The organism is Streptomyces sp. NPDC048196 (assembly GCF_040652715.1).
GTDB classification, from domain to species: Bacteria; Actinomycetota; Actinomycetes; order Streptomycetales; family Streptomycetaceae; genus Streptomyces; species Streptomyces siderophoricus.
In genome coordinates this window covers 230,687-288,357 of record NZ_JBEZMM010000004.1, presented here as the reverse complement: position 1 = coordinate 288,357, position 57,671 = coordinate 230,687, and the positions used below count along the sequence as shown (strand labels likewise).

The window sequence follows — 57,671 nt, the reverse complement described above, 5'->3', positions numbered from 1 at the left end:
AGCACCTCGGCGTCCAGCAGCTCGCGCAGCTCGGCCTGGCCCAGCAGCTCGGCGAGCAGCCGCGAGTCCAGCGACAGCGCGGCGGCCCGCCGCTCGGCGAGCGGGGAGTCGCCCTCGTACAGGAACTGGGCGACGTAGCCGAACAGCAGCGAGCGGGCGAACGGGGACGGCTCGGGGGTCGTGACCTCCACCAGGCGGACCCGGCGGGCTTCGAGGTCGCCCATCAGCTCCGTCAGACCGGGCACGTCGAAGACGTCCTGGAGGCATTCGCGGACGGCCTCCAGCACGATCGGGAACGACCCGAACTCGCTGGCCACCTGGAGCAGTTGGGCCGCGCGCTGCCGCTGCTGCCACAGCGGGGTGCGCTTGCCGGGGTTGCGGCGCGGCAGCAGCAGGGCGCGGGCGGCGCACTCGCGGAACCGGGAGGCGAACAGCGCCGAGCCGCCCACCTGGTCCGTGACCAGCTGATCGACGTCGCCCGGATCGAAGGCGACATCGGCGGCCCCCACCGGGGACTGCTCCGGGTCGTACTCCGCGCCGCGCGCACCCAGCCCCGGGTCGCCGGCCGCGCCGAACCCGCCGTCCCCGTCGAGGAGGTCGAGGCCCATCAGGTCGGCGTCCGGCAGACGCAGCACGATGCCGTCGTCGGCGTGCATCACCTGGGCGTCCAGGCCGTAGCGCTCGGCCAGCCGGGAGCCGAGGGCCAGCGCCCACGGGGCGTGCACCTGCGCGCCGAACGGGGAGTGGATGACCACCCGCCAGTCGCCGAGCTCGTCGCGGAACCGCTCGACGACGATCGTGCGGTCATCGGGGACATGACCGCAGGCCTGCCGCTGCTCGGCGAGATAGCCCAGCACATTGGAGACCGCCCAGTCGTCCAACCCGGCCGCGGCCAGCCGGCTCCGCGCCTCCTCCGGGTCGGCGGCCCCGATCTCCCTGAGGAACGCGCCCAGCGCCCGCCCCAGCTCCAGGGGGCGGCCCAGCTGGTCGCCCTTCCAGAACGGCAGCCGGCCGGGCACTCCGGGGGCGGGCGTGACCAGCACCCGGTCCCGGGTGATGTCCTCGATCCGCCAGGACGTCGTACCGAGCGTGAAGACGTCGCCGACCCGGGATTCGTAGACCATCTCCTCGTCGAGCTCGCCCACCCGTCGCCCACCACCACCCCGAGTGGAGGCGCTGCGCGCCGCAGTGTCCGATGGGCGCCCGCCGCCCCCCTTGCCGGAGTCGCCGCCCGCCAGGAACACGCCGAACAGGCCGCGGTCCGGGATCGTGCCGCCCGACGTCACGGCCAGCCGCTGGGCCCCGGGCCGCCCGGTGACCGTCTGGGCGACCCGGTCCCACACCAGGCGCGGCCGCAGCTCGGCGAACGCGTCCGAGGGATAGCGGCCGGCGAGCATGTCCAGCACGGACCGGAACGCCGACTCCGGCAACGCGGCGAACGGCGCCGCCCGCCGGACGACGGCCAGCAGCTCCTCCACGTCCCAGGTGTCCATCGCCGCCATCGCCACGACCTGCTGGGCGAGCACGTCCAGCGGATTGGCGGGCACCCGCAGCGCCTCGATGGCGCCGGTCCGCATCCGCTCCGTCACCACGGCCGCCTGCACCAGATCGCCGCGGTACTTCGGGAACACGATGCCCGTCGACACCGCCCCGACCTGATGGCCGGCCCGGCCCACCCGCTGCAGACCGGACGCCACCGACGGCGGCGACTCCACCTGCACCACCAGATCGACCGCGCCCATGTCGATGCCCAGCTCCAGACTGGACGTGGCGACCACGGCCGGCAGCCGGCCCGCCTTCAGGTCCTCCTCCACCTGGGCGCGCTGCTCCTTGGACACCGAGCCGTGGTGCGCCCGCGCCAGCAGCGGCGGCGCGCCCTTCGCGGCACCGGCCTCGGCCATCAGCTCCGCGGGGGAGTGGTGCTCGGGCGGCGCCGTCCCGGTCGTCCGCTCGTAGGCGATCTCGTTGAGGCGGTTGCACAGCCGCTCCGCCAGGCGGCGCGAGTTGGCGAAGACGATCGTCGAGCGGTGCGCCTGCACCAGATCGGCGATCCGCTCCTCGACCTGCGGCCAGATGGACGGCTTCTCACCGGTCTCGCCCTCCCGGACCGGGGCGCTGCCCAGCTCGCCCATGTCCTCCACCGGGACGACCACCGACAACTCGAAGCGCTTCCCCGACGGCGGCTGGACGATCTCCACCCGGCGCCGCGGCGACAGATAGCGGGCCACCTCCTCCACCGGGCGCACCGTCGCCGACAGCCCGATCCGGCGCGCCGGACGGTCCAGCAGCTCGTCCAGCCGCTCCAGGGACAGCGCCAGATGCGCCCCGCGCTTCGTGCCGGCGACCGCGTGCACCTCGTCCACGATCACCGTCTCGACGCCCGCCAGCGCCTCCCGCGCCGAGGACGTCAGCATCAGGAACAGCGACTCGGGCGTCGTGATGAGGATGTCCGGCGGGCGGTTGGCGATCGCCCGGCGCTCCGCCGGGGGCGTGTCCCCGGAACGGATCCCGACCCGGATGTCCGGCTCCGGCAGGCCCAGCCGGACGGACTCCTGCCGGATGCCCGTCAGGGGGCTGCGCAGATTGCGCTCCACGTCGACGGCCAGCGCCTTCAGCGGCGACACGTACAGCACACGGCAGCGCTTCCTGGGCTCCGCGGGCGGCGGTGTGGACGCCAGCGCGTCCAGCGACGCCAGGAACGCGGCGAGCGTCTTGCCGGAGCCCGTCGGCGCGACCACCAGGACGTCCGAGCCCGCGCCGATCGCCTGCCAGGCGCCCTCCTGCGCGGCGGTGGGCGCGCGGAACGCCCCGGCGAACCATTCGCGGGTCGCCGGCGAGAACGAGTCGAGCGCTGCCTTGGCCATGTTCCCCATCGTGCACCGGACCACTGACAACGCGGCCCCACCGGTCGCCGGCGGACCGCCCCGCCCGCCGTCCACGCCTCGGACCCCCAGGTCACGGGCGTGCGATCCGGACGCAGAATGGAGACATGATCACGGTCAGCGGCGACGACGCGACCGCGGACGGCGCACCCGGCGCCGACGCCACACCGCGGGCGCGCGGGGAATGGGCCCGGCACTGGCGCTACCCCGGCCTGCCCGGCCTCGACCTGCTGCGCGCCCGCTACGTACGGCACGCCTTCCCCCGCCACGCCCACGACGGCTACGTCGTCTGCGCGGTCACCTCCGGCATCGAGGAGGTCGGCCTCCAGAAGGGCACCGTCCGGGCCGGCCACGGCGGCATCATCATGATCAACCCCGAGGTCGCCCACACCGCGCGGGCCGGCGCCCCCGAAGGCTGGACCTACGCCACCCTCTACCCGTCGTCCGACATCGTCGCCGAGATAGCCGACGAGACCACCGCCCTGCGCGGCACCGCCGGCTTCACCGAAACCGTCGCCGAGGACCCCCGGCTCGCCCGCATGATCACCGACGTCCACCGGGCCGCCGAGGCGGGCAACGCGCTCGCCGCCGACAGCCTGCTGCGCCTCACCGTCGCCCGGCTGCTGCGCAGCTACGGAGGCCCCCTCCCGGCACGCACCCCGCGCAGCGCGGGCGCGCGCACCGCGGTCCGCGCCCGTGCCGTACTGGAGGACCGGATGGCCGACCCGCCCACCCTGGAACAGCTGGCACACGATCTCGGCACCAGCCCGTTCGCCCTGCTGCGGGCCTTCAAGGCCGCCTACGGAATGCCCCCGCACACCTGGCTCACCGACGCCCGGGTCCGCCGGGCCCGCACCCTCCTGGAGGCCGGCCACCCGCCCGCCGACACCGCCGTCGCGGTCGGCTTCACCGACCAGCCGCACCTGAACCGCCACTTCACCCGGATCGTCGGGGTACCGCCCGGCGCGTACCGCAAAGAACGCGCCCTCTGAGCCGCCCGCGCCCGGCAGGAGGCGCAAGAACGTACAAGACCACCGGGAACGCCCCCGCCTAAGGTCCCGGACGTGGCAGAACAGACAGACATACGCCCCACCGGAGAGGCCGCGCCGCCGGAACCGGCACGGCCCGCCAAACCCGACTCCGCCGTCATCCGGGACGCCCTCGGCGTCGGCATCGCCGTCGGCCTCTCCGGGTTCGCCTTCGGCGTGACCTCGGCCGGCGCCGGCCTCACCCTGCTCCAGACCTGCGCACTGAGCCTGCTCGTGTTCACCGGCGCCTCACAGTTCGCCCTGGTCGGCGCACTCGCCGCGGGCGGCAACCCGCTCACCGCCGCCGCCGGGGCCTTCTTCCTCGGCGTGCGCAACGCCTTCTACGGACTGCGGCTCTCCGCCGTCCTCGGCCACCGGGCGGCGGTCCGGCCCTTCGCCGCCCACTGGGTCATCGACGAAACCACCGCCGTCACCCTGGCCCAGCCGGACCGCCGCAGCGCCCGGCTCGGCTTCACCGTCACCGGCCTGAGCCTCTACGCCCTGTGGAACCTCACCACCTTCATCGGCGCCCTCGGGGCCGAGGCGCTCGGCGACACCGACGCCTGGGGCCTGGACGCGGCCAGCCCCGCGGTCTTCCTGGCACTGCTCGCACCGATGCTGCGGAGCACCGTCGAGCGGGTGGCGGCCGGCCTCGCCGTCGTCCTGGTCATGACCACACTGCCGCTGCTGCCCACCGGGGTACCGGTCCTGCTCTCGGCGCTCGCCGCCCCCGCCGTCCTCGTCGTACAGGGCCGCCGCGCACGGACGAAGGGCGCCGACGACGACACGACACACCCGGGCGACGCGCAGGGCCGCCCCGCCACCGAGGAGAAGCGGGCATGAACGTCTGGATCGCCATCGCCGCCACCGCCGTCGGCTGCTACCTGGTCAAGTACCTCGGCCTGTCGGCGCCCGCCGGCGTCCTGGAACGCCCGCTCGTCAAGCGGCTGGCCGCGCTGCTCCCGGTGGCCCTGCTGGCCGCGCTCACCGCACAGCAGACCTTCAGCGACGGCCACCACCTGATGCTCGACGCCAAGGCCGCAGGCGTGGCCGCCGCGGCCGTCGCGCTCGCCCTGCGCGCGCCGTTCCTGCTGGTCGTCGGCGTCGCCGTGGCCGTCACGGCAGGCGTACGGGCACTGGGCGGCTGACGCCCCGGGCCGGCGGACGCGCCCTTCGCCCGGGCGGCGGGCGCACACAGCAGCGGGCGGCCCCCGGGGGAGGGGCCACCCGCATGCTCACCCAAGAGGTCCGGGCCCGGCAGGGACGACCGGCCCGCACCGGTCGCTCAGTCCAGCTGCCGGCCGTACGCCCGCAAGGTCCGCAGCGCCTTCAGCGTCACCATCGGGCGGCTCTCCAGCGCCGTCCCCGGCGCCCAGACCCGCCAGTTCACCGGCCAGCCGCCGTCCTCCTCCTGGAGCGCCAGGAGGTGGTCCAGGGCCCGGTCCATCTCCTCGTCGGAGAACCAGCCACGGGCCAGGGAACCGGGTGACGGCGCATAGTCGTACGCGAAGTGGTGCTCCCCGGGCGCGTACCCCGGCGCCACCGGGACATCGGCCGCCCGCCCCGGATCCAGCAGCACCAGGCCCTCCTCCCTGACCAGCCGCCCCAGCCGCTCGGCCGCCGCGGCGGCCCGCGGCCGGTCCGGCGCACCGTCCAGGAACGCCAGCGCCGCCTCCACCTCGTACGGATGGGTGCCCTTCAGCGACTCCACCGCCGCCCAGCAGTAGTCCGTGGCCCGGAAGAGCCAGGCGTGCCACACCTCGTTGCGGTGCAGCGTGCCCACCACCGGGCCGGTCGCCAGGAGCGCGCTCGGCGGATCGTCGACCACCGGGATCCACGGGGCGGCCGGGTAACCACGCTGGGAGGGGTGCAGCGCGGGCAGCGCTCCCTCGGGAGTCGAGATCTTCGTCAGATAGCGGCAGATCCGCTCCACCTGACGGCCGTCACAGCGCCCGATCAGATCCAGGATCTTCAAGGCGTGCGCGGTGTGCAGCGGCTGGCTCACGGGCCCGCGCAGATCGGGCTGCAGGGCGTGGCCGAAGCCGTCGTCGTCGTTGCGGTACGCGGCGAGCGCGGTCTCCACCGGGTCCGCACCGCCGCCGAGGAAGTCGTACTCGAAGAGCCGCTGTTCGAGCACCCGGGCGGTCAGCCAGATGAATCGCTCCGCACGCGCCAGGGGAGTCGAAGGAGGTCTTACGTTTTCGGCCATGGCCCGACCGTAGGGGCGAAACCCTCCGGCGGCACCGGCTCGGGCATCCCTGCCAGCCCAGGGCGGGATACTGGAGGCATGCGGTTGACGGTCTTCTGGCAGCGGATGGCGGATCATTTCGGCGCGACGTACGCCGACTCCTTCGCGCGCGACTACGTGATGTCCGATCTCGGCGGCCGGACCGTCCACGAGGCGCTCAACGCCGGGTGGAGCGCCAAAGAGGTGTGGCGGGTGGTCTGCGCCGTCATGGACGTGCCGCCCGAGAAGCGCTGAAGCGGCTGTACCCGAACACGGCCGGAGCAGTCGGCGCGGTGCGCGACACTTGGCTTCGTGCCTGTGTCTGATGAGATCACCAGCAACGACGTCCCCCGCTCCGAGGACCGGCCGGACGCCCGGTCCGACGCCCGGATGCCGCGCTGGCTGCCGCGCGCCATGGTGCTCGCGCTCGCGCTCGTGGCCTGCTTCCAGCTCGCCACCTGGGGATTCCACCAGCTCATCTCGCTGCTGCTGAACGTGCTGATCGCGTTCTTCCTGGCGCTCGCCGTCGAACCGGCCGTCTCCTGGATGGCGGCCCGCGGTATGCGGCGCGGCCTCGCCACCGGCCTGGTCTTCCTCAGCGCCCTCGTCGCCGCGGCCGGCTTCTTCGCGCTGCTGGGCTCGATGCTCGCCGGCCAGATAGCCACCATGGTCGAGGAATTCCCGCAGTACCTCGACTCCGTCATCAGCTGGATCAACAGCACCCTGCACACCCACCTCTCCCGGGTCGAGGTGCAGAACAACCTGCTCCGGTCCGACTGGCTGCAGAAGTACGTCCAGGACAGCGCCAACAACGTCCTCGCCGTCTCCGCGACCGTGCTGGGCAGCCTGTTCAACCTCCTGACCGTCGCCCTCTTCTCGTTCTACTTCGCCGCCGACGGCCCCCGGCTGCGCCGCGCGCTGTGCTCCGTCCTCCCGCCCCGCCGCCAGGAGGAGGTGCTGCGCGCCTGGGAGATCGCCGTCGCCAAGACCGGCGGGTACCTCTACTCGCGCGGCCTGATGGCCCTCATCTCCGGCCTTGCGCACTACGTCCTGCTGGAGCTGATGGGCGTGCCGTACGCCCCGGCGCTGGGCATGTGGGTGGGCCTGGTCTCCCAGTTCATCCCGACCATCGGCACGTACCTCGCGGGCGCGCTGCCGATCCTGATCGCCTTCACCGTCGACCCCTGGCACGCCCTGTGGGTCTTCGGCTTCGTCGTGATCTACCAGCAGTTCGAGAACTACCTCCTCCAGCCGCGGATCACCGCCAAGACGGTGGACATCCATCCCGCCGTCGCCTTCGGATCGGTCGTCGCCGGCACGGCCCTCATGGGCGCGGTGGGCGCACTGATCGCCATCCCGGCCACGGCCACCCTGCAGGCGTTCCTCGGCGCGTACGTCAAGCGCTACGCCGTGCCCGACGACCTTCGGGTCCACGGCAAGGCCCGCCGCCGACGCGCCGCCGACCTCCTCGCCCGCGTGCGGCACGCCGCCGAGCGCAACGAGGAACGGCCCGACGGGATGGAGCCGGCGGGCCAGGACAAGGACTCGGCCGACGGGGACGCCGCCGCACAACAGGGCACGCCCGACGCGGGCTGACATCGCGGACCGCGGGCACATGGCGGGGCGTGGCGCTTGACACAAAAATCGAACAGCTATTCTCATGGGAGATCCGGCCCGTGATTCCGGGGTTTTCGCGAAGTTATCCACAGGCCGGAGCCGGGTCCGGGCGCATTGTCAGTGGCAGGCGTTAGCGTCATGGACGTGAAGCGATCGACTCAAGCAAATCGGGTGGAACCCATGGCAGGCACTGACCGCGAGAAGGCGCTGGACGCCGCGCTCGCACAGATTGAACGGCAATTCGGCAAGGGCGCAGTGATGCGCATGGGGGAGCGGTCGAAGGAGCCCATCGAGGTCATCCCCACCGGATCCACCGCCCTCGACGTCGCCTTGGGCGTCGGCGGCCTCCCCCGAGGCCGCGTCATCGAGGTCTACGGCCCGGAATCCTCCGGTAAGACGACCCTGACCCTCCACGCGGTCGCGAACGCCCAGCGGGCCGGCGGCTCCGTCGCGTTCATCGACGCCGAGCACGCGCTCGACCCCGAGTACGCCAAGAAGCTCGGTGTGGACACCGACGCCCTGATCCTCTCCCAGCCGGACAACGGCGAGCAGGCCCTGGAGATCACGGACATGCTGGTCCGCTCCGGTGCGCTCGACCTCATCGTGATCGACTCCGTCGCCGCCCTGGTGCCGCGGGCCGAGATCGAGGGCGAGATGGGCGACTCCCACGTCGGCCTCCAGGCCCGGCTGATGAGCCAGGCCCTGCGCAAGATCACCAGCGCGCTCAACCAGTCCAAGACCACGGCGATCTTCATCAACCAGCTCCGCGAGAAGATCGGCGTGATGTTCGGCTCGCCGGAGACCACGACCGGTGGCCGGGCCCTGAAGTTCTACGCCTCGGTCCGCCTGGACATCCGCCGCATCGAAACCCTCAAGGACGGCACCGAAGCCGTGGGCAACCGCACCCGCGTCAAGGTCGTCAAGAACAAGGTCTCGCCACCCTTCAAGCAGGCCGAGTTCGACATCCTCTACGGCCAGGGCATCAGCCGCGAGGGCGGCCTGATCGACATGGGCGTGGAGCACGGCTTCATCCGCAAGTCCGGCGCCTGGTACACGTACGAGGGCGACCAGCTCGGACAGGGCAAGGAGAACGCCCGCAACTTCCTCAAGGACAACCCCGATCTCGCCAACGAGATCGAGAAGAAGATCAAGGAGAAGCTCGGCATCGGCGTCAAGCCGCAGGACCCGACGGCGGAGCCCGGCGCGGACGCCGCGGGCGCGGCGACCGACGCGGCCCCGGCGGCTCCGGCCGCGGCGACGAAGAGCGCCAAGGGTTCCAAGGCCGCCGCGGCCAAGAGCTAGCCCGCCATGACACGGCGAACGGAATGGCCGGGCAGCGCGGAGGGGATCCACAGCGCTGCCGGTGACGCCGAGACCCGTAGCGGCCGCAGGGGCGGCCGCGGCCGTGAGAACGGCGGTGGTTCCGCTCTCGCCTCCGGCGAGGGCGAACCCGCCTCGTCGAGGGCCGAGGCGGGACCACCGCGTACGCCCGAGGAGCAGGCGCGGGCCATCTGCCTGCGCCTGCTCACCGGGAGTCCGCGTACCCGTAAACAGCTCGGCGATGCCTTGCGCCGGCGTGGCATCCCCGATGAGGCCGCGCAGGACGTGCTGTCCCGCTTCGAGGACGTCGGACTGATCAACGACGCGGCCTTCGCCGACGCCTGGGTGGAGTCCCGCCATCACGGGCGCGGCCTGGCCCGGCGGGCCCTGGCCCGGGAGCTGCGTACGAAGGGCGTGGACTCCGCACTGATCGATGAGGCGGTCGGCCGCCTCGATTCCGAGCAGGAGGAGTCCACCGCCCGCGAACTGGTCGACCGCAAGCTGCGCACGACCAGGGGCCTGGACCGCGAGAAACGCCTGCGCCGCCTGGCGGGCATGCTGGCCCGCAAGGGCTACCCGGAGGGCCTGGCCCTCCGCGTGGTGAGACAGGCCCTGGAGGAAGAGGGCGAGGACCCTGACCTCCTGGAGGAGCATCTGCGGGAAGACTGATCGGGGCTGGACCGGGCCGGGCCGAGCCGGAGCCGACCGAGCCGGAGCCGACCGGGCTGGGCCGGGCCGGAGCGGACTGGGCTGGGCCGGAGTGGAGCGGGCCGGAGCCGACCGAGCCGGAGCGGACCGGGCTGGGCCGGAGTGGAGCGGGCCGGGCCGCCGGAGCGGGCCGAGCCGGGGCGGAGCGGGCCGGTGTGGGGCGACGTGGAGCGGACCTGAGCGAGGCCTACTCCTGGCCTGACCTTGAGTGTCATGACCTTGCGTATCACGACCTGGAGTGTCGTGGCCTGGAGTGTCGTGACCCTGAGGTGAGGTGGGGTTCGGGGACGGTTGGGCTTCGGATGTGATCAGCGCTGAGGGATGGCCGTGGGATCTGGCACCGCCACCGCCACCGCCAGCGACCTGCGTCGGTCACGCCTGCGTGCGGAAGTGGGGGAGGGGGAGCGGGGTGGGTGGGGGCGGGGCGGGGCCCCCGGGGAGAGGAAGGCCCGCATCCCCCACCCCCTCATGAAGCGCCCCCTACCGAAGCCCCGCTCTCACCTGCCCCGCATCACGGCTCGTGCGGCCCTCATCCTCCACCTCATCTCGGGTTTTCATCCTCCATCTCATCTCGCGTTCTCGCCCTCGACCGGCAGGCCGGCTGCGCGCCAGGCTTGGAAGCCGCCGGTGAGGTCGGTGGCTCGGTGGAGGCCGAGGTGGCGGAGGGAGAGGGCGGCGAGGCTGGAGGCGTAGCCCTCGTTGCAGATCACCACGACGGGCAGATCGTGGTGGGTCGCTTCCGGGGCCCGGTGTGCGCCGGTGGGGTCCAGGCGCCACTCCAGCTCGTTGCGTTCCACGATCAGGGCACCGGGGATGGTGCCGTCGCGGTCGCGTAGTTCGGCGTAACGGATGTCGACGAGCAAGCCGCCCGCCCGCTGGACGGCGGCCGCCTCCTCCGGGTCGATCCGTCGGCCCAATTGGCGGCGGGCATCGGCGAGAAGGGCGTCGATGGCGCTCATGTCCACTCCTCCGGGCGCTCGACCTCTTCCAGGCGCAGTACCTGGCCGGTGCGGCTATAGCGGCGCATCAGCGGCAGCGGTGGGTAGTAGGCGTGCACGGAGACCGCGTGGGTGTCCGGCGAGGTGTTGAGGACCTGGTGGACGTGGTGCGGGCCGAAGGCCCGGCCGCGGCCGTCGCCGAGTGTGCGTTTCCGGTCGACGCCGTCGGCGAGTTCCAGGGTTTTCCAGCCCTCGGTGGGCAGTTGGGCGGCGAGCGACTGCTCCGTCAGCTCGCCCGTCGCCGTGGCGAACGCACCGTGTGAGCCGCCGTGGTCGTGCCAGCCGGTGCCGGTGCCGGGCGGCCAGCCGATCAGCCAGGCCTCGCTGCCGCCCGGCCCGTCCAGCCGGATCCACGTCCGGCCTTCCGGGTCGAGCGGCAGCGAGGCGATGAGTGCCGGGTCCGCGGCGGTACGGCGGACGAAGTCGAGGAGGGCGGAGGCGCTGGGTCCGCTGTCCTTGTCGGCGATGTAGTTGGTGGGGGTGTCATCGCCGGGGGTGTGCGGGCGCGCGGAGGTACGTACGTCGGGCACGGAAACCGTCCTGAGTGATCGCGAAGAGGCGCGGCTGCCGGACAGGGGCAGGCGGCCGCGCGGGGGAGAAAATGCGGATCAACAGGACGGACGACACATGCAGCCCGCATAGCGGACCAGGTCCAGATGGACCCTCCGCCAGAATCGCGAGCTGTGGTCAGTCATTCTCGGAGTGAAGCACGCTGGTTCGGAATGGGTCAACCGCACGAGTCAACTGCAGGAGTCAACTGACGAGTCGACTGCGCAAGTCACATGGCTGAGTCGGCTGGGCAGACCAGCTGGATAGACCAGCTGGACAGGCCAATTGGACGGGTCGACTGATCGGGTCCACTGGTGGGGTCGACTGGCGGGGGGAACCGGGAGATCGGGGTGGCTCCCTGCGTCGGTGCTCAGTCCGTGGCTCCCTCGGGCGCCCGCTCAGGTGTCCACCCCGGTGCTCGCTCCCGGACCCCCGCCGGCGCTCGTTCCCGGGTCGGTTCCAGGAGCGGTTCCGGAGTCGGGTCCCGGGGCGGCCCCCGAGTCGGTTCCGGGGTCGGTTCCGGCACCGGAGCCCGGCTCGCCCCCGTTCCCGTCTGCGCCTGCCCCTCCGGCCGTTCCCCAGTACTCCTCCTCGACCCGAGCACCCTCGCCAACGCCGGCACCGTCCCAGGCGCCATCTCCAACGCCGGCATCCTCGCCAGCGCCGGCACCCTCCCAGGGGTCGTCCCCAATGCCGACACCGTCGCCAGCGCGGACCCCCTCCCAGGCGTCATCCCCAACCCCGGCACTCTCGCCAGCCTGGGCACCCTCCCAGGCGCCATCCCCAACTCCGACACCCTCCCCAGCCTGGGCACCCTCCCGGCCCCCACCCCCAGCGCCGGCACCATCCCCAGCGCCGCCACCATCCCCAGCGCCGCCACCACCCCCAACGCCGCCACCACCCCCAGCGCCGCCACCCTCCCGAGCCCCGGAACTCCCCCCAGATCCGACCCCAGATCCGCCCCCGGAACCGCCCCCCGCATCGGCACCCCCAAGCACCCCCTCAACATCCCCCACCCTCTGCACACCCACCGACCCCACCGACCCTGCAGACCCCACCGACCCTGCAGACCCCCCAGCCCCCACCGAACCCACCGACCCCGCAGGCCCCCCAGTCCCCACCCGCCCGTAAGCCCCCGCGACGCCCGAGTCGCCGTCAGGTGTGCCGCCCCGGACCGCTTCCGCGCAGGCGTGGAGTTCGGTCGGGCGGATGCCGGGGGCGAGGGCGGTGGCCAGGTGGCCGTCGGGGCGTACGAGGAGGACGGTGTGGGCGGCGGCGCCCGGGTAGGACTCGGTGACCAGGACCTCGGCGGGCATCGGGAGCGCCGCGGCGGCGCTGCTCAGCCGGGGCATGAGGCCCGCCGACTGCCAGTGCCGGCGGTCCCAGACGGTGGTGCCGGGCGCCACGAGTACCACCAGCAGCCCGCGCCCCAGGCGGGTGCGCAGCCGTACCACCGAACCGTCCGGTGCGGTCACCGGGACGTCCGTCACCGGTGCTCCCGGCGGTGTCTCGACGAGTGGTCCGGCGGTGTGCGGGGCGGGCGGTGCCAGCGGCGTGCGGGCGTACACCGGTGGGGCGCCCAGCGGGCCGCGGCCCAGGTGGCCGTCGGTCAGCAGGGTGCTGCGGCCGCGCGCGGCGCCGGGCAGGACGGTGCGCCAGCGGGCCGAGCGGCCGTCCCGCAGCAGCGGCAGCGCCTGGTCGGCGGCGCGCAGCCGGGCCGCGACCGCGCCCCGCCGCTCGGCCTGGTAGCTGTCGAGCAGCATTTCGGTGGCTCCGTGGTGCCAGGCCAGCCCCAGCTTCCAGGCGAGGTTCTCGGCGTCCCGCAGCCCCTCGTCCAGCCCTTGGGTGCCGAGCGCGCCCATCAGGTGCGCGGCGTCCCCGGCGAGGAAGGCGCGGCCCTGCCGCCAGCAGCGGGCCAGCCGGTGGTGCACGGTGTGGACGCCGGTGTCGAGGAGTTCGTACGGGGGGACCAGCCGGCCGTGGCCGGAACCACGGGCGCCACCCCCGTCCACGCCGGATCCCGGGACGACGTCGCCGGCCTCGACCGGGTATTCGGTGGTCCAGCCGGCCAGCGAGTCGCGGATCCGGGCGACCAGGGCGTCCGGGGTGACCAGTTCGCGGCCCGGCGGAAGCAGCCAGTCCAGCCGCCAGACGCCGTCGGCCAGCGGACGGGCGGAGACCTCGCTGCCCGGTGTGCCGCCCTGCCGGGGTGGTGAGCGGTGCAGCAGGGCCTCGCCCGGCCAGGGGAGTTCGCAGCGCAGGGCGGCCACCGCATGCCGCTCGACGGCCGTCCGGCCGGGGAAGCGGATGTCCAGCAGCTTGCGCACGGTCGACCGCGGGCCGTCGCAGCCGATGAGGTAACTCCCGCGCCACCACGTCCCGTTGGGGCCACGGGTGTGGGCGCTGATGCCGTGCTCGTCCTGTTCGAGGTCGGTCAGCCGGCTGCCGGTGACGACCTCGGCGAGCTTCTCGCGTTCCAGTGCGGCGCGCAGTGCGCGGGTGAGGGCGTGCTGGGGGAGGTGCACCGGGGAGGTGGCGGCGGGGCCGGCCGCGTCGTCGGTGGTGTGCGGGGCGAAGGCGACGCGTTCCACCAGGCGCCGGCGGCGCATGATCCGCCAGGCCGTCCAGCGGGTGCCGGCGGACTCCAGAGTGGCGGCGCAGCCGAGCCGGCCGACGAACGCCGCGGTGTCCTCGCGGAGGACGGCGGTGCGGGCGGGCCGGGTGTCCTCCTGGCCGGAGGTCTCGTCGAGGACGATCGAGGGAACGCCGAGCCGGGCGAGGGCGAGCGCGAGGGAGAGGCCGACCGGGCCGCCCCCGGCGACGATCACCGGGTCCACGGCGCTGCTCCCCGGGACCGCTGGTACGTACGGGACATGCGGGGACTGGCAGTTGGAGCCCGGTGCGTGATCACACAGCGTATGCAACCCACTGCGGCCGCTCGCGTCAAGTGACGGAGGCGGTGGCGCCGTTGCCACCGCCTCCGGACGGTTCCGTACCGGCCGCGCGGGCCGTCGTACCGTCAGTCCTTCGCGTCCGCCGGGACGTCGGCCGGAGCCGCGGTCTCCAGGGCGTCGGTGGCGGTCACCGGCTCGCCGGCCGCCGCCACGCCGATCCCGGTCTTCGCCCGCCGGCCGCGCCGCTCGATCCAGTTGGCGAGGGCGGACAGCGCCAGGCACATCGCGACGTAGAGGGAGCCGGTGACGATGATGAACGGGACGTAGGTGTCCTCGCCGTTGACGAGGATGTTGGTGCTCATCAGGCGGGCGGTGTAGAGCAGTTCCTCGAACGTGATGATGTAGCCGAGGGAGGTGTCCTTCAGCGTCACCACGAGCTGGCTGATGATCGTCGGCAGCATCGCGCGGACGGCCTGCGGGATCAGCACGGTCGTCATGACCTGGGTCTTGCTCATGCCCAGGGCGTAGGCGGCCTCACTCTGGCCCTTGGGTACGGAGTTGATGCCGGCCCGGAGCACCTCGGCCTGGACCGAGCCGTTGTAGACCGTCAGTCCGATGACCAGGGCCCAGAACTGCGGCTGGTCGCCGGAGAGGCCGAGCGCGTCGCGGTTGGTGAGCAGCAGGACCCAGATCACGTAGATGGTGATCAGCAGCGGGACGGCGCGGAAGAGTTCGATGAACCCGGTCGCCAGCCAGCGCACGGGCTTGTGGTCCGACAGCCGCCCGACCGCCAGCAGGATGCCGAGGAGCAGGGAGAGCACCGCGGCGACCGCGAAGACCTCAAGGGTCGTCAGCAGGCCGTTGCGGATGTTGGTGCGCACCCCCGCGTTGTTGAAGATGTCCCACCGCTCGGGCTCGAACTGGCCCGTCGCGTTGAGCCGCATCACGACGAACCCGATCAGGGCGAGTACCACGAGCCCACCGAGGACGGTGTAGACGCGGTTGCGCACCTTCGCCTTCGGCCCGGGGACGTCGTAGAGAACGCTGGCCCCACTCATGCCGTTACCTCACTTCGTTCCGCCCCGCCTGCGCGTGGCACCCACGTGCTGTCGTTCCTGCCCCGGTCTACGGCCGGGGGGACCCCCATGTCGCGTCCGTTCACCGGGCGACCCCCATCCGGCGCTCCAGCAGCCGGAAGGCACCGCTGATGGCGAAGGTGATGACGAGGTAGGCGAGTGCGACCCACAGGAAGATCCAGGCGATCGCGTACCCCTGGTCGCTGAGCAGCTTGGCGAAGCCGAACAGCTCGGTGACGCTGAACGCGCCCGCGATGGCGGAGTTCTTCGTGAGCGCGATGAAGATGCTGCTCAGCGGCGGCAGCACGGTGCGGGTGGCCTGCGGCAGGACGATCAGGCGCAGGGTCTGCGAGAACGTCATCCCGAGGCTGCGCGCGGCCTCCGCCTGCCCCAGCGGCACGGTGTTGATGCCGGAGCGCACCGCTTCGCACACGAACGAGGAGGTGTAGAAGCCCAGCGCCAGCATGGCCAGCACGAAGGGGCTCAGTCCCTTGAAGAGCACCTGGGGCACGACGAACATCGCGACCAGGAAGAGCAGCGTCAGCGGGGTGTTGCGCAGCAGCGTGACCCAGGCCGTTCCGAACGCGCGCAACGGCGGGATCGGAGAGACCCGGAATCCGGCTATGAGGACGCCGAGCACCAGGGCGATCACCGCGCTCGCCGCGGTGATCGCCAGGGTTCCGAGGAACCCGTCCCGGAACTCGGGCAGATGATCGAGGAGTACGTTCATGGGGTCTCCGCGGTAGCGGTCATCGGGTCGACGGCGGGGAAGGGAAGGACGGGGTGAAGACAGCGCGCCCCGCACACCCGGCCACGGCGGGCGTACGGGGCGGCGCGGTCAGGAGGAGCGGTCCGGCGCCTCAGTACCGCGGCAGCGGCGTCTGCGGGGCGACGTAGGCCGACCCGGACTTGCCGAGGGTGCCCTGGTAAGCCTTCTTGTAGTCGCCGTTGCTGATGTGGTTCTCCAGCGCCTTGGTGATCGCGTCGCGCAGGGCCTTGTCGTTCTTGTCCATGCCGACGCCGTAGGGCTCCTTGGTGAACGGCTTGTTCACCACGCGGAGCTTCGTCGGGCGCTGGGCCGCGTAGCCCTTGAGGATCGCGTCGTCGGTGGTGACCGCGTCGACGTCGCCGTCGATCAGCTTCTTCACGCAGTCCGAGTACTTGCCCAGTTCGATCGTCTTGGCGCCGTACTTGAGCTTCTTGATCTCCTGGAGCGGCGTGGAGCCGGTGATCGAGCAGACCGTCTTGCCGCGGAGCGTGTCGGGGCCGGTGATGCCCTTCTCGTCCTTGCGCACCAGGAGGTCCGCGCCCGCGGTGTAGTACGGGCCCGCGAAGCCGACCTGCTTCTTGCGCTCGTCGTTGATCGTGTAGGTGCCGACGTAGTAGTCGACGTCGTGCCCGGAGATCTTGGTCTCACGGACGTTGGAGTCGACCGTGCTGAACTTGATCTGCTTCTCCGAGAAGCCCAGGTCGGCCGCGACCATCTTGGCGATCTCGATGTCGAAGCCGGAGTACTTGCCCGACGAGGGGTCCTGGTAGCCCAGGAACGGCTGGTCGGCCTTGACGCCGATGACGATCTGGCCCTTCTGCTGGGCCTTCTTCAGCACCGCCGAGTTGACCTTGACGTCCTTGGCGACCTTGTACGTGCCGCTGTAGACCTCACCGCCGGCCGGCTTGTCGCCGGCCGTTCCCGACTCGCCGCCGCAGGCGGTCGCCGTGGCCGCCAGCGCGAGCACCACCGCACCGGCCGCGGCCGTCTTGAGCATCCTCATGGTGAACATCCTTTGGTTCAGCAAGTGTTGGCAATAATGGTGGCCCAACTACGGCCTCAGTGGTGGAGGATCTTCGACAGGAAGTCCTTGGCGCGGTCGCTGCGCGGGTTGTTGAAGAACTGGTTCGGCTCGGCCTCTTCGATGATGCGGCCGTCCGCCATGAAGACCACACGGTTCGCCGCGGAGCGCGCGAAGCCCATCTCATGGGTGACCACGACCATCGTCATGCCGTCCCGGGCGAGCTGCTGCATCACGTCCAGCACCTCGTTGATCATCTCCGGGTCCAGCGCGGAGGTCGGCTCGTCGAACAGCATCACCTTCGGGTCCATGGCCAGCGCGCGGGCGATCGCCACCCGCTGCTGCTGCCCGCCGGAGAGCTGTGCGGGGTACTTGTCCGCCTGGGTGCCGACACCGACCCGGTCCAGCAGGGCGCGGGCCTTCTGCTCGGCCGCCGCCTTGTCCGTTTTGCGGACCTTGGTCTGGCCCAGCATCACGTTCTCCAGCACCGTCTTGTGTGCGAAGAGGTTGAACGACTGGAAGACCATGCCCACGTCCGCGCGGAGCCGGGCCAGTTCGCGGCCCTCCTGCGGCAGAGGCTTGCCGTCGATGGTGATGCTGCCGGAGTCGATGGTCTCCAGGCGGTTGATGGTGCGGCAGAGCGTCGACTTGCCGGAGCCCGAGGGCCCGATCACGACGACGACCTCGCCCCGGTTGATCGTCAGGTCGATGTCCTGGAGCACGTGCAGCGCGCCGAAGTGCTTGTTCACGTTGTCCAGCACGACCAGCTGGTCACCCGCCGGCGGGGAACCCTCGGCGTTCTTGGTCACCGATACTTCACTCATCGGCGTACAGCTCCGTCCTCCTCGGTTGGGAGGACCCTAGTGACGCCCCGCGACCAGCGTCATTACATCTGAGGGGAACTTGAGCATAACGATCCGGTCGCAGCGGGACACTCAGGGTGAAGTGGTGGGGGAGAGGGCGAGGCGCCGGCGTCCGTCGTGGCGCGGTGCCGGCGGCGTACCGGCTGGGTAACGGATGGCGGCCGGGAGGTGGCCTCCTCTTGACGCGCGCACCCGCCATCGCCGTAGATGCCCTGTGGCCTGTCCGTACGCACCCGGGAAGGAGGCCCGATGAGACTGCTGCTGGTCGAGGACGACGATCACGTCGCCGCGGCGCTGGCCGCCGTGCTCGCCAAGCACGGCCTGTCCGTCGTCCACGCGCGCAGCGGTGAGGAGGCGCTCAAGGCCCTGCTGCCCGATGCCGCCGAGCCGTTCGCGGTGGTGCTGCTCGACCTCGGGCTGCCCGACCAGGACGGCTTCGAGGTGTGCGGCCGGATCCGCAAGATCAGCACCACCCCGGTCATCATGGTCACCGCGCGCTCCGACGTCCGCTCGCGCATACACGGCCTCAACCTGGGCGCGGACGACTACGTGGTCAAGCCGTACGACACCGGTGAGCTGCTGGCCCGGATCCACGCGGTCAGCCGGCGCAACGCGGTGCCGTCGGCCGGCGGTGCGGAGCAGCCTGCCGAGGAGGGCGCCCCCGAGGCGCCGCTGCGGCTCGGCGCGGTCACCGTCGAACTCTCCACCCGCCAGGTGTCCGTGGACGGCGCAACGGTGCCGCTGACCCGCAAGGAGTTCGATCTGCTGGCACTGCTCGCCCAGCGGCCCGGGGTGGTCTTCCGCCGGGAGCAGATCATCAGCGAGGTGTGGCGGACGAGTTGGGAGGGCACCGGCCGGACCCTGGAGGTGCACATCGCCTCACTCCGCGCCAAACTGCGCATGCCCGCCCTGATCGAGACCGTACGCGGCGTCGGCTACCGCCTGGTCGTGCCGGCCGCCCCGGCCGCCCAGGCTCCCTGAAGGCCGCCGCGGGCACGTGCGTACCCGACTCCTTCCGCTCCTCATCGTCCTGATGGCCGGTGTGCTGCTCGCGCTCGGCCTCCCGCTCGGCGTCATCACCGCCGGCGTGGAACAGCAGAAGGTGGTCGTCGACCGGATCGACGACGCCGCCCGGTTCGCCTCGCTCGCCCAGTTCGTCACCGCCCGCCCCGCTGCCGACCCCAAGGACAAGACGCCCGAGGAGGACGAGCGGCGCGCCACCCTCCGCTCGGAGCTGGCGCGCTACTACGGCCTGTACGGGATCCGGGCCGGCGTCTTCTACCGCGACCGCTCCCCGATGGCCGCCGCCCCCGGGGACATGCCGGTGCCCCGCGACGGGGAGGGCGCCCGGGCCTTCAGCGAGGCGCTGGCCGGCCGCCGCAGCCACGACCCGCACCAGATCTGGCCGTGGGACGACGACGGCCGCATCCCGGTCGCCTCGCCGGTGATCCGCGACGGCGACGTGGTCGCGGTGGTCATGACCGATTCGCCCACCGGGCAGATGCGCGCCCGGATCCTGCACGGCTGGCTGCTGATCGCGGCCGGCGAGTGCGCGGCGATGCTCGTCGCGGTCGGCGCGGCCTTCCGGCTCACCGGCTGGGTGCTGCGGCCCGTACGGGTCCTGGACGCGGCCAGCCACGACATCGCCACCGGCCGGATGAAGTCCCGGGTCGCCGGCACCGCCGGGCCACCCGAACTGCGCCGGCTGGCCCGCTCCTTCAACGAGATGGCCGACCACGTCGAGGAGGTGCTGGAACAGCAGCGCGCCTTCGTCGCCGACGCCTCCCACCAGCTGCGCAACCCGCTGGCCGCGCTGCTGCTGCGGATAGAGCTGCTGGCCCTCGAACTCCCCGAAGGCAACGAGGAGATCGCCTCGGTGCGCACCGAGGGCAAACGGCTGGCCCGGGTCCTGGACGATCTGCTGGGCCTCGCGCTGGCCGAGCACACCGCCGCCGACCTCCAGCTCACCGACGTGGCCGCGCTGGCCGCCGAACGCGTCGACTCCTGGCGCCCGATGGCCGACGACAAGGGCGTCCGGCTGACCTACGAGGGCCAGCCCGCGGTCACCGGCTGGGCCGATCCGGTCGCCCTCTCCAGCGCCCTGGACGCGGTCGTCGACAACGCCCTCAAGTTCACCCCGGCCGGCCAACCCGTGACCGTACGGGTGGCGCCGGACGGCGCGCAGGTGCGGATCACCGTGGCCGACCGCGGCCCCGGGCTGACCGAGGACGAACTGGCGCGGATCGGTGACCGCTTCTGGCGCAGCAGCCGCCACCAGAACGTCTCCGGCTCCGGGCTCGGCCTGTCGATCACCCGCGCCCTGCTCGCCGCGGGCGGCGCCACCATCGCCTACGCCCCGCACCCGCCGCACGGGCTGGAGGTCACCGTCACGCTGCCGCGCAGCGCGCCCTGAACCGGCCGGCCCGTCGGCGCCGTGTGCTACCGTCGAAGGACGTTGCAGTTGTGGTACCCATGAACGTTGTGTGCGCCCGGAGGCTGGTAGCCCCGGGCGTTCCTGTTTTCCGGAGTTTTCCGGGCCGTTTCCGGTGTGGGGCGATGATCGCGGCGAAGGGGACCGCACAGTGCGGTTCCCGGTTTGCCCCATGAATGGAGAAAAACATGGCTTCCGGCACCGTCAAGTGGTTCAACTCGGAAAAGGGCTTCGGCTTCATCGAGCAGGACGGCGGCGGCCCCGACGTCTTCGCCCACTACTCGAACATCCAGGCTCAGGGCTTCCGTGAGCTGCTGGAGGGCCAGAAGGTCTCGTTCGACGTGACCCAGGGCCCGAAGGGCCCGCAGGCGGAGAACATCATCCCCGCCTGACGCCCCGCGCGTCTGCCCTGGCCTGCGACGGCACCGTCCGTCGCAGGCCAGGGCGCTTTTTTGGGGCCGGGCCCCGCACGGCCGCGCGGTCCGATGCCCTCAGGGCTTCACGGACACGTAATAGCGCCGGGCGCCCTCGTGCAGCTGCAGCGGATCGGTGAACACCGCCGTCCGCAGGTCCACCTTCTGCGCGGCATGCACCTGACGCCCGATCCAGTCCCGGCTGTCGATCACCGTCCGGGTGATGCCCTGCGTCAGCGCCGCGTCCTCCCGGTCCGTCGTGACCAGCAGGTTCGCCACGGCGATCGTCTTCACCGCCTGCCCGTCCTGGGCCCGCGGATAGGCGTCGGCGGGCATCACCGCCGCCCGGTAGTAGCGGGTGCGCTCGCCCTGCCGGTGCAGCCCCTCGGTGAGGTCCCCGAGCTGCACCAGCCGTACGGGGAACCGCTCCGCGAGCCGCTGGACCGCCGTCGTCGGCAGCCCGCCCGACCAGAAGAAGGCGTCCAGCTTCCCCTGCTCCAGCAGTTTCGGCATCCGGTCGATGCCCACGCGCACGGGCCTGATGTCCCGGTCGAAGTCCAGTCCGGCCGCCTCCAGCAGCCGCCGGGTGATCAGCTGCACACCCGAGCCGTCGGCCCCGACGCCCACCCGGAGCCGCCGCAGATCCTTGGTCGAGCGCACCGCCGACCGTTTGGGCACCACCAGCTGCATGTAGTCGTCGTACAGCCGCGCACAGGCCCGCAGCCGGTCCGCGCCCGGCTCGCCACGGAACTGGTACGTGGCGACCGCATCAGCCGTCGCGATGCTGAACTCCGCACGCCCGGACACCAGTTGCCGCAGATTGTCGATCGACCCCTCGCTACGGGTCAGCCGCAGCCGCACATCCGGCATGTCGTGCGCCAGGTCCTGCTGCAGCAGCTCCCCGTAGCGCGCGTACACCCCCGTCGGCACGCCCGTCGCCATCGTGACCTGGCCGCCCGGTGCGGGCGCGCTCCCCATGGACAGCAGCCACCACAGCGCCAGCCCGAGCACGACCAGCGCCGCGACGCCTGCCTGAGACACCCGGCGGCCCGGGCGGGGGAGTGCGGTGACCATGCGCGGGATCCTGCCAGGTGCGGGGCTCCGGCGGGAGGGGGGAGGGGCCCTGTGGTCCACTACGCTCCGCTCGGCCCGTGATCCTTGACCGGCGGGCCTGCGGTGGGCGCGCGGGGCGGGGAGCGAGGGACGAAGCATGGGCGACGGGGCACTGGTAGCGGCCGTACGGAACGGGGACGTGACGGCGCTGGACGCGCTGCTCGCTGCCGGCGGCGACCCGGACACCGTCGACGGACACGGCACGCCCCTGCTGTGCCTGGCGGTGGATGCCTTCGACCTGCCGGTGGTGGAGTCGCTGAGCGGGGCGGCGCGGTTGGACCGGGTGGCCCCCGACGGCCGCACCGCCCTGTTGCGGGCGGTCGACCACGGGGCGTACGAGATCACGGAAACGCTCATCTGCCGCGGCGCGCAACTCTGGCACAAGGACGGCGCGGGGCGCGATGCCCTGGCGCTGGCCCGGTACTGGCACGGGAGCGGCGCCGTGGCCGAATTGCGGCGCAGGAGCGGGAAGGTCGGGAGGGCCGGGAGGAGCGGGCCGGTGGAGCCGGTCCGGCGCAGGACCGTCCGGGGCGCGTTCGGGACGACCTGCGAGGAGCTGTCGCTGGGCGGGCTGCGGGTCCGCACCGGGCACGCCGCGATCCTCACCGTGCTGGAGCCGCGGTTCGGGGTCCGGCCCGCCTTCGAGGAGTTGCTGTCCCGCGCCCTGGCCGAACCGGACGTCGACCACGAGGTGTGGTGGGCGACGACGTCCGCGGCCCAGCAGCGGCCGGAGCAGGCCGTCCGGGAGGCGGCCGCGGCCCTGCGGGGCCGCCCGGACCCGTTGGAGCGGCACTTCGGCGCGGAGGTGCTGCGTCTGATCGACCTCTTCGAGGAGGGTCACGAGGAGACTGACGAGGCGAGTTGAGGAGAGTTCCGGGGAGATCGAAGAGGCCCCGCCCGCCGGCCAGGGAGCGGGTGCGGACGGCCCTTCCGGCCCGCGGGGAGAAGGCTTCTCCGGCGGGCCCTTACCCTTGAGGAATGACCAGCAGCACCGACCGCAGCCACGTCGTGGGCGTGCCGAAGACCTATGAGATCCGCACCTACGGGTGCCAGATGAACGTCCACGACTCCGAGCGGCTGTCCGGCCTGCTGGAGGAGGCCGGGTACGTCCGTGCGCCCAAGGGGGGCGAGGAGGCCGACGTCGTCGTCTTCAACACCTGCGCGGTGCGGGAGAACGCCGACAACCGCCTCTACGGCAACCTCGGGCAGCTCGCCCCCAAGAAGGCCGCGCACCCCGGGATGCAGATCGCCGTGGGCGGCTGCCTCGCCCAGAAGGACCGCGACACCATCGTCAAGAAGGCCCCCTGGGTCGACGTGGTCTTCGGGACGCACAACATCGGCAAGCTGCCGGTGCTGCTGGAGCGGGCCCGCGTCCAGGAAGAGGCGCAGGTCGAGATCGCCGAGGCGCTGGAGGCGTTCCCCTCCACGCTGCCGACCCGCCGCGAGAGCGCGTACGCGGCCTGGGTGTCGATCTCCGTCGGCTGCAACAACACCTGCACCTTCTGTATCGTCCCGGCGCTGCGCGGCAAGGAGAAGGACCGCCGGCCCGGCGACATCCTCGCCGAGGTCGAGGCGCTGGTCGCCGAGGGCGTCAGCGAGATCACCCTGCTCGGGCAGAACGTCAACGCCTACGGCTCCGACATCGGCGACCGCGAGGCCTTCAGCAAGCTGCTGCGCGCCTGCGGGAACATCGAGGGCCTGGAGCGGGTGCGCTTCACCTCCCCGCACCCGCGCGACTTCACCGACGACGTGATCGCCGCCATGGCCGAGACGCCCAACGTGATGCCGCAGCTGCACATGCCGCTGCAGTCCGGCTCCGACCGGGTCCTCAAGGCCATGCGCCGCTCGTACCGCCAGGAGCGGTTCCTCGGCATCATCGAGAAGGTGCGCGCCGCCATGCCGGACGCCGCGATCTCGACGGACATCATCGTCGGCTTCCCGGGGGAGACCGACGAGGACTTCGAGCAGACCCTGCACACGGTCCGCGAGTCCCGCTTCGCCCAGGCCTTCACGTTCCAGTACTCCAAGCGCCCCGGCACCCCCGCGGCCGAGATGGACGGCCAGATCCCCAAGGCCGTCGTCCAGGAGCGCTACGAGCGGCTGGTCGCCCTCCAGGAGGAGATCTCCTGGGAGGAGAACAAGAAGCAGGTCGGCCGCACCCTCGACGTCATGGTCGCCGAGGGTGAGGGCCGCAAGGACGACGCGACCCACCGGCTGTCCGGCCGGGCGCCGGACAACCGCCTGGTGCACTTCACCCGGCCCGAGGAGCCGGTCCGCCCCGGCGACGTGGTGACCGTCGAGGTGACCTACGCCGCTCCGCACCACCTCCTCGCGGAGGGCCCGGCCAAGGCGGTCCGCCGTACCCGCGCCGGTGACGCCTGGGAGAAGCGCACCGCCGCCCCGGCCGACAAGCCCAAGGGCGTCCTGCTGGGCCTGCCCACCATCGGCGCCCCGGCCCCGAGCCCGGCGCCCACCGCGGGCTGCGGCTGCGACTGACCGCAAGGACGGCGGGCAGGGGACGTTACGCTGCGTGGCATGCTCGTAGCCGCCGCCATCTGCCCCTGCCCGCCGTTGCTCGTCCCGGAGGTCGCCGCCGGCGCGGCGCCCGAGCTGGAACCGCTGCGCGCCGCCTGCCTCGACGCGATCGGCCTGCTCGCCGCGGCCCGCCCGGACCGGCTGGTCGTCGTGGGCCCCGCCGACGAGGCCACCCGCGGCCCGCACCCCGAGGGTGCCGCCGGCTCGTTCCGCGGCTTCGGGGTGCCGCTCGATGTGACGCTGGGCGCCGCCGAGACCGCCACCGAGCGGCCGCTCCCGCCGTCCCTCTCCGTCGGCGCCTGGCTGCTGTCCCGCGCGGACTGGGCCGACGCCCCGGTGGAGGGCCTGGGCCTGGATCCGGCGCTGCCCGCCGAACGGGCCCTGGCGGCCGGCCGGGAGATCGCCACCCGTGCGCCCCGGGTGGCCCTGCTGGTGATGGGCGATGGCAGCGCCTGCCGGACGGTCAAGGCGCCCGGCTACCTCGACGACCGGGCCGAGCCCTTCGACGCCGCCGTGTCCCGCGCGCTGGGCGCCGCCGACGTCGTCGCGCTGAGTGCGTTGGACGCCCAGCTCGCCGCGGCCCTGCAGGCGTCCGGGCGGGCCGGCTGGCAGCTCCTGGCGGGCGCCGCCGAGGGCGCGGGCCTGGGCGGCCGGCTGCTGCGCGAGGAGGCCCCGTACGGGGTCGGGTACTTCGTCGCCACCTGGTCGTAGCCCCCGCTGCGCCGGGCCGGCCGGTCACCGGCGGCCCGGTGGCACGCCGGCCCTCCCGAGGGGGTCGGTCCGGCGGCGACCGCTCCGTGGTGGATACGACACGACGGCCGCGAGGTGGTGAGCCACCCCGCGGCCGTCGTGCGCCGCCCGTCTTCCGACGCGCGCGAATTACCCGTGCCTCACTTCCGTGCGGCCTCGCCGGACTCGCTGTCCGCCGTGGCCCGGACCGACTGCTGCCGGGGAATCCCGGCGCTCTCGGCGGTCTGCTCCGCGGCGCCGTGCGGCTCCCCTTCGGCGGCCTGCTCGGCGGCCGGTCCGGGAGACGTCTCCGCGGCCCGTTCGGCGGTCGCCTCGGCGGTCTCCGCACGCTGTCCGTCATGCGTCTCGTCACCGGACACCTCCGGGGCCGCCGCTTCCGCCGTGTCGTCCGCCACTCTTTCCGCCACCGCGTCCGCCGCGGTCCCGTCGCCGGCCGCGGCCTCCCCGGCGCCCGCGGACTCCCCGGACTCCGCAGACTCTTCGGCTTCTCCGGCCCCCCGGGCTTCCTCGGCGCCCTCGGCCTCCGCCGAAGCGGCCGACTTCGCCGGCTCCTCCGCCTCGGCCGTCACCGACGTTGCGGCGCTCTCCTCCGTCAACGCTTCGGACTTACGGCGGCGAAACCGCGAAAATACGCCCATAACTGCTCCTACGCTCTTCATGTGGGCGAAATCCCCTGCCGCCCGGAGCGGACCGATGCGCCGCCCACGGGCGCCGGTGCTGCACCGGCTCTCTCGGGACCTCGCAACAGGCAACGACCTCACCGGTGGCCCGTCACGTCGCTCGTTCGAGAGGGGCCACCGATGTTTGGGAGACTGACGGGGTGAACACCGCTGTCCCCGCTCCGCGGGTCATCGCCGTCGTCGGCCCCACCGCGGCCGGAAAGTCCGATCTGGGCGTTGCGCTCGCCCGACACCTGCGTGGCGAGGTCATCAACGCCGACTCCATGCAGCTCTACCGCGGCATGGACATCGGGACCGCCAAGCTCACGCCCGAGGAGCAGCAGGGCGTCCCGCACCGCCTCCTGGACGTCTGGGACGTCACCCGCGCCGCCAGCGTCGCCGAGTACCAGCGGCTGGCCCGCGCCGAGATCGACCGGCTGCTCGCCGAGGGCCGCACCCCGGTCCTCGTCGGCGGCTCCGGCCTGTACGTACGCGGTGCCATCGACGCCCTGGAGTTCCCCGGCACCGACCCGGAGGTGCGCGCCCGCCTGGAGGCCGAACTGGCCGACCTGGGCAGCGGGGCCCTGCACGCCCGGCTGGCCACCGCCGACCCGGAGGCCGCCCGCGCCATCCTGCCCGGGAACGGCCGCCGCATCGTGCGTGCCCTGGAGGTCATCGAGATCACCGGCCGCCCCTTCACCGCGAACCTCCCGGGTCACGAGGCGGTCTACGACACCGTGCAGATCGGGGTCGACGTCGCGCGCCCCGAACTCGACGAGCGGATCGCCCGGCGGGTCGACCGCATGTGGGAGGCGGGCCTCGTCGACGAGGTGCGCCGCCTGGAGGCCGAAGGGCTCCGGGAGGGCCTCACCGCCTCCCGGGCGCTCGGCTACCAGCAGGTGCTCGCGCAGCTGGCGGGGCAGTGCACGGAACAGCAGGCGCGTGACGAGACGGTGCGCGCCACCAAGCGCTTCGCGCGCCGTCAGGACTCGTGGTTCCGCCGGGACCCGCGCGTCCACTGGCTCAGCGGTGCGGCCGAGCACCGGGCGGAACTCCCTGAGCAGGCGCTGGCCTTGCTCGAACGACCGGTCACAGCCTGATCACGTCATGGCATCGGGACGCTCCGGCCGTCATCAGGGCCCCTGAGGGCGTGTCATCATCGACCTTCGATCGAGGCATGCATGCGGCAGTGGGGAGGGCGCGTGGCAATGGAGGCCGGCCCTCGCAACCGAGCCCAGCAGCCGGACAACGGCGCTGACACGGACACCGCCGCGGATACCGCTGCGGACACCGCCGCGGCACCGCTGACCGCCGACGGCCCGGACGTCCGGAACGAACCGCTCGGGGACGACCCGCTCGGGGACGCCCCGCTCGGGAACGACACGTCCCGGAACGACACGTCCGTGAACGATCCGTCCTGGAACGACCCGGACCGGAACGACCCGGACCGGGATGACGCAGCCCGGAATGACCCGGGCCTGGATGACGCGGCCCACGGCGGCCGTTCGCACCACGGTCTCTCCCAAGGCGGCCGGCCGCACGGCGACCTGTCCCACGACGGCCTCGCCGAGGACGGTCCGTCCGGCGGCGACAGTCTCGGCAGCGGCCCACTCGCTTCGTCCGATGCCCTCGACCCGTCCGATCCCCTGGGGACCTCCGACCCCATGGGCCACTCCGATGCCCTGGGCGCCACCGGGGCGCTGGACGACTCCGGTGCGCTGGACGACTCCGACGGACCGGACGCCGTCGGCGGGACCGGCGAGGGTGGCGAGTCCTTCCGCGAGCTGCGTCCGCCGCGCCGGCTGCGGCTGTGGCAGCTCGCACCGATCGTCGGGCTGGCGGCCCTCGGCTCGCTGATGTTCGCCTTCCCGCTGGCCTTCGAATTCGGCGGCGACGGTGGCGCGGTGATCGCGATGCTCGGCCTGCTGCTGTGCTGCTGCGCGGCCGGCTGGGGCATGATGGCCGCCCGCCGCGTCGGCCACACCTGGCCCGGCCTGCCCGCCCGCGGCTCCGGCCGCCGCGCCAGCTGGCGGGTGGTCCTCCTGTACGCCTTGGTGGTGGCCGTCCCCGCGGCCCTGGCCATCTGGCGCGTGGCCCGACTGCGCTGACGCGCTCCCGCCTCCCCCGGGCCGCGCTGACGCAGTCCCGCCCGGGCCGCGCCGACGCGTCCCACCCAGGCCGCGCTGACGCGGTCCCGCACGGGCCCCGCTGATGCGCTCCTGCCTGGGCCGCGCTGACGCGTCCCACCCAGGCCGCGCGGACGCGCTTCTCTGTCGGGCTCGGGCACGGAACGACGCGCTCCTCTTTTCCCCGCCGCCCACCCCCCTTCGGGGGGTGGGCGGGTCAGGAGCGCACCCGCCCCCGCCACCCCTGTCACCCCCGCCCCGTACGATGCAAGGGTGACCAGTACGCAGCGGGTGCCCTTCCTCAAGGGGCACGGCACCGAGAACGACTTCGTGATCGTCCCCGACCCGGACGGTCTGCTCGACCTTCCCGCGGCCGCGGTCGCCCGGATCTGCGACCGGCGGGCCGGCCTCGGCGGTGACGGCGTGCTGCGCGTCGTACGGTCCGCAGCGCACCCGGAGGCGCGTGATCAGGCCGACGAGGCCGAGTGGTTCATGGACTACCGCAACGGCGACGGCTCGATCGCCGAGATGTGCGGCAACGGCACCCGGGTCTTCGCGCGCTACCTGCTGCACGCCGGCCTGGTCGAGGCCGGCGACCTCGCCATCGCCACCCGCGCCGGCGTGCGCCGCGTCCATCTGGCCAAGACCGGCGACGTCACGGTCTCCATGGGCCGCGCCGAGCTGCCCGAGGACGGCGTGGTGGTCACGCTCGGCGGCCGCAGCTGGCCGGCCCGCAACGTCAACATGGGCAATCCGCACGCGGTCGCGTTCGTCGAGGACCTGGCCCACGCCGGGGACCTGCTGGCCGTACCGCCGTTCAGCCCCGCGGCGGTTTATCCCGATGGCGTCAACATCGAGTTCGTGGTCGACCGCGGACCTGGGCACGTGGCGATGCGCGTCCACGAGCGCGGCTCGGGCGAGACCCGGTCCTGCGGCACCGGCGCCTGCGCGGTGGCCGTCGCGGCCGCCCGGAGGGACGGTCTTGACCCGACGGCGACCGGAACCCCCGTCACCTACAGGGTCGATGTGCTCGGCGGCAGCCTGAAGATCACCGAGCTGCCCGACGGCACGGTCGAGATGACCGGACCGGCCGAGATCGTCGCCGAGGGCACCTTCGACCCCACCTGGCTCACCGCCGCGCTCGCCTGACCGGCCCACGACAGGGAGGCCGGGCGGGCACGCTCCCCGGCCGCCCTGCAAAAACGATTCAGGCCAAAAGATTCGCTCGAACGGGTGATCCGTATCACTCTGAGCGAGAGGTGGACAGCACTGCGTGATGGGCTCGATAGCATCAAGCACCGGCCCGGGACACCGGAACTGACGCGTCCCACCGCCGGTCGACGCTGCCGGAGGTGCCCATGAGCGCAGAGGCCACGAACCCTGGTAACCCTGGAGCAGCGGGTCGCGGGCGCGGCCGCCGCCGACTGGAGCTCAGAGGGCTGCGCCGCATCGGCCGCGCCGCACTGCTCGGCCCGGCCCCCCGCGACGGCCTCCCGCACGCCCTGGAGCACGTCGCCCAGGTGCACCGCCGCCACCACCCCGACGCCGCCCTGGACACCCTCGCCCGGGCCTATCTGCTCGCCGAGTCCTCGCACCGCGGCCAGCTGCGCAAAAGCGGTGAGCCGTACATCACCCACCCGTTGGCCGTGACCCTCATCCTCGCCGAACTCGGCGCCGAGACCACGACGTTGACCGCCTCGCTGCTCCATGACACCGTCGAGGACACCGATCTGACGCTGGATCAGGTGCGCGAGCGGTTCGGCGCCGAGGTCGGCTATCTCGTCGACGGCGTGACCAAGTTGGAGAAGGTCGACTACGGCGCCGCCGCCGAGCCGGAGACCTTCCGCAAGATGCTGGTGGCGACCGGCAACGACGTCCGGGTGATGTCCATCAAGCTCGCCGACCGGCTGCACAACATGCGCACCCTCGGCGTGATGCGGCCCGAGAAGCAGGCCCGGATCGCCAAGGTGACCCGCGACGTGCTGATCCCGCTGGCCGAACGCCTCGGCGTCCAGGCGCTGAAGGCCGAGCTGGAGGACCTGGTCTTCGCGATCCTGCACCCCGACGAGTACGCCACCACACAGGCCCTCGTCCTGGAGTACGCCGGCCGGCCCGACCCGCTCGCCGACATCGCGGAGCGGATGCGCACGGTCCTGGCCGAGGCCGGCATCGACGCCGAAGTCCTCGTCCGGCCACGGCACTTGGTCTCCGTGCACCGCGTACGGCTGGCCCGCCGCGAGCTGACCGGCGCCGACCTGGGGCGGCTGCTGGTGCTGGTGGCCGAGGACGCCGACTGCTACGCCGTCCTCGGTGAGCTGCACACCTGCTTCACACCGGTGGTCTCCGAGTTCAAGGACTTCATCGCGACACCGAAGTTCAACCTCTACCAGTCGCTGCACACCGCCGTCACCGGCCCCTCCGGGGAGATCGCCGAAACCCTGATCCGCACCCACCAGATGCACCGGGTCGCCGAGGCCGGGGTGATCGCGCTGGGCAACCCGTACGCACCCACGGACGGACCCGACGCCCCCGAGGGCGAGCGGGCCGACCCGACCCGCCCCGGGTGGCTCTCCCGTCTGCTGGAGTGGCAGCGCACCACCCCCGACCCGGACACCTTCTGGACCTCGCTGCGCGCCGATCTCGCCCAGGACCGCGAGATCACCGTCTTCTGCGCGGACGCCCCCTCGGACGGTTCGGACGCCACGGACGGGGCGGCCGGCGAGGCCATCGGTCTGCCCGCCGGCGCCAGTTGTGTGGACGCGGCGTACGAGCGGCACGGCGAGCGGGCGCACTGTTGTATCGGCGCGCGCGTCAACGGCCGGCTCGCCACCCTCGCCACCGTCCTGCACGACGGCGACAGCCTGCAGCTCCTGATGGCCCCGGACTCCGCCGCCGGCCCCTCGCCGGAATGGCTCGACCACGCCCGTACGCCCGCCGCGCGGCTCGCCATCGCCCGCTGGCTGTCCGGTTCCCAGGAGCCCGCCGTCGGCCCGCAGGGGCCCGCCGAGCCCCCTTCCGGGCCGTCGCCCGCCGGCCGGCCCGCCCCGGACGGCGAGAGCCCCGCGGCGGCCCGTGCCACGCCCGGTTCGGTCCTCGCGGTCGCGGACCTCCCCGGCGCCGCGGTCCGGCTGGCCGGCTGCTGCACACCGGTACCGCCGGACACCGTCACCGGCTTCGCCGTACGGGGCGGCGCGGTCACCGTGCACCGCGCCCTGTGCCCCGTCGTGGCCCGTATGGCGGCCACCGGACGGCAGCCGGTCGGGGTGCGCTGGCGGGGCGCGGGCCAGGGCACCCACGGCTGCCGGGTCACCCTCATGGCCGAGGCCTTCAGCCGGCCGCACCTCCTGGCCGACCTCACCGAGGCGATCGCCGCCCAGGGCGCCGCCGTGGTGTCCGCCGCCGTCGAACCCCCGCACGAACAGCGCGTGCGCCACACCTACACGCTGCACCTGCCGAACGCCGCCGGGCTGCCCTCCCTGATGCGCGCCATGCGGCAAGTCCCCGGCGTATTCGACGTGTTGCGCGCCGGACGGGTCCGGCAGGCTGCGGCGATGCGTCCCTGAGGCCGGACCGGCCAGGGCTGGTGACGGCCCGTCGGACGGCTGCGGGCCGTCCGGAGGACGCCCTCCGGGACAGACGCACGGGGCACCGCCCGTTCGGGTGCCGTTTGACGGCTCGCCCACCGCGGAGGCGGCCGCGTTGGTAGCCGTAGTTCATGTCCCTTCGCTCACGCCGACCGTCCCGCGACCCCGACCGCACCGTCCCCGCGCCGCGCGGTGCCCGAACCGGCCGGCTCCGGCGCTCCGGCCGCCGGGCCGCCGCACTCGGGCTGGCCGCCGTCGCCACCCTCGGCGTGGCCGAGCCGCAGCCCCTGGAGGCGCAGGGCCTGGGCGACCGGCTCTTCCCCACGCTCGGCAACACCGGCTACGACGTCACGTCCTACGACGTCTCCCTGGACTACTCCGGCCACAACGACCGGCCGATGAACGCCACCACGGAGATCACCGCGCACGCCACCACCGAGCTCGACCGGCTCAACCTCGACTTCGCCCGCGGCACGGTGCGCTCCGTGAAGGTCGGCGGCCTGCCCGCCCGGTACGAGCAGCACGGCGAGGACCTGGTGGTCGTCCCCCCGGTCCACATCTCCCGGGGACAGCAGATCAAGATCTCCGTCCAGCACACCAGCGACCCCCGCGGCAAGACCGACGGCGGCTGGATCCGCACCACCGACGGGCTGGCCATGGCCAACCAGGCCGACGCCGCCCACCGCGTCTTCCCCTGCAACGACCACCCCTCCGACAAGGCGTTCTTCACCTTCCGCATCACCGCCCCCCAGGAGCTGACCGCGGTCGCCAACGGCCTGCCCCTGGGGGCGGCCGGCACCCGCGCGGCACGCCGTACCTGGACCTACCGCACCGCCCACCCGATGGCCACCGAACTCGCTCAGGTCTCCATCGGGAAGTCCAGCGTGCTGTTCCGACACGGACCGCACGACCTGCCGATCCGCGACGTGGTCCCGACCGCGAACCGCGCGGCGCTCGCCAAATGGCTGGCCAAGACGCCGGAGCAGGTCGCCTGGATGGAGAGCAAGGTCGGCCCCTACCCCTTCGAGGCGTACGGGGTGCTGATCGCCAACGCCCGCACCGGCTTCGAGCTGGAGACCCAGACCCTCTCGCTCTTCGAGAAGGACCTGTTCACGGTCGAGCACCTGCCCGCCTGGTACGTGGAGTCCGTGATGGTGCACGAACTGTCGCACCAGTGGTTCGGCGACAGCGTCAGCCCGCGCCGCTGGTCCGACGTCTGGCTCAACGAGGCCCACGCCACTTGGTACGAGGCGCTCTACGCCCAGGAGAAGGGCGACCGCCGGGCCGACCTGGAGACCCGGATGCACCGGGCGTACGAGCAGTCCGACGGGTGGCGGGCCGAGGGCGGGCCGCCCGCCGCGCCCAAGGTCCCCAGCCCCGGCCAGAAGATCAGCATCTTCCGCCCCATCGTCTACGACGGCGGCGCCCTGGTCCTCTACGCACTGCGGCAGAAGATCGGCCCGGCGGCCTTCGACCGGCTCGAACGCGAATGGGTGGCCCACCACAAGGACGGTGTGGCCGACTCGGCCGACTTCACCGCGCTGGCCTCCAAGATCTCCGGTCAGGACCTCACCGGCTTCTTCCAGGAGTGGCTCTACGGCGCGCACACCCCGCCGATGCCCGGCCACCCGGCGTGGCGGCCCGGTGCGGCCGGCGACCTGGGCAAGCCGGCGCAGCCCGGGCAGCCCGTGAAGGGCGGACAGCCCGGCAAGACCGGACAGCCGGTGAAGCTCGCCGGAAAGCCCACGCCCCGCGGAAAACCCGCGTGACCGCTCTCCCGGGCCGTGGGACCATCATCAGGTCGGCGCCGGCAGCCCGGGAATCTCCGGAGCGTGTCGTACGTTGACACCTACGACAGTCCCGCTGGGGCCATCCATCCGGTCCCATGAGGGCTTCCCAACGACGCAAAGGATCAAATGACCTCCTCTTCTTCCCTTCCGCAGGACCGGCAGCGCCTCCCGGAGAGCCTTCGGGCCGACGCCCTGATGGAAGAGGACGTCGCCTGGAGCCACGAGATCGACGGGGAGCGCGACGGCGACCAGTACGACCGGTCGGACCGCGCGGCGCTGCGCCGTGTGGCGGGCCTTTCCACCGAGCTCGAAGACATCACCGAGGTCGAGTACCGCCAGCTCCGACTGGAGCGCGTGGTGCTCGTCGGTGTCTGGACCTCCGGGACGGTGCAGGACGCGGAGAACTCCCTCGCCGAGCTCGCCGCGCTGGCCGAGACCGCCGGTGCGCTGGTGCTCGACGGTGTCATCCAGCGCCGCGACAAGCCCGACCCGGCCACCTACATCGGCTCCGGCAAGGCGCTGGAGCTGCGCGACATCGTGCTCGAATCCGGGGCCGACACCGTGGTGTGTGACGGTGAGCTCTCCCCGGGCCAGCTGATTCACCTTGAGGACGTCGTCAAGGTCAAGGTGGTCGACCGGACCGCCCTGATCCTCGACATCTTCGCCCAGCACGCCAAGTCCCGGGAGGGCAAGGCGCAGGTCTCGCTGGCCCAGATGCAGTACATGCTCCCGAGGCTGCGCGGCTGGGGCCAGTCGCTGTCCCGGCAGATGGGTGGCGGTGGCTCCGGCTCCACGGGCGGCGGTATGGCCACCCGTGGTCCCGGTGAGACCAAGATCGAAACGGACCGGCGGCGGATCCGCGAGCGGATGGCGAAGCTGCGCCGGGAGATCGCGGAGATGAAGACCGGCCGGGACACCAAGCGCCAGGAACGCCGGCGCCACCAGGTCCCCTCGGTCGCCATCGCCGGCTACACCAACGCCGGCAAGTCCTCCCTGCTCAACCGCCTCACCGGCGCCGGCGTGCTGGTGGAGAACGCCCTGTTCGCCACCCTGGACCCGACCGTCCGGCGGGCCGAGACGCCCAGCGGGCGGCTCTACACCCTCGCCGACACCGTCGGCTTCGTCCGGCACCTGCCGCACCACCTCGTCGAGGCGTTCCGCTCCACGATGGAGGAGGTCGGCGACTCCGACCTGATCCTCCATGTGGTCGACGGCTCGCACCCGGTGCCGGAGGAGCAGCTGGCCGCCGTCCGCGAGGTGATCCGGGACGTCGGCGCCACGGACGTCCCCGAGATCGTGGTCGTCAACAAGGCCGACGCGGCCGATCCGCTGGTCCTCCAGCGGCTGCTGCGCCGGGAGAAGCACGCGATCGCGGTCTCGGCCCGTACCGGCCAGGGCATCGCTGAGCTGCTGACCCTGCTCGACGAGGAACTGCCCCGGCCGCGGGTCGAGATCGAGGTCCTGGTGCCCTACACCCAGGGCGCACTGGTCTCGCGGGCGCACGCCGAGGGCGAGGTGCTCTCCGAGGAGCACACCGCCGAGGGCACGGTCCTCAAGGCGCGGGTCCACGAAGCGCTGGCCGCCGAGTTCCGCCCGTTCGTGCCGGCGGCGTAAGGCCCCGCACATACGGCCCGCAGGTACGCAGAAGGCCCGCTCCGGGAGACCGGAGCGGGCCTTCGCCGTGGTGGCGGCCCGGTGGGACGGTGCCGGGCACCGCCCCACCTCAGCGGACTACTGCTTGCTCGCCCACTTCTTGCTCATGTTGTCGAAGATGGCCTTGGCCTCCGGGCCCAGGTGCGGGCCGGCCGACCAGCGGGCCGGGCGCGGACCCATCGACATGTTGGAGACCAGCACCGGCTTGCCGTCGGCGCCCTTGATGAACCAGGGGCCACCGGAGGAGCCACCGGTCATCGTGCAGCCGATCCGGTACATGGTCGGCTTGTTGGCGTCCATCGACAGCCGGGTCGGCTTGTCGGTGCAGCTCTGCTGCGCGGCACCGTCGAACGGCGCCTCGGCCGGGTAGCCCTGCGCGGTCAGGCTGGGGATCTTGGCCATCGCCGGGGCGTTGAAGTCGACCTGGTACGCGCCGCCGGCCATCTCCTCCAGCGACTTGCCGCCGGTGCTCTCCTCCGGCTTCACGTGCATCAGCGCGAAGTCGTACGGGGCCATCGGCACGCCCGGCACGGCGCCGCCGTCCTTGATCCACTCGCTGGACGTCGCCATGTCGTCCGCCCACCACTTGCCCGAGGGGACGCGCTCCTCGAAGGGCTTGTTCTTCAACTGGCCTGCGCTGCCGCCGGTCTTGTTGAAGTTCGGCACGAACATCATGTTGCGGTACCAGCCGCCGTTCTTGCCGGCGTGCACACAGTGCGCCGCGGTCCACACCAGGTTGGACTTACCGGGGTGCGCCGGGTCCTTGACGACGGTGGCGGAGCAGCGCGACTCGCCCTGGGGCGTGCTGAACAGCAGCAGTCCCACACCGGGAGCGGTGGTGGTGTACGGGGTCTTGACGGGCTGAGCGGGGACGGCGGCCGGCTCAGGATCCGTCTTGCCCTGGTCCTCCGAGATGTCCTCGGGCTTGCTGGGGTCCTTGGGCGGCTTGACCTTCTCGATCTTGTCAGGGTTCCAGAAGTTCTTGATGATCGGGTTGATGAACTCCCCGGCCTCCCGGAGCCACTTGTCCCGGTCCCAGTTCTTCCACTCGCCGTTCTTCCACTTGTCCAGGTCGAAGCCGTGTTCCTTGAGCTTGTCCTGGATGTCCTTGGGGATCTTGATCGCCCCCCCACCCGTGGTGTCCGCCGCGGACTGACTGGGCTTGGCGTCCGCGTTGTCGCTGTCCGGCCCGCAGCCGGTGGCGGTGAGCGCCACTACGGCGGTGAGGGCGGCGGCGGCCAGGACGGGCCGTCGTATGGATCGCATGGGTGGGGTCCCCCTGATGAATCGAATGGTGTGGCTTTGAGCGGAGTCGCTCGGTTCCGGAAGTTGTCATGAACCTCAAGATCCGAGCGCAGGACCCCACTATGCCGGTGACGATGGGGACGGCGGTACTCGGGTCCCCGGTTCCAGCCCCTCAAGGATCTTGTTCCGGGCCGTGATCCGGCGTCGCCGCCGTCGTTGGTACGTACGGGGGACGGCCGGGCTGCCCGCCGGCCCGCTCGGTATGCAGCAGCTCACCAAGCAGGAGGACACAACTGCCGTGGCGTTGACCGAAATCGTGCCGGCGGCCGCGCCGCCGGCCCACGAGGGGATCCTGCGTCGACAGTCCCTGCGTGAGTCCGCAGCCCGTACGTACGCGCGCTCACTGCCCATCGTCCCGGTGCGCGCCCGCGGGCTGACCATCGAGGGTGCCGACGGCCGGCGCTACCTCGACTGCCTCTCCGGCGCCGGCACCCTTGCCCTCGGCCACAACCACCCCGTCGTGCTCGAAGCGATCCGCACGGTCCTCGACTCCGGCGCTCCGCTGCACGTCCTCGACCTGGCCACCCCCGTCAAGGACGCCTTCATCACCGAGCTGTTCGCCACGCTGCCCAGGGAGTTGGCCGAAAAAGGGCGGATCCAGTTCTGCGGCCCGGCCGGTACGGACGCCGTCGAGGCGGCCTTCAAACTCGTCCGCACCGCGACCGGCCGGGACGGCCTGATGGCCTTCTCCGGCGCCTACCACGGCATGACCGCCGAGGCGCTCGCTGCCTCCGGGGGCGCCCGGCACACCAGCGTGGCCCGGCTGCCCTACCCCTACGACTACCGCTGCCCCTTCGGCACCGGCGGTGAGCGCGGCGCCGAACTCGCCGCCCGCTGGACCCAGAACCTCCTCGACGACCACAAGAGCGGGGTGCCCCGGCCGGCCGGGATGATCCTCGAACCCGTCCAGGGCGAAGGCGGGGTGATCCCCGCCCCGGACGGCTGGCTGCGGCGGATGCGGGAGCTCACCGCGGCCCGGCAGATCCCGCTGATCGTGGACGAGGTCCAGACCGGCGTCGGCCGCACCGGCACCTTCTGGGCGATCGAGCACAGCGGCATCGTCCCCGACGTGCTCGTCCTGTCGAAGGCGATCGGCGGCAGCCTGCCGCTGGCCGTGATCGTCTACCGCGAGGAACTCGACGCCTGGCAGCCCGGCGCACACGCCGGCACCTTCCGCGGCAACCAGCTCGCCATGGCCGCGGGCCGCGCCACCCTCGCCCACGTCCGCGCCAACGGCCTCGCCGAACGCGCCGGGGCACTCGGCGCCCGGATGCTCGACCGGCTCCGCGCCCTGGCCGGCGCCCACGACTGCATCGGCGACGTCCGCGGCCGCGGACTGATGCTCGGCCTCGAACTCGTCGACGCGGGCGCCGACCTCGACCCCGGCGGCGCCCGCCCCGCCGCCCCGCACCTCGCCGCCGCCGTCCAACAGGCCTGCCTGGACCGCGGCCTGATCGTCGAGCTCGGCGGCCGGCACTCCGCCGTCGTCCGGCTGCTGCCACCCCTGACCATCACCGACGAACAGGCGGACGCGATCCTCGACCGCCTCGCCGACGCCATCACGGCGGCGGTCCGCACCGACCCCGGGCCGACGGCCTCGTCCCCCACGACACTGTGAGGCACCACCCCATGAACGAACGCCCCGGCCCCGACGGCACCCCGCCCGCCGAGCGCCTCCCCGACCGGCACCACGGCGCGGGCACGATCGAGTCCGTCCCCCGCCAGCAGCGGCGCGCCCCGGAGGACGCCTGCCACCAGCAGACCCACGAGGGCCCGGACCTGGCCACCGGCCCGCTCACCGCGCCCCCCGCCTACGACCGCGTCCCCGGCGAGCACGACCCGCTCGACCACCCCGACCCGGCGGTCGCCGCGGACGCCGCGGGCATCGAGCACCTGCTGCGCTGCTGGCTGCGGGAGAACGGCAGCCCCCGGCCGACCGGCGGCCGGCTCCGCCTCCCGCTGCCGGCCAGCGCCACCGCACTCCACATCCCCGTCCGCTACTGGTCGCCCACCGGCTGGCACCGCCTGGGCGCACCCGGCCTCGAAGGCGCCCCGGCCGGCGCCGCCCCGCTGGACGCCGTCACGCTCGCCGCGCTGCTGCGCCGCGAGGCCGCGCACGGCGGTGACCGGCAGGCCTCGGACGGCGGCGAGCACCGCGTCGCCGACGGTGGGGAACGGATGGCCCCGGAGGGCGAGCCGACACCGGACGGCGACGGCGCCGAACTCCTCGGCCGGGTCGCCGACTCCGTCCGGAACGTGGCCACCTTCCTTGCCGACCGGCGCGCCCGGCCCGCCGACGACCACGGCGCGCTCTTCCTCGAAGCCGAGCAGTCCCTGCTCCTGGGTCATCCGCTGCACCCCACCCCCAAGAGCCGGGAAGGGCTCAGCGACGCCGAGACCCGGGCCTATTCGCCCGAACTGCGCGGCGCCTTCCCGCTGCACTGGATCGCCGTGCACCGCTCCGCCGTCGCCGCCGACTCCGCCTGGACCGAACGCGGCAAGCCCGTCCCGGCGGAACGGCTCACCGCCCGCCTCGCCGGTGAGGGCCTCCCACTCCCCGACGGCACCGTGCCGTTGCCGCTGCACCCCTGGCAGGCCCGCGAGCTGGCCGGACGCCCCGACCTCACCGCCCTCCGCGACGCCGGACTGCTGCACGACCTGGGCCCGCACGGTCCGCTCTGGCACCCCACCTCCTCCGTCCGCACCGTCCACCGCCCCGACGCGGAGGCCATGCTCAAGCTCTCCCTCGGGCTGCGCATCACCAACTCCCGCCGGGAGAACCTCCGCAAGGAACTGATCCGTGGCGTCGAGGTGCACCGGCTGCTGCGCACCGGACTCGGCGAGCAGTGGCAGGCCGCCCATCCCTGCTTCGACATCGTCCGCGACCCGGCCTACCTCGCCGTCGACGGCCCCGACGGGGAACCCGTCCAGGGCCTGGACGTCGTCATCCGCCACAACCCCTTCACCCGCACCGACGACGCCGTCTGCATCGCCGGTCTCACCTCGCCCCGCCCCTGGCCCGGCCACGCGGGCGTCCGCTCCCGCCTCGAAGACCTCGTCGGCACCCTCGCCGCCCGCACCGGACGCCCCACCGGCGCGGTGGCCACGGAGTGGTTCCTGCGCTACCTCGAAGCGGTCGTCCGGCCCCTGCTGTGGCTGGACGGCACGGCCGGGATCGTCCTGGAGGCCCACCAGCAGAACACCCTCGTGCTGCTGGACCCCGACGGCTGGCCGACCGGCGGCCGCTACCGCGACAACCAGGGCTACTACTTCCGCACCTCCCGCCGCGCCGGTCTCGAACGGCGGCTGCCCGGCATCGGCGTCGTGAGCGACACCTTCGTCGCCGACGACGTCGTCGACGAACGCTTCGCCTACTACCTCGGCATCAACAACGTCCTCGGCCTCATCGGGGCCTTCGGCTCCCAGCGCCTGGCCCGCGAGGAGATCCTGCTCGCCGCCTTCCGCCGGTTCCTCGCCGACGCCGCCGCGGCCCCCGAAGGACACCGCTCCCCGCTCCCCGAGCAGTTGCTGGCCGCCCGCACCCTGCGCTGCAAGGCCAATCTCGCGACCCGGCTGCACGGCCTGGACGAACTCGTCGGTCCCGTCGAAACCCAGTCCGTCTACGTCACCCTGCCCAACCCCCTCGTTCCCTAGGACGCCGATCCGTCCGACCCCGGACCCCCGCCCCCCGTCCCCGGCGCCGACGCCCCGCGACCCACAAGGCCACGCGGCATCCGGCCACGAGAGGAGAGCGCCGCCGTGCCATCCACCGATTCCGGCATCGACTCCAGCGCCGACCAGGCCGCCCACCACCCGCTCACGGCAGCCCGCACCACCCGGGGCACCGGCGGCCCCGGCCGGCCGCCGTCCCCCGCCGGCCGGCTCCTCGACGACCTGGCGGACTGGGGAGCGGCCCGCACACCTGCCGGGCCGTTCCAGCTCGTCCCCGTCCAGCCCGCCCGCGACCTGGAGCGGATCACCGCCTGGATGAACGATCCGGCCGTCTCGGCCTTCTGGGAGCTGGCCGGGCCGCCGGGGACCACCGCCGCCCACCTGCGCAGCCAGCTCGACGGGGACGGCCGGAGCGTGCCCTGCCTGGGCGTGCTCGACGGCGTGCCGATGAGCTACTGGGAGATCTACCGCGCCGATCTCGACCCGCTCGCGCGCTCCTACCCGGCGCGCCCCCACGACACCGGGATCCACCTCCTCCTCGGCCGCGCCCACGACCGCGGCCGCGGCCTGGGCAGCACCCTGCTGCGCGCCACCGCCGACCTCGTGCTCGACCGCCGCCCGGACTGCACCCGGGTCCTCGCCGAGCCCGACCTGCGCAACACCGCGTCCGTCGCGGCCTTCCTGACCGCCGGCTTCCGCTACGCCGACGAGCTCGAACTCCCCGGAAAACGCGCGGCGTTGATGGTCCGCGACCGCGCCTACCGCCACCTGCTCTGACCCCGGGGCCGTCTGTCGACGGCCCCGCTCCGGTCCGTCGTCCACCCCGCCGCTCCGGTTGTCCCCCGTACGAGCCGGGGCGGTCCCGCTTCGAGGAGTCCCGCCTTGCCTCCTGAGCCCCAGCCTTCGCAGCACGCCTGGCAGCACGCCGCCCGCCGGCTCTTCGCCAAGATCCTGGCGGAGTTCGCGTACGAGGAAGTCCTCGCGCCCGAGCCCGACGGCACCGGCCCGGACGGCGTCCCCCGCTACCGCCTGCCGGTCTCCGACGGAACGATCTACCGCTTCCGGGCCCGCCGCGGCGCCTACGGCCACTGGCGCGTCGACCCCGCCTCGATCACCCCCGACGCCGACCCCTTCCACTTCCTCACCCACGCCCACGACACCGTCCTGGGCCTGTCCGGTGACACCACCGGCCACCTCATCCGGGAGCTGACCGCCACCCTGGCCGCCGACACCCGGCTCGACGCCACCGCTCTGAGCGCCGCCGACCTCGCCGACCTGGACTACGCCGCCCTGGAAGGCCACCAGACCGGCCACCCCTGGCTCGTCGCCAACAAGGGCCGGCTCGGCTTCTCGGCCACCGACGCGGCGACCTGGGCACCCGAAGCGCGCACCGCCCGCCGCCTGCCCTGGCTCGCCGCGCACCACGGCATCGCCCACTACCGCGGTATCCCCACGCTGGCCACCCCCGACCGTCTCTACGGCGAGGAACTCACCCCCGCCACCCGTCACACCTTCGCCCGCGCCATCACCGACGAGGGCCGCGACCCCGCCGACTACCTCTTCCTCCCCGTACACCCCTGGCAGTGGGACGAGACCGTCGCCCCGCTCTTCGCCCCGCAACTCGCGGACAGATCCATCATCGCGCTGCCCACTGACAACGACCTCCGGCTGCCGCAGCAGTCGATCCGCACCTTCCTCAACGTCAGCCGGCCCGAGGCCCGTACGGTCAAACTGCCGCTGTCCATCCTCAACACCCTGGTCTGGCGCGGACTGCCCACCGAGCGCACCCTCGCCGCGCCCGCGGTCACCCGCTGGGTCCACGGCCTGCGCGACGCCGACCCCTACCTCCGCGACGAGACCCGGGTGATCCTCCTCGGCGAGATCGCCTCGGTCACCGTCGAGCACCCCCTCTACGACCGGCTGCCCGGCGTCCCGTACCAGTTCAAGGAGCTGCTCGGCTGTATCTGGCGGGAGCCGCTGCACGGCTGCCTCGACCCCGGCGAACGGGGCCGCACGCTGGCCTCGCTGCTGCAGACCGACCCGCAGGGCCGCGCGCTGACCGCCGAGCTGGTACACCGCTCCGGCCTGGCCCCGCGCGTCTGGCTGGCCCGCCTCTTCGCCGCGCTGCTGCCCCCGCTGCTGCATTTCCTCTACCAGTACGGCACGGTCTTCTCCCCGCACGGCGAGAACGCCATCGTGATCTTCGACGAGCACGACGTCCCCACCCGCCTCGCGGTCAAGGACTTCGTCGACGACGTGAACACCAGCGACCGGCCGCTGCCGGAGCACGACTCCATGCCGGAGGACGTGCGCACCGTCCTGCTCACCGAACCGCCCGCGTTCCTCACCCAGTTCATCCACTCCGGCCTGTTCGTCGGCGTCTTCCGCTACCTCGCCCCGTTGTGCGCCGACCAACTCGGTGTTCCCGAAGAGGAGTTCTGGTCACTCGTACGGGCGGAGATCCTCCGCCACCACGAGCGCTTCCCCGGGCTGAAGGAGCGGTACGAGACGTTCGACCTGCTCACCCCGCGGATCGAGCGGCTGTGCCTGAACCGCAACCGTCTGCATGTGGACGGCTACCGGGACCGCCGCGAGCGCCCGCACGCCGCGGTGCACGGCACCGTCCCCAACCCCCTGCACCATCCGTGACCCGGCACGGTGTCAGTGGTCCCGCGTAGGCTTGCAGCGCTATGACGAAGCCCTCCCTCCCCGATCTGCTCCATGCCGCCGTCACCGCCGTCGGCGGCACCGAGCGCCCCGGCCAGGTGGCGATGGCCGAGGCCGTCGCCGAGGCCGTGGACGACAGCGCCCACCTGCTGGTCCAGGCCGGCACCGGCACCGGAAAGTCCCTCGGCTATCTGGTGCCGGCGCTCGCCCACGGCGAGAGAGTGGTCGTCGCCACGGCCACCCTCGCGCTCCAGCGCCAGCTGGTGGAGCGCGATCTTCCGCGGACCGTCGACGCGCTGCACCCGCTGCTGCGCCGCCGCCCCGAGTTCGCCATGCTCAAGGGCCGCTCGAACTACCTGTGTCTGCACCGCCTCCACGAGGGCGTCCCGCAGGAAGAGGAGGACGGCCTCTTCGACGTCTTCGAGCAGGCCACCCCCACCAGCAAGCTCGGCAAGGACCTGCTGCGGCTGCGGGACTGGGCGGACGAGACCGAGACCGGCGACCGCGACGCCCTCACCCCCGGCGTCTCGGACCGCGCCTGGGGCCAGGTCTCGGTCTCCTCCCGGGAGTGCCTGGGCGCCTCGAAGTGCGCGTACGGCGCGGAGTGCTTCGCCGAGGCCGCCCGGGAGCGCGCCAAGCTGGCCGACGTCGTCGTCACCAACCACGCGCTGCTGGCCATCGACGCGATCGAGGGCGCCCCGGTCCTCCCGCAGCACGAGGTCCTGATCATCGACGAGGCCCATGAGCTGGTCTCCCGGGTCACCGGCGTCGCCACCGGCGAGCTGACCCCCGGCCAGGTCAACCGCGCCGTGCGCCGGGCCGCCAAGCTCGTCAACGAAAAGGCCGCCGACCAGCTGCAGACCGCTTCCGAGACCTTCGAGCGCCTGATGGAGCTGGCCCTGCCGGGTCGCCTGGAGAAGATCCCCGAGGACCTGGGCTACTGCCTCATGGCGCTGCGCGACGCGGCCCGTACGGTCATCTCGGCGCTCGGCTCGACCCGCGACAAATCGGTGCAGGACGAGGACGCCGTCCGCAAGCAGGCGCTCGCCTCGGTGGAGAACGTCCACGCCGTCGCCGAGCGCATCGCCAACGGCTCGGAATACGACGTGGTCTGGTACGAGCGCCACGACCGCTTCGGCGCGTCCCTGCGGGTGGCGCCGCTGTCCGTCTCGGGGCTGCTGCGCGAGAAGCTCTTCGAGGACCGCTCGGTCGTCCTCACCTCCGCCACGCTCAAGCTGGGCGGTGACTTCAACGGCGTCGCGGCCTCCCTGGGGCTCTCCCCGGAGGGCACCCAGCGCGAGGACGCACCCCCGTGGAAGGGCCTCGATGTCGGCTCGCCCTTCGACTACTCGAAGCAGGGCATCCTCTATGTCGCCAAGCACCTCGCCCAGCCGGGCCGGGAGGGCAGCCGCGGCGACATGCTCGACGAGCTCGCCGAGCTGATCGAGGCCGCCGGCGGGCGCACCCTGGGCCTGTTCTCGTCCATGCGCGCCGCCCAGGCCGCCGCCGAGGAGCTGCGCGGCCGGCTGGACGTGCCGATCCTGCTCCAGGGCGAGGAGACCCTCGGCGAGCTGATCCGGAACTTCGCCGCCGACGCCCGGACCTGCTTGTTCGGCACGCTCTCCCTCTGGCAGGGCGTCGACGTACCGGGGCCGAACTGCCAGCTGGTGGTGATGGACCGGGTGCCCTTCCCACGTCCGGACGATCCGCTGATGAGCGCCCGGCAGAAGGCCGTCGAGGAGGCCGGCGGCAACGGCTTCATGGCCGTGGCGGCCACCCACGCCGCGCTGCTGATGGCCCAGGGCGCCGGCCGCCTGGTCCGTGCCACGGGCGACCGCGGAGTCGTGGCCGTCCTGGACCCGCGGGTCGAGCGGGCCCGCTACGGCTCGTTCCTGCGCGCCTCGATGCCCGACTTCTGGTACACCACCGACCGCAACCAGGTCCGTCGCTCCTTGGCGGCCATCGACGCGGCCGCCAAGGCGGGGGAAGAGAAGCCGGAGCAGTAGCACGAGCCAGGGACCGCAGAGGGTGCAGAAGGTCGAGCCCTGCTGTGGGTACCGGCATGCACGCCTGGCCGGGCACGTAGGGCCCGATACGCACAGCAGGGCTCCGGGACCGGCGCAGTGGTCCCGGAGCCCGGTCGTGAGGGGTGGGTCAGACCCGCCGCAGTACGGCCACCACCTTGCCGAGGATGGTCGCCTCGTCACCAGGAATCGGCTGGTACGCGGAGTTGTGCGGCAGCAGCCACACATGGCCGTCCTCGCGCTTGAAGCGCTTCACGGTGGCCTCGCCGTCCAGCATGGCGGCGACGATGTCACCGTTCTCGGCGACCGGCTGGCGGCGGACCGTGACCCAGTCGCCGTCGCAGATCGCGGCTTCGATCATGGAGTCGCCGACGACCTTCAGGACGAACAGTTCACCGTCGCCGACGAGCTGGCGGGGGAGCGGGAAGACGTCCTCGACCGACTCCTCCGCGAGGATCGGGCCACCGGCCGCGATCCGGCCGACCAGCGGGACGTAGGACGCGGCCGGCTTGCCGGCGGTCTCCGTCGCGGCGCTGGTGGCGGTCTGGTCCGAGCCGCGGACCTCGTACGCCCGCGGGCGGTGCGGGTCGCGGCGGAGGAAACCCTTGCGCTCCAGGGCCATGAGCTGGTGGGCGACGGACGAGGTGCTGGACAGCCCGACGGCCTGGCCGATCTCCCGCATGGACGGTGGATAGCCGCGCCGCTGCACCGAATCCCGGATCACCTCGATCACCCTGCGCTGGCGGTCCGTGAGCCCCGAACTGTCCGCGCGGATTCCTGGAGGCCGACCGGGAAGCGATCGGGCGGGCTTCTGCTCTTCGGAGTCCAACGTGGCGTCTTCCATCGGCTGCCGCGGTGCCTTTTGCGGGTGTTCGAACCGGCTCTGGGAGTGGCTTTGTGCGGTGATGGTCGCGCTGTCTGCGGTGGTGGTCACGTCGGCCCCTCTCGAAATGTTCTCCCTAGTTAGCCAACGGTAGTTGCTTTCGAAAGGTTGCGCCAAACACACGTTCGAGTGAAATATTCGCTGATTGGCTGACCCGATCAAGTGGCTGGGTGTATGGCCGAGCGGCGAATTTCCGCGCGCAACGGAGGGGCCGTGCGGTCGGCCCGATTGTGTCATCCCTGCCCCGCCGCGCCCCCGGGCGGGTGGCGTCCCGTACCCTCGTGGGCGGCCGTCCGGCCCGCCCCCCCTCGCGACACGCGGTAGGCGGATGTAAGCGGGCCGACACCATATCTAGTGGTTAGATGCGTTCGGCCGCCCACAAGTTGTGGTGCCTGGTCCTTCGGGGCGCCGGGATCGCCTATGCTTGGGGCTGCTTCGGAGGGCCCTGGCGGCCGGCCGGGGTTATTCGTCGTACGCCGGGATCGTTGGCGTACGTACGTCCGTACATCGAGGGTGAGGAGGGTCGAGCCATGCACTGCCCCTTCTGCAGGCACCCCGACAGCCGGGTGGTCGACAGCCGGACGACGGACGACGGGACGGCGATCCGCCGGCGCCGTCAGTGCCCCGACTGCTCCCGCCGTTTCACGACCGTCGAGACGGCGTCCCTGATGGTGATCAAGCGGAGCGGGGTCACCGAGCCCTTCAGCCGCAACAAGGTCATCGCCGGGGTGCGGAAGGCGTGTCAGGGCCGCCCGGTCACCGAGGACGCACTCGCCAAGCTCGGCCAGCGGGTCGAGGAAGCGGTGCGCGCGACCGGCAGCGCCGAGCTGTCCACCCATGACGTCGGGCTCGCCATACTGGGCCCGCTGCAGGAACTCGACCTCGTCGCGTACCTGCGCTTCGCGTCCGTTTACCGGGCCTTCGATTCGCTCGAGGACTTCGAGGCGGCCATTGCCGAGCTGCGGGAGCAGCGCGAGCAGGGCCCGCCCGGCCCGGGCTGCGGGAGTGACGGGGAGGCCGACGCGGCCGTTCCCGCGCCCGCCACCGCCGCCGACTGAGCTCGGCGCGCATCCAGACCTGTATCGGGGCGAGAGCAGGGCGCCCCGGTAGCAGAAAGACAAACACCGTGCCACGGAATGCGTGCGCACATATGGGCGTTTGCCCGTATACAGGGAGGCGGAATGACAGAGACGACGAGCGGCCCGGCACGAGGCTCCCGCGCCAAGGGCAGCAAGGCGAGCAAGGGTCTGCGTATCGAGCGCATTCACACCACGCCCGGAGTGCATCCGTACGACGAGGTGGAATGGGCGAGCCGTGACGTCGTCATGACCAATTGGCGCGACGGCTCGGTCAATTTCGAGCAGCGTGGCGTCGAGTTCCCCGAGTTCTGGTCGGTGAACGCGGTCAACATCGTCACGAGCAAGTACTTCCGTGGTGCGGTGGGTTCCCCGAGCCGTGAGTCGAGCCTCAAGCAGCTGATCGACCGCGTGGTCAAGACGTACCGCAAGAGCGGCGAGGAGAACGGTTACTTCGCCTCCCCGGCGGACGCCGAGATCTTCGAGCACGAGCTGGCGTACGCCCTGCTGCACCAGATCTTCAGCTTCAACTCCCCGGTGTGGTTCAACGTCGGCACCAAGCAGCCGCAGCAGGTCAGCGCCTGCTTCATCCTGTCCGTCGACGACTCCATGGAGTCGATCCTGGACTGGTACAAGGAAGAGGGGATGATCTTCAAGGGCGGCTCCGGTGCCGGTCTGAACCTCTCCCGCATCCGCTCCTCCAAGGAACTGCTCTCCTCCGGTGGCAACGCCTCCGGTCCGGTCTCCTTCATGCGCGGCGCCGACGCCTCCGCCGGAACGATCAAGTCCGGTGGCGCCACCCGCCGGGCGGCCAAGATGGTCGTGCTCGACGTCGACCACCCGGACGTCGAGGCCTTCATCGAGACCAAGGTGAAGGAGGAGGAGAAGATCCGCGCGCTGCGCGACGCGGGCTTCGACATGGACCTGGGCGGCGACGACATCACGTCCGTCCAGTACCAGAACGCCAACAACTCGGTCCGTGTGAACGACGAGTTCATGAAGGCCGTCGAGTCCGGCTCGAAGTTCGGCCTGCGCGGCCGCCTGACCGGTGAGGTCATCGAGGAGGTCGACGCCAAGGGCCTGTTCCGCAAGATGGCGGAGGCCGCCTGGGCGTGCGCCGACCCCGGCATCCAGTACGACGACACCATCAACCACTGGCACACCTCGCCGGAGACGGGCCGGATCACCGCCTCCAACCCGTGCAGCGAGTACATGCACCTGGACAACTCCTCGTGCAACCTCGCCTCGCTCAACCTCCTGAAGTTCCTGCGCGACGACGACCTGGGCAACCAGTCCTTCGACGCCGAGCGCTTCGCCAAGGTCGTCGAGCTGGTCATCACCGCGATGGACATCTCCATCTGCTTCGCCGACTTCCCCACCCAGAAGATCGGTGAGACCACCCGCGCCTACCGCCAGCTGGGCATCGGCTACGCCAACCTGGGCGCCCTGCTGATGGCCACCGGCCACGCCTACGACTCCGACGGCGGCCGCGCGCTGGCCGGTGCCATCACCTCCCTGATGACCGGCACCTCCTACCGCCGCTCCGCCGAACTGGCCGCGGTCGTCGGCCCGTACGACGGCTACGCCCGGAACGCCGACGCCCACCAGCGCGTCATGAAGCAGCACTCGGACGCCAATGGCACCGCGGTGCGCATGGACGACCTGGACACCCCGGTCTGGGCCGCGGCCACCGAGGCCTGGCAGGACGTGCTGCGCCTCGGCGAGAAGAACGGCTTCCGCAACGCCCAGGCGTCCGTGCTGGCCCCGACCGGCACGATCGGCCTGATGATGGACTGCGACACCACGGGTGTCGAGCCGGACCTGGCGCTGGTCAAGTTCAAGAAGCTGGTCGGCGGCGGCTCCATGCAGATCGTGAACAACACGGTCCCCAAGGCGCTCAAGCGGCTCGGCTACCAGCCCGAGCAGGTCGAGGCGATCGTCGCGCACATCGCCGACCACGGCAATGTCGTCAACGCCCCGGGCCTCAAGCCGGAGCACTACGAGGTCTTCGACTGCGCCATGGGCGAGCGCTCCATCTCCCCGATGGGCCACGTCCGCATGATGGCCGCCGCCCAGCCGTTCCTCTCCGGTGCGATCTCCAAGACGGTCAACGTCCCGGAGTCGGCCACCGTCGAGGAGATCGAGGACGTCTACTTCCAGGGTTGGAAGCTCGGCCTGAAGGCGCTGGCGATCTACCGCGACAACTGCAAGGTCGGCCAGCCGCTCTCCGCCAAGAAGAAGGAGGAGGAGAAGAAGGCGGTGGCCGAGCCGGTCGCCGAGAAGATCGTCGAGTACCGCCCGGTCCGCAGGCGCCTCCCCAAGGGTCGCCCGGGGATCACCACCTCCTTCACGGTCGGCGGTGCCGAGGGCTACATGACCGCCAACTCCTACCCGGACGACGGTCTTGGTGAGGTCTTCCTGAAGATGTCCAAGCAGGGCTCGACCCTCGCGGGCATGATGGACGCCTTCTCCATCGCGGTGTCCGTCGGCCTCCAGTACGGCGTCCCGTTGGAGACCTACGTCTCGAAGTTCACCAACATGCGCTTCGAGCCGGCCGGTATGACCGACGACCCGGACGTGCGGATGGCGCAGTCGATCGTCGACTACATCTTCCGCCGCCTGGCGCTGGACTTCCTGCCGTTCGAGACCCGCTCGGCGCTCGGCATCCACTCCGTCGAGGAGCGCACGCGCCACCTGGAGACCGGTTCGTACGAGCCGTCCGACGACGAGGTCGACGTCGAGGGCCTGGCCCAGTCGGCGCCGCGCCAGATCGACCCGCCGAAGGAGTCCACCCCGGCGGTGAAGATCGTCGAGGAGGTCGCCGCCCCGGCCCCCAAGCAGGCGCACACCAACGCCGAACTGGTCGAGATGCAGCTGGGCATCAACGCCGACGCCCCGCTGTGCTTCTCCTGCGGCACGAAGATGCAGCGCGCCGGAAGCTGCTACCTGTGCGAGGGCTGCGGGTCGACCAGCGGCTGCAGCTGAGCCGGTGACGGGTCGCGCCGGAGAGGTCTTCGGCGCGGCCCGTACGGCCCGCTCAGCGGGTCCGCAGGGCTCAAGGACGTACGGAGGGGACCGGTCGGGCGCCGGTCCCCTCCGGCGTGTCCGGGGCGCCGTTGCGGCCGCTCGTCCGGGGGCGGAGCACGGAGTTCAGGGCCGCGGCGGCCAGCTGGACACCGGCGATGACGGCCAGGAGGAGCGCCGGCGGCAGTGCGGCCGCCGCGCCGACGAGCGTCGCGCCCACGGCTGCCGCGGTGAACTTCAGCCCTGCCCCCAGGGTGAAGACCTGCGCCCGGGTCCGCGGTGGCGCGTGTGCGGCGCGGATGCGCAGCGTGGCGGTCAGCAACGGGCCGTCGCACACGCCCGCGAGGGCGAAGAGGGCCAGGCCGGCCACCGGGGACGGGACCAGCGCGGCGGCGGCCAGCGCCAGGCCGGTCCCGCACAGCGCGACGGTGGCGAGGCGGTGATCCGGGAGGAGCGGCGGCCGGCGGGCCACCACCAGGGAACCGATGAGCGCCCCGACGGCGAACGCGGTCATCAGGGCGCCACCCGCCCCCGGGTGTCCCCGGTGGGCGGCGAGCAGCACCGTAGTGGTGGTGAGGCCTCCGAGACCGCCGAAGGCCAGACAGGTCGCCGCCGTAATGGCGCGCAGCTCACGGGTGCGCCATACGGCCGCGAGTCCGGCCACGAGGTCCGTGCGCAGGGTGGTGGCCGGTGCGGCGCCGGACGCCGGCGGTTCCGCGCGCCGGTACGGCAGTCCGCCGGCCAGCGCCGCCCCGAGGGCCGCCGCGACCGCGAGGAACAGCATGGCCGTGCCCGGTGAGGCCAGTGTGGCCACCGTGCTGACCACGGCGGGTCCGGCCACCGAGGCGGCGTTGTAGACCGTCGCGTCCAGGGCGTAGGCCCGGTCGCGCCGTGCGCCCGCCGGCAGCAGAACGGCGAGCAGGCTGGACAGACCGCCGGAGACGACCGGTCCGCAAGCGCCGCCGGCCAGGGCGACGGCCAGCGTCACCGGTAGCGGGGCCCGCCCGAGGAGCTGCGACAGTACGGCGATGGCTGCGGCGAAACCGCCCAGCGCACCGAGGTAGCACAGCCGCAGATGGCGCACCCGGGGAGCGAGGGCACCCACCAGGGGAGCAGCGATCACATGCGGCGCCATCCAGGCGGTGAGGACGAACGCGCCCTGCGCCGCGCTTCCGGTCCGGTGCACCGCCAGCAGGACGACCGCCACGGCCATCCCTTCATCGGCGAGGCGGGCGAAGAAGGCGGTGGCCAGATAGAGCGGTAATCCAGCGCGTTCCCTCGGGACGGGCTGTCGCGGCATACGCATCTCCAGGTTTCCGGTGAGCTGACCTCAGCCTCCAAAGGATGCGGGGTAACGGCTTATCGGCACAAGCCGTTACGCTGGGAGGGTGTGAACGGGACCATGGGTGTGCGCCATGCGCGCGCGGAGCGGGGAGTCCGTGACGGCTGAGGTGGCAGGGGCGCGTGGGTTCCGACCCGCGGACCGGCTGAAGGATCTGGTGAATGCGGTACGCGCGGATCCCGGTATCTCCCGGGAGGCGCTGGCCGGGCTGCTCGCGCACCACGGGGAGCGCCCGGAGGACCTCACCGAGCAGGCGTTCACCAGAGAGGACGCCGAGAGCCTGCGGGCGGCCGCGGACCGGCTCGGCGCTCTCCTCGCCGAGCCCGATGTCGACCGGGCCGCCCACGCCATCAACGCGCTGCTGGCCGAATGCGGCGCCCGTCCGCACCTCTCGCGGCACGACGGGCACACCTGGCAGCTGCACATCGACCGGGGGGACGACGCGACCTGGGCCGAGTGGTTCACCGCCTCAAGTGCCCTGGCGCTGGCGCAGATCCTCACCGAGTACGGACGGATGCCCTGGGGGGAATGCGCCGCTCCGGGGTGCACCAGGCTCTATCTGGGCACCGGCCCCGGGAGCGCGCGCCGCTACTGCTCGACCGCCTGCGCGTCACGGGCACGGGTCGCGGCGCACCGCCGCCGCAAGAGGGAGGGCGGATAGCGGCGCGCTCCATGAGGGCAGTCAAGCGGCGCGGTCCGCTCCCGCGGGCGCCGCGGGACCGCCTGGGTCAGTGCCCCATCAGCCGGGCGAAGTCGGCCGGTTCGGTGTCGAAGCCCCGGAGTGCGGAGTTGAAGCGCCAGTTGCCCGTATCGTCCCGGACGAACTCGGCGACCGTCGTGGCGGTCGACTGCGCGACCTCGGCGAAGTCGTGTGAGGCCAGGTCGGTGTAGCCCTCGCGGATGCGTACGGCCGCGTTGGCGACGTCGCCGAAGGTGATGCGGTCTTCGCCCTGCTGGATGGCCACGCCGACGACCACCCGTACGTAGGTCTCGGACAGCCGGTCCAGTTCGAGCGTCATGATCTCGTCCCAGCCGAAACCCTGGCCCGTCCGACTGTCGCGGTTCAGGTTGATGGTTCCGTCGGGCGACCGGCTGTCGAAGTGCACCAAATAGGCCGGGTCGCCGTGCGGGGCGTCGGCCGGATAGGGCGCCGCGACGATGTCGAGGTCATGGTCCGGCGCGCCCATCGGGCTCGGATCCCATTTGAGCGCTACTTCGACCTTCTCGATCCCTTTGTTGAGCGTGCTCACCGGGCTTCCCTTCCCTCGTCCCCCGGGGGTGCGGTACCGCCGACGTGCTCGCGCGGACGGGCCCCGGGACTTCCCGTTGGCGACCATCGTGCCACGCCAGGTGCCCGAGGGTGCCGGGGAACTTCCCCTGGTCAGAGGTGACTTGATGCCATTGCCGTTGGCCGGAAAATACCCTTCGGGCCTCAGGGAGGGGCGTTCCTCATGTGTCTCAGGATGCCTTCTGGTTCCAGAGATGGTGCAGATGGCCGTCGAGGACGTCCAGGGCGGTGGCGGGGGAGAGGTGGCCGATCAGGACGTGGGCGGTGAGGCCGTCGGCGAGGGCGAGGAGCGTTCGTGCCGCCCGCTCCGGGTCTTCGATGTCGGAGGCCTCCGAGATCAACCGCGTGAACACCGTCTGAAGACCTGTGTAGTTGCTGCGCAGGATTTCGGCCAGTGAGGGGCTGACGGCGGCCTGCGCCACGAAGGCGAGCCAGACCCGGGCCTCGGCCCGGTGCTCGTCCCGGAGCAGTGAGACCTCGGTTGCGGCGTGGCCCAGCGCCGTGCGTGCCGACTGTGCGGGCGAGGCGGTGAGCCGTGCCGCCACCCGGGCGCCGACCCGCTCGCCGATGTGGCCGAGCGCGAAGACCAGCATCTCCTCCTTGGTGCGGAAGCAGCGTTGGACGGCTCCCATGGACACGTCGGCGCGCGCCGCGACATCGCGGAGCGTCACACCCTCCAGGCCGCTCTCGTCGGCGAGTTGGCACACCGCCTCGGCGATCTGCCGACGTCGGCCCTCGTGGTCCACCTGCTTGGGCATCCCGTGCGCTCCGGTTTATTCGATGCGGGCGTATCGCTGGCAAGGTTACGGTGCCGAAGCGATGCAAGTGCATCGGAAAACGGTCGGCCTGGTAACCGCGGCGGAACGTGCGACGTCCGGTCCCGGGCCCGAAAGGGGAGAAATGCACAGCGCGTTGTGGAAACTGACCGCCGCTGCCCAGGCGGCGGCGGTGCGCGACGGGGACGTGTCGGCGGTCGAGCTGATCGATGCGCACCTGGTGCGGATCGCCGAGGTCAACCCGGCCGTCAACGCCGTCACTCAACTGCTCGCCGAGCGTGCCCGGACCGAAGCGGCGGCGGTCGACCGCAAGCGCGCCGAGGGGGCGGAGCTGGGGCCGCTGGCCGGGGTGCCGTTCACGGTGAAGGAGAGCACCGCCATCGAGGGCGTACCGACGACCTTCGGCGCGGAGCGTTTCCGCGACCTCGTCGCGCGCTCCGACGCGCCCCCGGTGGCAAGGCTGCGCGCGGCGGGCGGCATCCCCCTCGGACACAGCAACATGCCGACGCTCATCCTGGCCGGTGTCCACACCCGGAGCGAGCTGTACGGGGACACCGCGAACCCCTGGAGCGGGGCGGTCACCCCGGGTGGCACCAGTGGTGGCGACGGTGCGGCCGTGGCGAGCGGTATGGCTCCGCTCGGCCTCGGCAACGACTCCGGGGGGTCGGTGCGCATCCCGGCGTCCTTCTGTGGTGTGGCCGGACTCAAGCCCACCTACGGGCGGTTCGCCGCCGATCACCGCATCGGGTCCGACGATCCTTCCCTCGCGGCCCAGTTCCTCGTGGTCGACGGGCCGTTGGCCCGTACGGTCGGCGATCTCCGGCTCGCCTACGAGGCGCTGGCCGGAGCCGATCCCCGCGACCCGAGGGCGGTACCGGTGCCCCTGTACGGCGAGCCGCTGGAGCGGCCCGCCAAGGTGGCAATGGTGACCGATCCGGGTGGGCACGGTGTGCACCCTTCCGTGCGCAAGGCGGTGGAGAGTGCCGCGGACGCGCTCCGGGACGCCGGGTACGAGGTGACCGAGGTGGCCGATGTGCCGCGGCTGGACGAGGCCCTGGACGCGTACGCCCGTATGACGCGCACCGAGTTCGCCATCACCTGGCCGGTGGTCAAGCCCCTGCTCGGCGAGGGCGGGCACCGCTACATCGAGCGGGGCATGGCGGAGGTCGCTCCGGTGGGGCTGGCCGAGTACCTGCGGCTGACCGGCGTGCGGATGGGCATCCAACGGGACTGGGCGCAGTTCCTGGACGAGTATCCGCTGGTCCTGGGCCCGGTGTTCACCGAGCCGCCGTTCGCGCCGGGGGAGGAGGTACGGGACGACGAGGGCTATCGGCGGGTGCAGAACGCCATGCGGCTGTGTACGGCCACCAGCTTCGTGGGGGTCCCCGCGGTCGCCGTGCCCACCGGAGTGGTGGCGGGGCTCCCGTATGGCGTGCAGCTGATCGGCCGCTCCTACCGGGAGGACCTGTGTCTGGAGGCGGCCGAGGAGGTGGAGCGACGGCTGGGGGTACTGACGCCCATCGATCCCCGTCCGTAAGGAAGTTCGGGGTGGTACGCACAGTGATCCGGATCGGCCCCCGGGCCGTACGATGGCGCGGTGCTGGTCAAGTGGATTCGCCTCACCGTAGTGGACCGTCGAGGTTTCGAGCGGGGGCAGCGGAAATGGGCGGGGCTGCTGGGTGAACCGGGGTTTCGTGGACAGGGCGGCGGATGGAGCCGGGGCCGGCCGGACGTGGCGCATCTGGTCGCCTTCTGGGAGAGCCGGGCGTTCTACGACTCCTTCATGGCCCGCTCGCACGACCGGCTCGCGGCCGCCCAGACCGGCACCTACAAGGACGCCCAGGTCCGCCTCTTCGAGCACGAATTCGATGTGAAGGTGGGCTTCCGGCCGGCGTTCGGGGACGTGGACGTGCTGCGACTGGCGCACTGCCAGGTGCGCCAGGAACGCGTGGACCACTTCATGCTGATGCAGGAGAAGGTCTGGAACCCGGCGATGGCGGGCTCGCCGGGGATGCTCCGGGGGATGCTGGGGCGGGCACCGGGGGAGGAGTTCCTGGTCCTCTCGATGTGGCAGTCGGCGGCGGAACGCGGGAAGTACCGGCCCGAACGGGTGGAACGCCTGGCGCTGCGGGCCCAGATAGCCGCGGACGTCCGGGCGATCGCCGGGGACGTGGTGCAACTCGAACCGTCCTGGACGGTGTGACCGGCCCGGTCCGCCTCGTGGCCGGCGTCAGGAGGCGGCCGCATCCGGAGCCGCTCCCACCGTGTCGCCACCGGCGAACACCCCCGCCCGTGCCGCGGCCAGCGCGGCCGCCACGGCCTGGTCGGCGAGTGTGCGGTCGATCGGCTCCCGGGTGATGAACAGACGGAAGAAAAGCGGCGCCGAGACGGACCGGACGAGCGCACCGGCGTCCAACGGGGCGGCCAACTCCTCGCGTGCGACCGCGCGTTCCACGATGGCCTCGCAGCGCGTGAACCGCTCGGCGTAGTAGGCGCGCAGTGCCTCCGCGGCCCGTTCGGACTGGAAGGCGGCGGCGATCATCGCGGAGCCCGACGCGGCCACCGCGGGGTCGGTGAAGGAGGTGACGACCTCATGGGCGAGCGCCCGCAGATCGCCTTCCAGTGAGCCGGTGTCCGGCGGCGTCCAGCTGTCCTCGCCCGCCAGGTCGAGGGCGTCCGCGACCAGGCCTTCGACGTCCTTCCAGCGGCGGTACAGCGTGGTCTTGTGGACGCCGGAGTGCTCGGCGACATATTCGACCGTCAGGCCGGGGTAGCCGTACTCGGTGAGGCCGGCCAGCACGGCGTCGCGGACCGCGGCGCGGGTGCGGGCGGTCCGGCCGCCCGGGCGGCGGGTGCCAGGGGCGGAGGGCTCGGCGCTGCCGGCCTTGGCACGCGCGGGTTCTCCAGTCAATTGCAACTCCAGTTGTGTTAGTGGGTGTGCTGTGTCATCATGAGCGTAACGCAACGAGGGTTGCGTTTGCTGGGGGAGGTTGTATGCCCCACTCAGATCTCATTGCACGACATCACCACATCCCGTGGCGAGCGCCTGCTGCTCGACGGTGTCTCACTGTCGATGCGGCCCGGCGAACGCGTCGGGATGGTGGGGGAGAACGGCGCCGGGAAGTCGACGCTGCTGCGCCTGATCGCGGGCGTCGAGCAGCCGGACGAGGGCCATGTCGTGCTGACCGCCGACGGTGGCATCGGATATCTCGGACAGACCCCCGACCTCCCGCCGGACCACACCGTCCAGAACGCGATAGACGCGGCACTGGCCGATCCCAGGGACCTGGAGCGCAGGCTCCGCACACTGGAGAGCGGACTCGGCGACGCCTCGGTCGCCCGGCTCGACGAGTACGGCGATCTGCTCACGCTGTTCGCGCTGCGCGGCGGCTATGAGGCCGACGCCCGCGTCGAGGCGGCCCTGCACGCCCTCGGGCTGGAGGGACTGGGCCACGACCGACTGCTGGGCAGTCTCTCCGGCGGCGAGCAGGCCCGCCTGGGCCTCGCCTGCCTCATCGCCGCGGCCCCCGAGGTGATGCTCCTCGACGAACCGACCAACCACCTCGACGCCGCCGCGCTCGACTGGCTGGAGGGCGCTCTGCTCGCCCATCGGGGCACCGTCCTCGCCGTCTCGCACGACCGGCTCTTCCTCCAGCGGATCGCCACCGTGATCGTCGAGGTCGACGCCGACCGTCGGGCACTCGTCCGCTACGGCGACGGCTACGGCACCTTCGTGGCGGCCAAGGCGACCGCCCGCCGGCGCTGGGAGCAGGAATACGCCGAGTGGTGCGCAGAGGTCGCCCGCCTCACCGACTTCGCAGCCGGCACCGCGCACGGCGTCGCTCCGGGCCGGGCCATCAAGGACGGCAACAAGATGGCGTACGACCGCGCCAAGGGCCGGGTCCAGTCATCGGTGTCCAGCAGGGTGCGCAACGCCCAGGAGCGGCTGCGCAGACTCGGGGACCACCCGGTACCCAAGCCCCCGGAACCGCTCCGCTTCCGGGCCGCACCGGGCCTCGGCGGGACCGAGGGCACCCTCGTTGAGCTCGACGGCGTACGGGTCGGGGACCGGCTCGCCGTGGACTCCCTCAGCGTCACGGCGGGGGAGCGGCTGCTCATCCACGGCCCCAACGGCGCCGGCAAGACCACCCTGCTCAGGGTCCTGGCCGGGCTCACGGCTCCGGACAGCGGCACGGTGCTGCGCCGGGGACGGATCGGCTTCCTCGCCCAGGAGATACCGGTCTCCCGCCCGGCCGAGCCGCTGCTGGACGCCTTCCGTCGTGGCCTGTCCGGCCATCCGGAAGAGCTGGCTGAGCTGCTGCTGTCGTTCGGCCTGTTCCGCGAACGTGATCTCCAGGTGCCCGTCGGGGCACTCTCGGCCGGTCAGCGCCGCCGCCTCGCACTGGCCCGGCTGCTGGCCCGCCCGGCCGACCTGCTGCTGCTCGACGAACCCACCAACCACCTCGCCCTCGGCCTGGTCGAGGAGCTCGAAGCGGCACTGGCGGCCTGGCCCGGCGCCCTGGTCATGGTCACTCACGACCGCCTGCTGCGCCGGCGCTTCGGCGGCCGCCCCTACGAGATACGCAACGGCCGCCCGGCCCTGGTCGC

General features: G+C 72.4%; 46 protein-coding genes and 2 pseudogenes (2 of these 48 running past the window's edge). 30 read left to right on the top strand and 18 right to left on the bottom strand.

Annotation, left to right across the window (positions count from 1 at the left end):
* On the bottom strand, positions 1–2,864 hold the 5' portion of the coding sequence (locus AB0E02_RS07995; RefSeq protein ID WP_362137137.1) for a DEAD/DEAH box helicase. Its footprint begins 1,960 nt before the window's first position; the window shows 2,864 of its 4,824 coding nt (coding positions 1–2,864); its start codon is at positions 2,862–2,864; the stop codon falls past the left edge of the window.
* Between the two features lie 125 nt (positions 2,865–2,989).
* On the opposite strand from AB0E02_RS07995, the gene AB0E02_RS07990 reads away from it, so the two are divergent.
* From AB0E02_RS07990 to AB0E02_RS07980, 3 genes are all read left to right on the top strand, one after another.
* On the top strand, positions 2,990–3,874 hold the full coding sequence (locus AB0E02_RS07990; RefSeq protein WP_362137136.1) for an AraC family transcriptional regulator: 885 nt from the start codon (positions 2,990–2,992) through the stop codon (positions 3,872–3,874).
* A gap of 90 nt (positions 3,875–3,964) precedes the next feature.
* Positions 3,965–4,753 (top strand): AzlC family ABC transporter permease, encoded by a 789-nt coding sequence (locus AB0E02_RS07985; RefSeq protein ID WP_362137169.1) that lies wholly within the window; start codon positions 3,965–3,967, stop codon positions 4,751–4,753.
* Positions 4,750–5,058 (top strand): AzlD domain-containing protein, encoded by a 309-nt coding sequence (locus tag AB0E02_RS07980; protein ID WP_030809438.1) that lies wholly within the window; start codon positions 4,750–4,752, stop codon positions 5,056–5,058. Before AB0E02_RS07985 ends, AB0E02_RS07980 begins: the two co-directional genes overlap by 4 nt.
* Before the next feature lie 137 nt (positions 5,059–5,195).
* Here the strand turns inward: AB0E02_RS07980 and AB0E02_RS07975 are convergent, their stop codons facing one another.
* Positions 5,196–6,119, bottom strand: coding sequence for a hypothetical protein (locus AB0E02_RS07975; RefSeq protein ID WP_362137135.1), 924 nt, complete (start codon positions 6,117–6,119; stop codon positions 5,196–5,198).
* Between the two features lie 78 nt (positions 6,120–6,197).
* Here AB0E02_RS07975 and AB0E02_RS07970 point away from each other — a divergent pair, with 78 nt between their 5' ends.
* From AB0E02_RS07970 to recX, 4 genes are all read left to right on the top strand, one after another.
* Entirely contained in the window at positions 6,198–6,392 is a 195-nt protein-coding gene (locus AB0E02_RS07970; protein WP_362137134.1) for a DUF3046 domain-containing protein, read from the top strand.
* Between the two features lie 135 nt (positions 6,393–6,527).
* Positions 6,528–7,733, top strand: coding sequence for an AI-2E family transporter (locus tag AB0E02_RS07965; protein ID WP_362137168.1), 1,206 nt, complete (start codon positions 6,528–6,530; stop codon positions 7,731–7,733).
* Positions 7,734–7,934: 201 nt separating this feature from the next.
* Complete coding sequence (gene recA / locus AB0E02_RS07960) at positions 7,935–9,056, top strand: recombinase RecA (RefSeq protein WP_362137132.1); 1,122 nt, start codon at positions 7,935–7,937, stop codon at positions 9,054–9,056.
* 6 nt (positions 9,057–9,062) lie between these two features.
* Complete coding sequence (recX, locus tag AB0E02_RS07955) at positions 9,063–9,743, top strand: recombination regulator RecX (protein ID WP_362137131.1); 681 nt, start codon at positions 9,063–9,065, stop codon at positions 9,741–9,743.
* 605 nt (positions 9,744–10,348) lie between these two features.
* Here recX and AB0E02_RS07950 read toward each other — a convergent pair.
* The 8 genes and pseudogenes from AB0E02_RS07950 to AB0E02_RS07915 form a co-directional block, all read right to left on the bottom strand.
* Positions 10,349–10,741, bottom strand: coding sequence for a rhodanese-like domain-containing protein (locus tag AB0E02_RS07950; protein WP_362137130.1), 393 nt, complete (start codon positions 10,739–10,741; stop codon positions 10,349–10,351).
* Positions 10,738–11,247: a cysteine dioxygenase gene (locus AB0E02_RS07945; RefSeq protein ID WP_362137167.1), complete on the bottom strand. Its 510-nt coding sequence runs from the start codon at positions 11,245–11,247 to the stop codon at positions 10,738–10,740. Before AB0E02_RS07945 ends, AB0E02_RS07950 begins: the two co-directional genes overlap by 4 nt.
* Before the next feature lie 141 nt (positions 11,248–11,388).
* Positions 11,389–11,475 (bottom strand): putative leader peptide, encoded by an 87-nt coding sequence (locus AB0E02_RS07940; protein ID WP_311044721.1) that lies wholly within the window; start codon positions 11,473–11,475, stop codon positions 11,389–11,391.
* 1,017 nt (positions 11,476–12,492) lie between these two features.
* Positions 12,493–14,166: pseudogene (locus AB0E02_RS07935) on the bottom strand (FAD-dependent monooxygenase); the annotation flags it as partial.
* Between the two features lie 182 nt (positions 14,167–14,348).
* Positions 14,349–15,281, bottom strand: a complete 933-nt coding sequence (locus AB0E02_RS07930) for an amino acid ABC transporter permease (RefSeq protein WP_362137129.1) — start codon at positions 15,279–15,281, stop codon at positions 14,349–14,351.
* A 100-nt stretch (positions 15,282–15,381) separates the two neighbouring features.
* Positions 15,382–16,029 (bottom strand): amino acid ABC transporter permease, encoded by a 648-nt coding sequence (locus AB0E02_RS07925; RefSeq protein WP_030416928.1) that lies wholly within the window; start codon positions 16,027–16,029, stop codon positions 15,382–15,384.
* Positions 16,030–16,159: 130 nt separating this feature from the next.
* Positions 16,160–17,071 carry a glutamate ABC transporter substrate-binding protein gene (locus AB0E02_RS07920; RefSeq protein ID WP_310725428.1) on the bottom strand — a complete coding sequence of 304 codons (912 nt, stop codon included), beginning with the start codon at positions 17,069–17,071 and terminating at the stop codon, positions 16,160–16,162.
* 56 nt (positions 17,072–17,127) lie between these two features.
* Positions 17,128–17,913, bottom strand: a complete 786-nt coding sequence (locus tag AB0E02_RS07915; protein ID WP_030416926.1) for an amino acid ABC transporter ATP-binding protein — start codon at positions 17,911–17,913, stop codon at positions 17,128–17,130.
* Positions 17,914–18,201: 288 nt separating this feature from the next.
* On the opposite strand from AB0E02_RS07915, the gene AB0E02_RS07910 reads away from it, so the two are divergent.
* From AB0E02_RS07910 to AB0E02_RS07900, 3 genes are all read left to right on the top strand, one after another.
* Positions 18,202–18,933, top strand: a complete 732-nt coding sequence (locus AB0E02_RS07910) for a response regulator transcription factor (RefSeq protein WP_362137128.1) — start codon at positions 18,202–18,204, stop codon at positions 18,931–18,933.
* Positions 18,934–18,949: 16 nt separating this feature from the next.
* Complete coding sequence (locus tag AB0E02_RS07905; RefSeq protein WP_362137127.1) at positions 18,950–20,365, top strand: HAMP domain-containing sensor histidine kinase; 1,416 nt, start codon at positions 18,950–18,952, stop codon at positions 20,363–20,365.
* A gap of 206 nt (positions 20,366–20,571) precedes the next feature.
* Complete coding sequence (locus AB0E02_RS07900; RefSeq protein WP_030288153.1) at positions 20,572–20,775, top strand: cold-shock protein; 204 nt, start codon at positions 20,572–20,574, stop codon at positions 20,773–20,775.
* Between the two features lie 99 nt (positions 20,776–20,874).
* On the opposite strand, the gene AB0E02_RS07895 is transcribed toward AB0E02_RS07900, so the two are convergent.
* Positions 20,875–21,870, bottom strand: a complete 996-nt coding sequence (locus tag AB0E02_RS07895) for a TAXI family TRAP transporter solute-binding subunit (protein ID WP_362137126.1) — start codon at positions 21,868–21,870, stop codon at positions 20,875–20,877.
* A 136-nt stretch (positions 21,871–22,006) separates the two neighbouring features.
* Between AB0E02_RS07895 and AB0E02_RS07890 the strand changes: the two genes are divergently transcribed.
* From AB0E02_RS07890 to AB0E02_RS07880, 3 genes are all read left to right on the top strand, one after another.
* Positions 22,007–22,774, top strand: coding sequence for an ankyrin repeat domain-containing protein (locus tag AB0E02_RS07890; RefSeq protein ID WP_362137125.1), 768 nt, complete (start codon positions 22,007–22,009; stop codon positions 22,772–22,774).
* A gap of 113 nt (positions 22,775–22,887) precedes the next feature.
* On the top strand, positions 22,888–24,405 hold the full coding sequence (gene miaB / locus AB0E02_RS07885; RefSeq protein ID WP_201809774.1) for a tRNA (N6-isopentenyl adenosine(37)-C2)-methylthiotransferase MiaB: 1,518 nt from the start codon (positions 22,888–22,890) through the stop codon (positions 24,403–24,405).
* Positions 24,406–24,444: 39 nt separating this feature from the next.
* Entirely contained in the window at positions 24,445–25,155 is a 711-nt protein-coding gene (locus tag AB0E02_RS07880; protein ID WP_362137124.1) for a class III extradiol dioxygenase subunit B-like domain-containing protein, read from the top strand.
* A gap of 179 nt (positions 25,156–25,334) precedes the next feature.
* Here the strand turns inward: AB0E02_RS07880 and AB0E02_RS07875 are convergent, their stop codons facing one another.
* Complete coding sequence (locus AB0E02_RS07875; protein WP_362137123.1) at positions 25,335–25,790, bottom strand: hypothetical protein; 456 nt, start codon at positions 25,788–25,790, stop codon at positions 25,335–25,337.
* A 224-nt stretch (positions 25,791–26,014) separates the two neighbouring features.
* Here AB0E02_RS07875 and miaA point away from each other — a divergent pair, with 224 nt between their 5' ends.
* From miaA to hflX, 6 genes are all read left to right on the top strand, one after another.
* A complete protein-coding gene (miaA, locus tag AB0E02_RS07870; protein WP_362137122.1) occupies positions 26,015–26,953 on the top strand; it encodes a tRNA (adenosine(37)-N6)-dimethylallyltransferase MiaA in 939 nt (312 codons plus the stop codon).
* A gap of 564 nt (positions 26,954–27,517) precedes the next feature.
* Positions 27,518–27,961, top strand: coding sequence for a hypothetical protein (locus AB0E02_RS07865; RefSeq protein WP_362137166.1), 444 nt, complete (start codon positions 27,518–27,520; stop codon positions 27,959–27,961).
* A 291-nt stretch (positions 27,962–28,252) separates the two neighbouring features.
* On the top strand, positions 28,253–29,128 hold the full coding sequence (gene dapF / locus AB0E02_RS07860) for a diaminopimelate epimerase (protein ID WP_362137121.1): 876 nt from the start codon (positions 28,253–28,255) through the stop codon (positions 29,126–29,128).
* A gap of 209 nt (positions 29,129–29,337) precedes the next feature.
* Positions 29,338–31,542 (top strand): HD domain-containing protein, encoded by a 2,205-nt coding sequence (locus AB0E02_RS07855; protein ID WP_362137120.1) that lies wholly within the window; start codon positions 29,338–29,340, stop codon positions 31,540–31,542.
* A gap of 152 nt (positions 31,543–31,694) precedes the next feature.
* Positions 31,695–33,332: a M1 family aminopeptidase gene (locus AB0E02_RS07850; protein ID WP_362137119.1), complete on the top strand. Its 1,638-nt coding sequence runs from the start codon at positions 31,695–31,697 to the stop codon at positions 33,330–33,332.
* 147 nt (positions 33,333–33,479) lie between these two features.
* On the top strand, positions 33,480–34,967 hold the full coding sequence (hflX, locus tag AB0E02_RS07845; RefSeq protein ID WP_362137118.1) for a GTPase HflX: 1,488 nt from the start codon (positions 33,480–33,482) through the stop codon (positions 34,965–34,967).
* A gap of 117 nt (positions 34,968–35,084) precedes the next feature.
* On the opposite strand, the gene AB0E02_RS07840 is transcribed toward hflX, so the two are convergent.
* On the bottom strand, positions 35,085–36,272 hold the full coding sequence (locus tag AB0E02_RS07840; RefSeq protein WP_362137117.1) for a hypothetical protein: 1,188 nt from the start codon (positions 36,270–36,272) through the stop codon (positions 35,085–35,087).
* 277 nt (positions 36,273–36,549) lie between these two features.
* Here AB0E02_RS07840 and AB0E02_RS07835 point away from each other — a divergent pair, with 277 nt between their 5' ends.
* The 5 genes from AB0E02_RS07835 (at position 36,550) to AB0E02_RS07815 (ending at position 44,656) form a co-directional block, all read left to right on the top strand.
* On the top strand, positions 36,550–37,929 hold the full coding sequence (locus AB0E02_RS07835; protein ID WP_362137165.1) for a diaminobutyrate--2-oxoglutarate transaminase family protein: 1,380 nt from the start codon (positions 36,550–36,552) through the stop codon (positions 37,927–37,929).
* 11 nt (positions 37,930–37,940) lie between these two features.
* On the top strand, positions 37,941–39,965 hold the full coding sequence (locus tag AB0E02_RS07830; RefSeq protein WP_362137116.1) for an IucA/IucC family protein: 2,025 nt from the start codon (positions 37,941–37,943) through the stop codon (positions 39,963–39,965).
* 105 nt (positions 39,966–40,070) lie between these two features.
* Entirely contained in the window at positions 40,071–40,760 is a 690-nt protein-coding gene (locus AB0E02_RS07825) for a GNAT family N-acetyltransferase (RefSeq protein ID WP_362137115.1), read from the top strand.
* A 105-nt stretch (positions 40,761–40,865) separates the two neighbouring features.
* Positions 40,866–42,632: an IucA/IucC family siderophore biosynthesis protein gene (locus AB0E02_RS07820; RefSeq protein WP_362137114.1), complete on the top strand. Its 1,767-nt coding sequence runs from the start codon at positions 40,866–40,868 to the stop codon at positions 42,630–42,632.
* A gap of 41 nt (positions 42,633–42,673) precedes the next feature.
* Positions 42,674–44,656: an ATP-dependent DNA helicase gene (locus AB0E02_RS07815; RefSeq protein WP_362137113.1), complete on the top strand. Its 1,983-nt coding sequence runs from the start codon at positions 42,674–42,676 to the stop codon at positions 44,654–44,656.
* A 148-nt stretch (positions 44,657–44,804) separates the two neighbouring features.
* Here the strand turns inward: AB0E02_RS07815 and lexA are convergent, their stop codons facing one another.
* A complete protein-coding gene (gene lexA, locus AB0E02_RS07810; RefSeq protein ID WP_362137112.1) occupies positions 44,805–45,608 on the bottom strand; it encodes a transcriptional repressor LexA in 804 nt (267 codons plus the stop codon).
* 479 nt (positions 45,609–46,087) lie between these two features.
* On the opposite strand from lexA, the gene nrdR reads away from it, so the two are divergent.
* Both nrdR and AB0E02_RS07800 read left to right on the top strand, forming a co-directional pair.
* Positions 46,088–46,615 (top strand): transcriptional regulator NrdR, encoded by a 528-nt coding sequence (nrdR, locus tag AB0E02_RS07805; RefSeq protein ID WP_030798830.1) that lies wholly within the window; start codon positions 46,088–46,090, stop codon positions 46,613–46,615.
* Positions 46,616–46,738: 123 nt separating this feature from the next.
* The gene (locus AB0E02_RS07800) at positions 46,739–49,618 is read left to right on the top strand and encodes a vitamin B12-dependent ribonucleotide reductase (RefSeq protein WP_362137111.1); all 2,880 of its coding nucleotides are present in this window, start codon (positions 46,739–46,741) and stop codon (positions 49,616–49,618) included.
* Between the two features lie 70 nt (positions 49,619–49,688).
* Here AB0E02_RS07800 and AB0E02_RS07795 read toward each other — a convergent pair whose 3' ends face one another.
* On the bottom strand, positions 49,689–50,957 hold the full coding sequence (locus AB0E02_RS07795; protein ID WP_362137110.1) for an MFS transporter: 1,269 nt from the start codon (positions 50,955–50,957) through the stop codon (positions 49,689–49,691).
* 115 nt (positions 50,958–51,072) lie between these two features.
* Here AB0E02_RS07795 and AB0E02_RS07790 point away from each other — a divergent pair, with 115 nt between their 5' ends.
* Entirely contained in the window at positions 51,073–51,660 is a 588-nt protein-coding gene (locus tag AB0E02_RS07790) for a CGNR zinc finger domain-containing protein (RefSeq protein WP_362137109.1), read from the top strand.
* A gap of 67 nt (positions 51,661–51,727) precedes the next feature.
* On the opposite strand, the pseudogene AB0E02_RS07785 reads toward AB0E02_RS07790, so the two are convergent.
* A pseudogene (locus tag AB0E02_RS07785) lies at positions 51,728–52,264 on the bottom strand (TerD family protein); the annotation flags it as partial.
* 193 nt (positions 52,265–52,457) lie between these two features.
* The gene (locus tag AB0E02_RS07780; RefSeq protein WP_362137108.1) at positions 52,458–53,045 is read right to left on the bottom strand and encodes a TetR family transcriptional regulator C-terminal domain-containing protein; all 588 of its coding nucleotides are present in this window, start codon (positions 53,043–53,045) and stop codon (positions 52,458–52,460) included.
* Positions 53,046–53,187: 142 nt separating this feature from the next.
* On the opposite strand from AB0E02_RS07780, the gene AB0E02_RS07775 reads away from it, so the two are divergent.
* Both AB0E02_RS07775 and AB0E02_RS07770 read left to right on the top strand, forming a co-directional pair.
* Entirely contained in the window at positions 53,188–54,600 is a 1,413-nt protein-coding gene (locus AB0E02_RS07775; RefSeq protein WP_362137107.1) for an amidase, read from the top strand.
* A gap of 60 nt (positions 54,601–54,660) precedes the next feature.
* Positions 54,661–55,266 carry a YdbC family protein gene (locus AB0E02_RS07770; RefSeq protein WP_261955307.1) on the top strand — a complete coding sequence of 202 codons (606 nt, stop codon included), beginning with the start codon at positions 54,661–54,663 and terminating at the stop codon, positions 55,264–55,266.
* Between the two features lie 27 nt (positions 55,267–55,293).
* Here AB0E02_RS07770 and AB0E02_RS07765 read toward each other — a convergent pair whose 3' ends face one another.
* The gene (locus AB0E02_RS07765) at positions 55,294–55,974 is read right to left on the bottom strand and encodes a TetR-like C-terminal domain-containing protein (protein ID WP_362137106.1); all 681 of its coding nucleotides are present in this window, start codon (positions 55,972–55,974) and stop codon (positions 55,294–55,296) included.
* Positions 55,975–56,013: 39 nt separating this feature from the next.
* Between AB0E02_RS07765 and AB0E02_RS07760 the strand changes: the two genes are divergently transcribed.
* On the top strand, positions 56,014–57,671 hold the 5' portion of the coding sequence (locus AB0E02_RS07760) for an ABC-F family ATP-binding cassette domain-containing protein (RefSeq protein WP_362137105.1). Its footprint extends 7 nt past the window's final position; the window shows 1,658 of its 1,665 coding nt (coding positions 1–1,658); it begins with the start codon at positions 56,014–56,016; its stop codon lies off the right edge, out of view.

What these genes read in the sequence shown, in the direction of transcription:
- AB0E02_RS07990 (WP_362137136.1), top strand. Translation starts at nt 2,990, where the DNA reads ATGATCACGGTCAGCGGCGACGACGCGACCGCGGACGGCGCACCCGGC.
- AB0E02_RS07980 (WP_030809438.1), top strand. Translation starts at nt 4,750, where the DNA reads ATGAACGTCTGGATCGCCATCGCCGCCACCGCCGTCGGCTGCTACCTG.
- AB0E02_RS07975 (WP_362137135.1), bottom strand. Translation starts at nt 6,119, where the DNA reads ATGGCCGAAAACGTAAGACCTCCTTCGACTCCCCTGGCGCGTGCGGAG.
- AB0E02_RS07970 (WP_362137134.1), top strand. Translation starts at nt 6,198, where the DNA reads ATGCGGTTGACGGTCTTCTGGCAGCGGATGGCGGATCATTTCGGCGCG.
- AB0E02_RS07965 (WP_362137168.1), top strand. Translation starts at nt 6,528, where the DNA reads ATGCCGCGCTGGCTGCCGCGCGCCATGGTGCTCGCGCTCGCGCTCGTG.
- recA (WP_362137132.1), top strand. Translation starts at nt 7,935, where the DNA reads ATGGCAGGCACTGACCGCGAGAAGGCGCTGGACGCCGCGCTCGCACAG.
- recX (WP_362137131.1), top strand. Translation starts at nt 9,063, where the DNA reads ATGACACGGCGAACGGAATGGCCGGGCAGCGCGGAGGGGATCCACAGC.
- AB0E02_RS07950 (WP_362137130.1), bottom strand. Translation starts at nt 10,741, where the DNA reads ATGAGCGCCATCGACGCCCTTCTCGCCGATGCCCGCCGCCAATTGGGC.
- AB0E02_RS07940 (WP_311044721.1), bottom strand. Translation starts at nt 11,475, where the DNA reads ATGACTGACCACAGCTCGCGATTCTGGCGGAGGGTCCATCTGGACCTG.
- AB0E02_RS07930 (WP_362137129.1), bottom strand. Translation starts at nt 15,281, where the DNA reads ATGAGTGGGGCCAGCGTTCTCTACGACGTCCCCGGGCCGAAGGCGAAG.
- AB0E02_RS07925 (WP_030416928.1), bottom strand. Translation starts at nt 16,029, where the DNA reads ATGAACGTACTCCTCGATCATCTGCCCGAGTTCCGGGACGGGTTCCTC.
- AB0E02_RS07920 (WP_310725428.1), bottom strand. Translation starts at nt 17,071, where the DNA reads ATGAGGATGCTCAAGACGGCCGCGGCCGGTGCGGTGGTGCTCGCGCTG.
- AB0E02_RS07915 (WP_030416926.1), bottom strand. Translation starts at nt 17,913, where the DNA reads ATGAGTGAAGTATCGGTGACCAAGAACGCCGAGGGTTCCCCGCCGGCG.
- AB0E02_RS07910 (WP_362137128.1), top strand. Translation starts at nt 18,202, where the DNA reads ATGAGACTGCTGCTGGTCGAGGACGACGATCACGTCGCCGCGGCGCTG.
- AB0E02_RS07900 (WP_030288153.1), top strand. Translation starts at nt 20,572, where the DNA reads ATGGCTTCCGGCACCGTCAAGTGGTTCAACTCGGAAAAGGGCTTCGGC.
- AB0E02_RS07895 (WP_362137126.1), bottom strand. Translation starts at nt 21,870, where the DNA reads ATGGTCACCGCACTCCCCCGCCCGGGCCGCCGGGTGTCTCAGGCAGGC.
- AB0E02_RS07890 (WP_362137125.1), top strand. Translation starts at nt 22,007, where the DNA reads ATGGGCGACGGGGCACTGGTAGCGGCCGTACGGAACGGGGACGTGACG.
- miaB (WP_201809774.1), top strand. Translation starts at nt 22,888, where the DNA reads ATGACCAGCAGCACCGACCGCAGCCACGTCGTGGGCGTGCCGAAGACC.
- AB0E02_RS07880 (WP_362137124.1), top strand. Translation starts at nt 24,445, where the DNA reads ATGCTCGTAGCCGCCGCCATCTGCCCCTGCCCGCCGTTGCTCGTCCCG.
- AB0E02_RS07865 (WP_362137166.1), top strand. Translation starts at nt 27,518, where the DNA reads ATGGGCCACTCCGATGCCCTGGGCGCCACCGGGGCGCTGGACGACTCC.
- AB0E02_RS07855 (WP_362137120.1), top strand. Translation starts at nt 29,338, where the DNA reads ATGAGCGCAGAGGCCACGAACCCTGGTAACCCTGGAGCAGCGGGTCGC.
- AB0E02_RS07850 (WP_362137119.1), top strand. Translation starts at nt 31,695, where the DNA reads ATGTCCCTTCGCTCACGCCGACCGTCCCGCGACCCCGACCGCACCGTC.
- hflX (WP_362137118.1), top strand. Translation starts at nt 33,480, where the DNA reads ATGACCTCCTCTTCTTCCCTTCCGCAGGACCGGCAGCGCCTCCCGGAG.
- AB0E02_RS07840 (WP_362137117.1), bottom strand. Translation starts at nt 36,272, where the DNA reads ATGCGATCCATACGACGGCCCGTCCTGGCCGCCGCCGCCCTCACCGCC.
- AB0E02_RS07830 (WP_362137116.1), top strand. Translation starts at nt 37,941, where the DNA reads ATGAACGAACGCCCCGGCCCCGACGGCACCCCGCCCGCCGAGCGCCTC.
- AB0E02_RS07815 (WP_362137113.1), top strand. Translation starts at nt 42,674, where the DNA reads ATGACGAAGCCCTCCCTCCCCGATCTGCTCCATGCCGCCGTCACCGCC.
- nrdR (WP_030798830.1), top strand. Translation starts at nt 46,088, where the DNA reads ATGCACTGCCCCTTCTGCAGGCACCCCGACAGCCGGGTGGTCGACAGC.
- AB0E02_RS07800 (WP_362137111.1), top strand. Translation starts at nt 46,739, where the DNA reads ATGACAGAGACGACGAGCGGCCCGGCACGAGGCTCCCGCGCCAAGGGC.
- AB0E02_RS07795 (WP_362137110.1), bottom strand. Translation starts at nt 50,957, where the DNA reads ATGCCGCGACAGCCCGTCCCGAGGGAACGCGCTGGATTACCGCTCTAT.
- AB0E02_RS07790 (WP_362137109.1), top strand. Translation starts at nt 51,073, where the DNA reads ATGCGCGCGCGGAGCGGGGAGTCCGTGACGGCTGAGGTGGCAGGGGCG.
- AB0E02_RS07780 (WP_362137108.1), bottom strand. Translation starts at nt 53,045, where the DNA reads ATGCCCAAGCAGGTGGACCACGAGGGCCGACGTCGGCAGATCGCCGAG.
- AB0E02_RS07775 (WP_362137107.1), top strand. Translation starts at nt 53,188, where the DNA reads ATGCACAGCGCGTTGTGGAAACTGACCGCCGCTGCCCAGGCGGCGGCG.